Here is a 57,671-nt window from a genome sequence, read left to right as displayed (position 1 = left end):
GGGTGTCGGCCGACAGGCGTCCGGTCAGCAGGACACCGTCGCTGTCGGCGAGCGTGATGGCCGCGCCCAGCAGGGGGTGTTCGGCCGTGTCGAGCCCGGCGGAGGTGACGTTCGCGGCCCCGCTCTGCGCGTCGATCCAGTAGCGCTCGCGCTGGAAGGCATAGGTGGGCAGGTCGATGCGGGAGGCGTCGCGGCCGGCGAAGACGCCGTCCCAGTCGACGGTGGCGCCGGAGATGAAGAGCTGGGCCAGCGCGGTGACGGCGGTGACGTCCTCGGCGCGGTCCTTGCGCAGGACCGGGGCGAAGGTGACGTCGTCGAGGATGTTCCGGGCCAGGCCGGTGAGGATCGCGTCCGGGCCGCACTCGACGAACCTGGTCACGCCTTGCGCGCGCAGGGTGGTGATGCCGTCGGCGAAGCGGACCGCCTCGCGGACGTGGCTCACCCAGTACTCCGGGTTGGTGAGCCGGCCGGGCTCGGCGAGAGATCCGGTCACGTTCGATACGACGCCCAGGGACGGTTCCGAGAACGACAGCCCGGACACCACGGCCCGGAAGTCGTCCAGCATCGGCTCCATCAGCGGCGAGTGGAAGGCATGGGACACCCGCAGCCGGGTCGTCCGCCGCCCCATACCGGAGAAGTGCTCCTCGATCGCCTCGACACCGGCGCCGGAGACCACCACAGAGGTGGGCCCGTTGATCGCGGCGATACCGACGGTGTCGCTCAGCAGCGGCCGTACTTCCTCCTCCGTGGCCTCCACCGCCAGCATCGCCCCGCCCTCGGGCAGGGCCTGCATCAACCGCCCACGCGCGGCGATCAGCTTGGCCGCGTCCTCCAGGGACAGAATTCCCGCCACGTGGGCCGCGGTGACCTCGCCGATGGAATGCCCGGCCACGAAGTCCGGCCGCACACCCCACGACTCAAGAAGCCGGAAGAGAGCGGTCTCGATGGCGAAGAGGGCGGGCTGGGCGAACTCCGTCCGCTCCAGCCTGTCGGCGTCCTCACCCCAGACAACATCCTTCAGCGGCAGCTCACCAAGCGCCTCACACACGGCGTCGAACGCAGCGGCGAACACGGGGAAGGCGTCGTACAACTCCCGTCCCATCCCCAGCCGCTGGCTCCCCTGCCCGGTGAACACCACCGCGGTCAGCCCGTCGGAGGCCACACCGCGCTGCACGCTCGCGGCAGGCTCCCCCGCCGCCACCGAGGCCAGCCCGGCGAGCAGCTCATCGCGGTCCCGGCCGACCACCACGGCCCGCTGCTCCAGCGCCGCCCGCGACGACGCCAGCGAGAACGCCACGTCCTCGGCCCGTGCGTCGAGCCGTTCGGAGACAAAGGCGTGCAGCCGCTCGGCCTGCGCCTTCAGTCCCGTGGCACCGAGACCGGAGACGGGCCACAGCAGAGGGCCCGAGGCCGGGGCGTCGGCGGTCGTCGCCTCGGCCGGGGTCTCCTCGTCGGCCGGGTCCTGTTCCAGGATGACGTGGGCGTTCGTGCCGCTGACGCCGAAGGAGGAGACGCCGGCGCGGCGCGGGTGGTCGCCCTCGGGCCAGTCGCGGGGCTCGGCGAGCAGGCGTACGTTGCCGGCGGACCAGTCGATGTGGGTCGAGGGCTGGTCGACGTGGAGGGTGCGGGGCATACGGCCGTGCCGCATCGCCATGACCATCTTGATGATGCCGCTGACGCCGGCGGCGGCCTGCGCGTGCCCGATGTTCGACTTGACGGAGCCCAGCCACAGCGGGCGGTCCTCGGGCCGCTCCTGGCCGTAGGTGGCGAGCAGGGCCTGCGCCTCGATGGGGTCGCCCAGCGTCGTGCCCGTGCCGTGGCCCTCGACGACGTCGATCTGGGCGGACGGCACCTGGGCGGCGGCCAGGGCCTGCCGGATGACGCGCTGCTGGGAGGGGCCGTTGGGGGCGGTGAGGCCGTTGCTGGCGCCGTCCTGGTTGATGGCGCTGCCGCGCACGACGGCGAGTACCGGGTGGCCGTTGCGGCGGGCGTCGGACAGGCGCTCGACGAGGAGCATGCCGGCGCCTTCGGCCCAGCCGGTGCCGTCGGCGGCCTCGGCGAAGGCCTTGCAGCGGCCGTCGGGGGCGAGGCCGCGCTGCCGGCTGAAAGCGATGAAGGGGGACGGCGTCGACATCACCATGACGCCGCCGGCCAGGGCCATGCTGCATTCGCGGCGGCGCAGGGCCTGGCAGGCGAGGTGCAGGGCGACGAGGGAGGACGAGCAGGCCGTGTCGACCGTCACCGCCGGGCCTTCGAGGCCGAGGGCGTAGGAGATCCGGCCGGAGATGACGGCCGCCGCGGCGGCGGTGGTCATGTGGGCCTCGGCCAGTTCGGGGGCCGCGTCGAGGAGGGTGGTGTAGTCCTGGATGCCGGAGCCGGCGAACACGCCGATGCGGCTGCCGCGTACCGAGGACGGGTCGATACGGGCCCGTTCGAAGGCCTCCCAGGCGACTTCCAGCATGAGCCGCTGCTGCGGGTCCATGGTCTGCGCCTCGCGCGGGCTGATGCCGAAGAAGGCGGGGTCGAAGTGGCCCGCGTCGTGGACGAAGCCGCCCTCGCGGACATAGCTGGTGCCCTGCTGGTCGGCGTCGGTGTTCAGCAGCCGGCCGAGGTCCCAGCCGCGGTCGACGGGGAACTCCGAGATGGCGTCGCGTCCTTCGTCGACCAGCTGCCACAGGTCCTCGGGGCTGTTGACCCCGCCGGGGTAGCGGCAGCTCATGGCGACGATCGCGATCGGCTCCCGCTCCTCGTTCTCGACCTCCTGCAAGCGCCGCCGGGTCTGGGCGAGATCGGCCGTGACGCGCTTGAGATAGTCGAGAAGCTTGTCGTCGTTCGCCATCTCAGTCTCTCTCCGGGTCCTGTGGTTCGAAAGGCTGGCGTCGGTCGGGGGCCCGCTCAGGCGAGGCCGAGTTCCTTGTCGATGAAGTCGAAGACGTCGTCGGCGGACGCCGACTCCAGCTTCTGGCCGACGTCCGCGGTACCGGCCGCGCCGGCCTGGGCGGCCACGGTCTCGCTGAGCCGTGACACGAGGGTCTGCAGCCGGGAGACGATCCGCTCGTCCTCGATCTGCTGCGCGTCGAGGCCGGTCAGAGCCGCCTCCAGCCACTCCAGCTGCTCCGGCACGGCCACCTGCCGTACCTCCTGCTTGGGCTGCAGTTCGGTGAGCAGGAACTCGGCGAGCGCGGCCGGGTTGGCGTAGTCGAAGATCATGGTGCTGGGCAGTTTCCGGCCGGTGGCCGTGCTCAGCCGGCTGCGGAGGTCGACGGCCGACACGGAGTCGAAGCCGAGGTCCTCGAAGGCGCGGCGGGTGTCGAGGGTGAGCGGATCGTCGTAGCCGAGCAGGGCGGCGACGTGCGAGCGGACGAGGTCGTGCACGACACGGCTCGCCTCGGCCTTCGGCAGCCCGGCCAGCCGGGCGGTGAGCTCGGGTGCCGGGGAGCCCGGCGTGTCCTCGTCGGGTCCGTCGGCCAGGGCCGCCCGCACCTCGGGGATCTCGTCGAGGAGCGGCCGGGGGCGGGCCAGCGTGTAGGCGGGGACGAACCGGGACCAGTCGAAGTCGGCCACCACGACATGGCTCTCGTCGTGGTCGAGGATCTGGCGCAGGGCGCCGACGGCGGTGGAGGGTGCCATCGCCGGGGCGCCCATGCGCCGCATGACGGCGCTGAGTTCGGCGTCGACCATGCCGCCTTCCCACGATCCCCAGGCGATGGAGGTGGCGGTGAGCCCGCGGGCCCGGCGCCGGTGGGCGAGGCCGTCGAGGAAGGCGTTGGCGCCGCCGTACGCGGCCTGCCCTCCGCTGCCCCAGACCGCGGAGCCGGAGGAGAACAGCACGAAGGCGTCCAGCGGTACGTCCGCGAGCAGCTCGTCGAGATGCTGGGCGCCCAGCACCTTCGCGAGGCCGACCTCGGCGAACTCTTCCAGGTCCAGGTCGGGCAGCGGGGCGATGCGCTGGGCCTGGCCGGCGGCGTGGAAGACGGCGCGCAGCGGCGGCCCGTCGGCGAGGGAGGCGAGCAGTCCGGCCAGTGCGGCACGGTCGGTGACGTCGCAGGCGGCGACCGTGACACGCGCCCCGAGCGCCTCCAGCTCCTCGGTCAACTCCTCGGCGCCGTCCGCGGCGGAACCCCGTCGGCTGGTGAGCACCAGGTGCTCGGCGCCGTCCTCGGCGAGCAGGCGGGCCACGTGCGCCCCGAGCCCGCCGGTGCCGCCCGTGACGAGGACGGTCCCGCCCCGTCCCGCCGCGGCGCGCGGTGCCGTCCCGGCCGGGAGCGGCGAGCGGACCATGCGCCGCGCGAACAGCCCCTCGGCGCGTACGGCGAGCTGGTCCTCCCCGCCGTCGTCGCCGCGTACGGCCGCGACCAGCAGCCGGGCCGCCCGCTCGTCGAGCTCTTCGGGTACGTCGATCAGGCCGCCCCAGGTCTGCGGCTGGTCGAGCCCGAGGCTCGCGCCGAGGCCCCACAGCAGCGACTGGCTCGGGCTGGCCAGTTCGGCGGAGTCCCGCACGGCCACGGCTCCGCTGGTGACGCACCACAGTGGCGCGCCGACCTCGGCGTCCGCCAGCGCCTGGGCGAGCACGACGGTCGCGGCACCTCCGTGCGTGAGCGCCGGATACCGGGGGTGCGGGCGGTCGTCCAGCCCGAGCAGCGACAGCACCCGCTGCGGCGCCTGGGCGGACACCGCCGTACGCAGCCGTCCGGCCAGCGCGGCGCGGTCGAGATCGCCGGCCTCCAGCGATACGACGCTCACCTCACCGGCAATCGCCTCGGCAATCCGCTGGGCGGCGTCGCCCGCCCCGGCCGAGGGCCGGACCACGAGCCAGGTCTCGGAGCCACCGGAGTCACCGGCCGCCGCCACCCCGGTCGGCTTCCACTCCACCCGGTACCGCAAGGAGTCCAGCAGCGCGGACTCCTTGCTGCGCCGGCGCCACTGCGCCAACGCTGGTACGAGGGAGCCCAGTTCGTCCGCCGGTACGTCGATCTCCTCGGCCAGCGACGAGCTGTCCTCCCGCTCCACCGCTTCCCAGAACACCGCCTCCGCCGTCCCGGGCCCGGTTGCGACCGGGCCGGGGGCGGCGGCCGGCTGACCGGCGTCGGCCGACCAGTAGTGGCGGCGCTGGAAGGCGTAGGTGGGGAGGTCGACGCGAGTCGCGTCACGCCCGGTGAAGAAGCCGGTCCAGTCGACACCGGCGCCGGAGGCGAAGAGCTGGGCGAGCGCGGTGACGGCGGTGACGTCCTCGGGGCGGTCCTTGCGCAGGACCGGGGCGAAGGTGACGTCCTCGTCGTCGTCGATGGTCTGCTTGGCCAGGCCGGTCAGGATCGCGTCGGGGCCGCACTCGACGAACCTGGTCACACCTTGCGCGCGCAGGGTGGTGATGCCGTCGGCGAAGCGGACGGCCTCGCGGACGTGGCTCACCCAGTACTCGGGGTTGGTGAGCCGGCCGGGCTCGGCGAGGGCTCCGGTCACGTTCGATACGACGCTCAGGGACGGTTCCGAGAAGGTCAGCCCGCTGACCACGGCCCGGAAGTCGTCGAGCATCGGCTCCATGAGCGGCGAGTGGAAGGCATGGGACACCCGCAGACGCGTGGTCCGACGTCCGAGGCTGCTGAAGTGCTCCTCGATGGCCTCGACACCGGCGCCGGAGACCACCACCGAAGTGGGCCCGTTGATCGCGGCGATACCGACGGTATCGGTCAGCAGCGGCCGTACTTCCTCTTCCGTGGCCTGCACGGCGAGCATGGCGCCGCCCTCGGGCAGGGCCTGCATCAACCGCCCACGCGCGGCGATCAGCTTCGCCGCATCCTCCAGGGAGAGCACCCCTGCCACGTGGGCCGCGGTGACCTCGCCGATGGAATGCCCGGCCACGAAGTCCGGCCGCACACCCCACGACTCAAGAAGCCGGTAGAGGGCGGTCTCGATGGCGAAGAGGGCGGGCTGGGCGAACTCGGTCCGCTCCAGCACACTCGCGTCCTCACCCCACACGACGTCCTTCAGCGGCAGCCCGTCGAGGGCTTCGCACACAGCGTCGAACGCAGCGGCGAACGCGGGGAAGGCGTCGTACAACTCCCGTCCCATCCCCAGCCGCTGGCTCCCCTGCCCGGTGAACACCACGGCGGTCAGTCCGTCCGAGACGGCACCCTGCTGCACGCTCACGGCGGGCTCCCCCGCCGTCACCGAGGCCAGTCCGGCGAGCAGCTCATCGCGGTCCCGGCCCACGACGACGGCCCGCTGCTCCAGCGCGGCCCGCGACGAGGCCAGCGAGAACGCCACGTCGGCGGCCGACAGCTCCGGCCGCTCGGAGAGGTGGCCGTGGAGCTGCTCGGCCTGTGCGCCCACACCGGCCGGGCCGCCCCGCGCGGAGACCACCCACGGCACGACCGAGGACCGCACCGGCGCCACGGTCTCGGCGGGCGTGGCCGCCTCCTCGGCGACCGGTGCCTCCTCGACGATGACGTGGGCGTTCGTGCCGCTGAGGCCGAAGGAGGAGATGGCGGCGCGCTTGGGGTGGCCGTGGTCGGGCCAGGGGAGGCGGTCGGTGAGGAGCTGGATGTTGCCCGTGCTCCAGTCCACGTTGGGGGTGGGCGCGTCGACGTGCAGGGTGCGGGGCATGACGCCGTGCCGGATCGCCATGACCATCTTGATGATGCCGCTGACGCCGGCGGCGGCCTGCGCGTGCCCGATGTTCGACTTGATGGAGCCCAGCCACAGGGGGCGGTCCTCGGGCCGGCCCTGGCCGTAGGTGGCCAGGAGGGCCTGTGCCTCGATGGGGTCGCCGAGCCTGGTTCCGGTGCCGTGCGCCTCCACCACGTCCACCTGGTCGGCGGAGAGTTGGGCGCCGGCCAGCGCCTGCTGGATCACTCGCTGCTGCGAGGGCCCGTTGGGTGCGGTCAGACCGTTGCTGGCGCCGTCGGAGTTGACCGCGCTGCCGCGGACCACGGCGAGGACCGGGTGGCCGTTGCGGCGGGCGTCGGAGAGGCGCTCGACCAGGAGCAGGCCGGCGCCCTCGCCCCAGCCGGTGCCGTCGGCCGCGGCGGCGAACGCCTTGCAGCGGCCGTCGGGGGCGAGGCCGCGGTCCTGGCTGAAGCCGACGAACGACACCGGGGTGGCCATGACGGTGACACCGCCGGCGAGGGCGAGCGTGCAGTCCCCGGCGCGCAGGGCCTGGATGGCCCAGTGCAGGGCGACCAGGGACGACGAACAGGCCGTGTCCACGGTCACCGCGGGGCCTTCGAGGCCGAGCGTGTAGGCGATGCGGCCGGAGGCGACGCTGGCGAGGGCGCCGGTGCCGCTGTCGGCGGAGTAGTCGTGGTAGGCGATGCCGGTGAAGACGCCGGTGCGGCTGCCCTTGAGGGACAGCGGGTCGATCCCGGCCCGCTCGAACGCCTCCCAGGCGGTCTCCAGCAGCAGCCGCTGCTGCGGGTCGGTCTCGCGGGCCTCCCGCGGGCTGATCTTGAAGAAGTCGGCGTCGAACTGGGCGGCGTCGTGCAGGAAGCCGCCTTCGCGGCAGTACGTCTTTCCGGGCGTGGCGGGCTCCGGGTCGTACAGGTCCTTGGCCCAGCCCCGGTCCTCGGGGAAGGAGGAGATGCCGTCACCGCCGGAGTCCACGAGAGTCCACAGGTCCTCCGGAGAGGCGATGCCCCCGGGATAGCGGCAGCTCATGGCGACGATGGCGATCGGCTCGTGCTGCCTGGCCTCGGTCTCGCGCAGGCGCCGCTTGGTCTGCTGGAGGTCCGACGTCGCGCGCCGCAGGTATTCGCGCAGCTTGTCGTCGTTGCCCATCTGCCCCTCTGCCCCTCAAATCGGTGGTACTCGTACGGTTCGTGGACGGGACGGATGCCGGTTACGCGATGCCCAGTTCGCTGTCGAGGACGTCGAAGAGCTCGTCGTCCGTGGCGGACTCGTAGTCGGCGGGGGTGTCGTCGGCCGCGGCCCCGTCGCCCGAGTCGCGCCAGGTGCGCAGCAGCGCCTCCAGCCGGCTGGTGATGCGCTGGTGGTCGCGTCCGGGCACCGTGTCGGCGGTCAGCCCGGTCAGCAGCGCCTCCAGTCGGTCGACCTCGCCCAGGACCTCCTGGGACGGGCCGTCGCCGTTCTCCGGGAGGAGCAGTCCGTCGATGTACTCCGCCGCCGCGCGGGAGGTGGGGTGGTCGAAGACGAGCGTCGCCGACAGGGACAGGCCCGTGATCCGGTCCAGCCGCTTGCGCAGTTCGACGGCGGCGAGCGAGTCGAAGCCGAGGTCCTTGAAGGCCACGTCGGGTTCCACCACGGCCGCCGAGGCGTGCCCCAGCACGGCGGCGACCTGCGCCCGTACGACCTCCAGCAGCTGCCGCACCCGCTCCTGCGGCGGAAGCGCCACCAGGCGCCTGCGCACCTCCCGCCCCTCGTCGGCCAGGCTGTCCTCCTCGACCGCGTCGAGTCCGGCGGAGCCGAGGTGGGCGGTTCCGGTCAGCGCGTCGATCCAGTAGCGCTGGCGCTGGAAGGCGTAGGTGGGCAGCTCGACGCGGGAGGCGTCGCGGCCGGTGAAGAAGCCGTCCCAGTCGACCGTGGCGCCGGAGGCGAACAGCTGGGCCAGGGCGGTGACGGCCGTGACGTCCTCCGCACGGTCCTTGCGGAGCACCGGCGCGAAGGTGATGTCCTCGTCGTCCTCGATGGTCTGCTTGGCCAGGCCGGTCAGGATCGCGTCGGGGCCGCACTCGACGAACCGGGTGACGCCGCGGGCGTGCAGGGTGGTGATGCCGTCGGCGAAGCGGACGGCCTCGCGGACGTGGCTCACCCAGTACTCGGGGTTGGTGAGCCGGCCGGGCTCGGCGAGGGTCCCGGTCACGTTCGATACGACGCCCAGGGACGGTTCCGAGAAGGTCAGCCCGGACACCACGGCCCGGAAGTCGTCCAGCATCGGCTCCATGAGCGGGGAGTGGAAGGCATGGGACACCCGCAGCCGGGTCGTCCGCCGCCCCATACCGGAGAAGTGCTCCTCGATCGCCTCGACACCAGCGCCGGACACCACCACCGAAGTGGGCCCGTTGATCGCGGCAATGCCGACCGACTCACTGAGCAGCGGCCGTACTTCCTCCTCGGTGGCCTCCACCGCCAGCATCGCCCCGCCCTCCGGCAGGGCCTGCATCAACCGACCGCGAGCGGCGATCAGCTTCGCCGCGTCCTCCAGGGAGAGCACCCCTGCCACGTGGGCCGCGGTGACCTCGCCGATGGAGTGCCCGGCCACGAAGTCCGGCCGCACACCCCAGGACTCCAGCAGCCGGAAGAGAGCGGTCTCGACGGCGAACAGCGCGGGCTGGGCGAACTCCGTCCGCTCCAGCACACTCGCATCCTCACCCCAGATGACATCCTTCAGCGGCAGCCCGTCGAGCGCCTCGCACACGGCGTCGAAGGCGTCCGCGAACACGGGGAAGGCGTCGTACAACTCCCGCCCCATCCCCAGCCGCTGACTCCCCTGCCCGGTGAACACCACCGCCGTACGACCACCCGAGCGAGCCCGGGTCACCGTCGCCCCACCCGAGGCCACCGAAGCCAGCCCGGCCAGCAACTCCTCCCGGTCCCGGCCGACCACCACGGCCCGCTGCTCCAGGACCGCACGCGTGGACACCAGGGAGAGCGCCACGTCGGCGGCCGACGCCTCCGGCCGCTCGGTGAGATGGGCGTGCAGCCGTTCGGCCTGTGCCGCCACCCCGGCGGTCCCGGCGCCGCGCGCCGACACCACCCACGGCACCACCGGCGAACCCACCGGAGCCACAGCCTCCGTGGCCGGGGCCTCCGTGGCCGGGGCCTCCGTGGCCGGGGCCTCCGCCTCCTCCTCGACCGAGGGCTCCTCGACGATGACGTGGGCGTTCGTGCCGCTCAGGCCGAAGGAGGAGATGCCGGCCCGGCGGGGGCGGCCGTCCTCGGGGGTGGGCCACTCGCGGGACTCGGTCAGCAGGCGTACCGCGCCCGCGTTCCAGTCGACCTTCGTCGAAGGCTGGTCGCCGTACAGGGACTTGGGCATGGTGCGGTGCCGCATGGCCATGACCGTCTTGATGATGCCCGCGACGCCGGCGGCGGCCTGGGTGTGGCCCATGTTCGACTTGATGGAGCCGAGCCACAGGGGGCGGTCGGCGGGGCGGTCCTGACCGTACGTTTCGAGCAGGGCCTGGGCCTCGATCGGGTCGCCCAGTGTCGTGCCGGTGCCGTGGCCCTCGACGAGGTCGACGTCGGCGGTGGACAGGCGGGAGCCGGACAGGGCCTGCTTGATGACGCGCTGCTGGGAGGGGCCGTTCGGGGCGGTGAAACTGCTGGAGGCACCGTCCTGGTTGACGGCGCTGCCGCGGACGACGGCGAGGACGGGGTGGCCGTTGCGGCGGGCGTCGGACAGGCGCTCCAAGAAGAGCACGCCGGCGCCCTCGGAGCAGCCCATGCCGTCGGCGGACTCGGAGAAGGACTTGCAGCGGCCGTCCCTGGCGAGGCCGCCCTGGGTGCTGAAGTAGACGAACATCTCGGGGTTGGACATGACCGTGACCCCGCCGGCGAGGGCGAGGGTGCAGTCGCCGCGGCGCAGGGCCTGGGCGGCGAGGTGCAGGGCGACCAGGGAGGAGGAGCAGGCCGTGTCGACGCTCAGCGCGGGGCCTTCGAGACCGAGGGTGTAGGCGACGCGGCCGGAGACGAGGCTGCCGGCGCTGGAGGTGCCGGCCTCCACGCCCTGGGCGTAGTCGTGATACATGACACCGGCGAAGACGCCGGTGCGGGTGCCCTTGAGGGACAGCGGGTCCACTCCGGCGCGTTCGATGGCCTCCCAGGCGGTTTCCAGCAGGAGCCGCTGCTGGGGGTCCATGACCAGGGCCTCGTTCGGGCTGATGCCGAACAGGGCGGGGTCGAAGTCGGCGGCGTCGTGGAGGAATCCGCCCTCGCGTGCGTACGTCTTGCCCGCCCGGCCGGGCTCGGGGTCGTACACGTCGTCGTCCCAGCCGCGGTCGGCGGGGAACTGCGAGACCGCGTCGACGCCGTCGGTGACCAGTCGCCACAGGTCCTCCGGGGAGGCGACGCCTCCCGGGTAGCGGCACGCCATGCCGACGATCGCCACGGACTCGTCGTCGGGTTTGCGTGCCGCCTCGTCGAGGCACCTGCGAGCGTCACGCAGCTCCGCGAGCGTGCGCTTGAGGTATTGAAGGAGCCGTTCCTCGTTGCTCACAGGTGGCCATCTCCTCTCGTGGGGTGATGTGTCAGCTGGCCTTGCGGAACAGGTCGGCCTGGTCGCCGACGCGTGCGAACAGGTCCCCGATCTGCGGGAACTGGGCGATGGCCTGTTCGCTGGTCAGCGGCGGCTTGCCGGGACCGCGCAGGACGGCTGCCAGCAGGGGCAGCGACATCAGTCCGCTCTGCGGACCGCGCAGGGTGCTGACCTCGTAGACCGCGCGCAGTACGTCCTCGTTGGCGCACGCGGTGCGGGCGTAGCGGGCGCTCATGCTCTGCTGCATGGCCGCGCCGCGGACGGTGATGTTGGTCTCGACACCGGGGAAGAACAGGTCGTTGGTGCTGGCCATGGTCCAGGGGCCGGTGCCGACCTTGGCGATGTCGTTCTGGACGGCGCGGGACAGTCCGGGGCGCAGGCCGTGGGTCTTCAGGCGGGTGCGCAGGGCGAGGGCGCTGAAGGCGGCCATCGACATGCCGGTGGCGTAGTTGGGGCTGAGCACCATGACGGCGTCGCCGATGGCGAGGAACCCGTCGGGGACGGGCAGCTTGTGCCAGTAGCGACGGCGGTTGGCCAGGCCCCGGGAGCCGCGGACCTCGGTCAGCGGGCGTGCGGTGGCGATGAGGTCGGCGACGATCGGGGCGCGCACGTCGCGGGCGAACTCCAGGAAGCCCTCGTCGACGGTGGGCGGCTGGCCGCCCTTGGTGCCGATGAGGGAGACGATCCAGCGGCCGTCCTCCTGCGGCATGAACGCGGCGCCCTTGCCGGGCTGTCCGGTGCCGGGGACGGTCTGGATGAGGACGCCCGGGAAATCCTTGGGAGCTTCGACGGGGGCCTCGTACTCGCGGCCGGCGTAGGCGAGTCCGGCGTCGACGTACTCCTCCTTCACCTGGGGCAGGCCGAGGTCGGCGATCCACTGGGGTGACTTGGAGCGGCTGCCGGAGGCGTCGACGATGAGATCACCGGTGATGACGGCCTCGGAGCGGTCGGCGCGTTCGACGCGGACGCCGGTCACCTTCTCGGCGTTGCCGACCAGGCCGAGCGCCTTGGTGGACTCCAGGACGGTGACGGTGCCCTCGGACAGGACCTGGCTGCGGACGACGTGGTCGATGAGGGGCCGGCTGCAGGCCACGGTGTACGACTCGTCGGCGAAAGTGCGGAACCAGCCCTCGGAGGAGAGGGTGAGGATGTCCCGGCCCATCCTGAGGGTGTGGGCGCCGGCCGCGGTGAGGCGGGCGAGCGTGCCGGGCAGGAGCTGGTCGATGGCCTCGGCGCCACCGGCCATGAGCATGTGGTTCTGCCGGCCCTGCGGCAGGCCTTTGCGCTGGCGAGGCCCGTCGGGGTAGACGTCGCCCTCGATGACGGTGACCTTGTCCGCGTGCCGGGTGAGCACCCTTGCGGCGAGCAGGCCCGCGAGGCCGCCGCCTATCACCACTGCTTCGGTCATCGCACGCTGCCCGTCTGTGCGGTGCGGCGCTGGGCCTCCTGCTCCAGCGCCTTGAAGGTGGCCCGGGTGTCGCCCTGGAACGCCTTGGCCCAGAACAGGCGGAAGACGGGGGTGAAGGGGCCGTGGACCTCTACGCGGCGGCTGACGGCGACCTTGCCGGGGCCCTCCGCGCGGTAGGTGTTGATGATCAGCATCTTGCCGCCGGGCATCGGGGACCGGGTCGTGTAGGAGCGCTTGTCCTCGACCTTGGTCACCTTGAACGGGCCGCGCCGGCCGGAGACGATACGGGAGAGCGTCCAGCCCTCGCTGCCCGCCTCGAACGGCCCCTCGAAGCCGCACTCGAGGACGTGCGGGTCCCAGGTGGCCCACGACGGCACGTCGGAGACCGTCTGCCAGACCGCGTCGAGTTCGGCTTCTATCGTGTCCGACTCTTCGAACGCATACATGTCGGAATACCTCTCAGCTCCAGATCACGGAAATTGTGCGGCGTTCCGGCACGGGACGAGCCCTGCGCAAGGGATTCTCAAGCGGTTTGCGCCGGGACGGCTCGGCGGTGCCTTGCGCGCCGTCGGGAAGTGCTCACCGAGTGCCGGTGATTCAGCTCTCGGTCGCGGGTGCCGGGTTCTGGAATTCCTCCATGTCCGTACGGATGACGTAGTCGGACACGTCCACGACGGAGTTCTCGATGCGTTCCAGGGCGTTCTTGACCGGGTCGGCCAGACGTTCCCGCTTGGCGGTTTCCGAGGCTTCGCGGCGCTCGGCGAATTCCGGCATGACCTCGCGGGCGAAGAGTTCCAGGGACTCGCAGATGTGCTCGTGCTTGTTGGCGCCGAGCTGCACCTGGAAGATGATCTCGTCGACGCCGGCCTCCTCCTGGATCCGGATCATGTCGGCGAGCTTCTGCGGGGTACCGATGCCGCGGCGGACCACCATGTCCATGCGGGCCGCGTTCTCCGGCGGCACCGGCGGCTTCTTGGCGAACTCCGTCTTCAGGTCGGTGGTGCCGGGGCGGTGGGCGCCCTGCACGTAGAAGTGCATGAAGGAGTTGACGTAGAAGTCGACGCCGCCGAGGGCACGCTCGTAGGCGGTCTCCTCGTCGGTGTGGCACAGGAACGGCAGGGCGACGGCGAAGTTGGCGTTGACCGCCTTGCCGACCGGGACGCACTCGTCGGACTCGATGATCCGGTAGTAGGCCGCGACGCGCTCCTTGGCCTCCTCGGGCGTCATGAAGGCGAAGGAGAGGGCGCCGACGCCGTTGCGGGCGGCGGTCTCGACGGTCTCGGGGGAGCTGCAGGCCACCCACAGCGGCGGGTGCGGCTTCTGCTTGGGCTTGGGCAGCACGTTGCGCGGCGGCATGTCGATCCACTTGCCCTGGTGCCCGGTGAAGGGGACCTCCGTGAACATGCGGGTGATGACGTTGATCGCCTCGCGCCACTGGTCGCGCTTGGTGGCCCGGTCGATGTTGAAGGCGCCGAGCTCGTGCTGGGTGCTGCCCTGTCCGGAGCCGAACTCCACACGTCCGCCGGAGATCAGGTCCAGCATGGCGATGCGCTCGGCGACCCGGGCGGGGTGGTTGACGGCCGGCGGCAGGGTGACGATTCCGTGGGCGAGGCGGATGTTCTTCGTGCGGGCGGCGGCCGCGGCGAGAAATACCTCGGGCGCGGAGGAATGGGAGTACTCGTCGAGGAAGTGGTGTTCGGACGCCCAGACGGTGTCGAAGCCCAGCCGATCGGCGAGTTCGATCTGCTCCAGGGCTTCGTTGACCACCCTCTCCTCCCCGTCCTCGCTCCACGGGCGTGGATTCTGCAGGAGATAAATCAGGCCGAAGCGCATGCTCGCTCCTCATCGTCGACAGGAATGTCACCGCTGCCGAAAGCACGGCATCAACGGGTTTTCGCCGACCACTTCCTGGCAGAGGACTTCCCTGTGGAAGCAGGCTCGGCCACGGTATGAGGAAAGAGTTCTCGACCGCTCCCCCTACAAGCCCCTTAGCAGCCTTGAAGGCACCCCGTCGCGGTGGCCGAGCCGGACCGGCACGGGCGCGGGGCGGGTGGGGGCAGGGCCCACGACCCCTACGACGGCCGAACCGCACCCCTAACTGTGGGGTTCGGCGGCGAGCAGGGCGCAGGGCAGTTCGATGGTCGCCGAAGTGGGGCCGCCGGGAGGGCTGTTGAGGGTGAGGACGCCGTCGAAGGCGCCGAGCCTGCGCTCGATGCCGAGGAGACCGGTGCCCCGCGCGGGGTCCGCGCCGCCCTTGCCGTCGTCGGTCACGGTGATCCGCAGCATGCCGTCCTCGTGCCGCATGTCGACCCAGACGCGCTGTGCCTCGGCGTGCTTGGCCACGTTGGTCAGCATCTCCGACACCGCGAAGTAGGCGGCGGCCTCGACGGGCGCGGACAGGCGCCCGATGGGCTCGACGGCGACCTCGGTGGTGAGGGGGATGCGCAGCGCGAGCGCGCGGACGGCGTCGCACAGGCCGCGTTCGGCGAGGACCGGCGGGTGGATGCCCCGCACCAGCCGGCGCAGCTCGTCGAGCGCCTCGGCGGAGGACTCACGGGTCTGAGCGAGCAGTTGCGCCGCCTTGTCCGGGTCGGTGCGCATCAGATGCTCGATGGTGCCGAGGCTCATGCCCATCGCCACGAGCCGGGCCTGCGCGCCGTCGTGCAGATCGCGTTCGATGCGCCGCAGCTCGGCCGCGGAGACGTCCACGGCGTCCGCCCGGGACTCGGTGAGGTGCGCGACGCGCAGCTCCAGGGCGCGTTCCCGGTCCGGGGCGAGGAAGGCTTTCGTGAGCAGGGCGTGAGCCCGCAGCACGGCGGGCGCCGAGCGCAGGCCGACGGCGATGAACCCGACGCCGAGGGCGGCCGCGGCCAGGGCGGTGAGCTGGCTGTCCACGGGCACGAAGGCGTACCAGTAGCCGATGTCGCGCATGGGCCGCCACACTCCGGCCGCGAGGACGAGGCCCCAGGCGCCGTAGACGACGAGTACGGCGCAGAGCATGCCCAGCAGAAAGCCGGCGGTCGGGTCGACGATGAGCCACAGCAGCTCCCGCCAGGTCACCCGGTCCGTCAGCAGCCACCGGCAGCGCCGCAGCACCCCGGCCGGCCCACCCCCGAACCGCGGCGCCCGCCGATAGGGCGCGGCGATCTCCACCCCGCTGCCCGAGCGGGCCAGCCGCCGGCGGAAGCCCGCGTGCGCGCGGGTCGCCCGGACGAGCCAGGGCGTGGTGAGCGCACCGATCCCCACGACCAGCAGCGCGACCGACACCACCGACAGACAGAACAACACGAGCGAACATCCCAAGGCCAGCAACGCCAGCCCCGCCCCTCGCGCCACAGCCGCCAGTCCGGCCCGAACGCTCATGCCGCCTCCTTCACATCGGGGTGCCTGCCGCCGGGGTGGCTGTCGGGCGGTGACCGAGCGGGCGTCCACGGGCGCTCCAGTGGGCCGCGGCAGCGTGAGCGCTCATCGGCAGCGTCGGCGCGCTCGGCCGTCGCCTGACCACACGCCTTCTGCTGCCCCTTCGACCACCCCCGTCTCGGATCCCCCCTCCGAGTCGAGCAGGCCCCTGTCGCTTCACCGGCAGGGGCCTGCTCGGTGTCGCGGGGTGGTGGGGGACAGGTCGGTGGCCCGGCGGAGGAAGGCTTCGGCGGCGCAGTGTTCGCCGAGGAGGGCGAGGGTGTGGCCGAAGTCGGCGAGGACCAGGGCGAGTTCGGGGCGGTCCTTGCTGCGGCGCAGTTCCACGGCGGCGCGGGCGAGGGTGCGCGGGCGGGCCGCCGGGTCCTCGGTGGCGGCCAGCAGGCGCAGGGCGATGCCGTGGTGGCGGGGGCCGAGGACGGGGGCGTCGGCCAGTTCCTCGGTGAGCAGGGCGCGGGCCCCGTCGGTATGGCCGAGCGCCAGCAGGGACTCGGCGGCGTCCGTGCGCCAGGGCAGGTGGGGGAGCCGGTTGGTGCCGGGCCTGCGGTGGGTCAGACGGCCCAGGGTGTCGAAGGCCGCCAGGGCGTCCTGGGCGCGGTGGGCGGTCAGGTGGAGACGGCCACGGGCGCGCAGCCAGGGCGCGTTCCGCCAGGCGGGCTCGGGCGGGGCGCAGCGGTCGAGGGCGGCGGCGGCTGCCTCGTGGCGGCCCTGGGCCAGGAGCGCCTGCGCGAGGACGGCGGCGGGCCATCCGTGCGGCTCGCCGTCGGCGGCGTCCGTCGCGGCGGCCGCCTCGTACTCGGCGGTGGTGGGGTCGCCGAGCTGGAGCAGGGCTTCGCCGCGCAGCGCGCGGAAGGCGGCCGACCAGGCGGGGGTCGGGGCGTGCGGATGAAGCCGGGCGCACCAGGCGGCGGTGCGGTGGGGGTGGCCGTTGTGCAGCAGGACGCGGGCCGCGTGCAGCAGATGCGGGGCGGGGGCCGCGGACGGCCCGGCGTGCAGGAGCCGTTCGGCGGCACGGGGGCCGAAGGGCCGGGCGGTGGGTGGCTCGGTGTACCAGTGCGGGGCGGTCTCGCGCGGCGTGATCCGGTCCCGTCGCGGCGGCTGCGCGACACGGGTGGTGCCGGGACTCGTGGTCGCCATGGGGTCAGTGAACCGGAAGGCCCGCGGCAGGAGCCACGAGCCTCCGGCGGGTCTTGAGCGTTCCTCGGGTGAATCTGCGGGACGGGCCGAGGCGGGCCTGCCGGGCGGCCGATCGGGCCGCCGGTTCTCAAGCGGAACTCCAGCGCTTCACGAGAGAGCCACGGGATCCGGTTGCCAAGGTCATGGCAAGGCTTTGCCAGGCCTCGAGCCGCCGTCTAAGGAGCCCGCCCGATGTCCCTCTCCGACCTCGTCGAACAGCAGGTGCTCGCCCGCCCCGAGGCGGTCGCGGTCGCCTGGCCGGACGGCATCGCTCCCGGCACCGCTCTCACCTACCGGGAGTTGAGCCGCGCCGCCAACCGGCTGGCCGCGCACCTGACGGCGCGGGGCGTCGGCCCCGGGGACCGGGTGGTGACCTGCCTTCCCCCGGGCCCGGACCTGGTGACCGCGTTGCTCGCGATCGTGCGGGCGGGCGCGGCATACGTACCGCTCGACCCGAGCCACCCGGCCCGACGGCGACGGCTGATCGCACGCGACTGCGCCGCCCGGGCCGTGGTGACGGTGACGCCCTTCGCAGCGGACTTCACCGAGCCCGGCGGCCCGCACGAGGAGGACACCCCGAACGCCCGGACACCGTCCGCCCCCACCCTCGTCGTCCTCGACACCGAGGCCGCCCGCATAGCCGCCCGCCCCGACACCGCGCCCGCCATCACCGCCGCCCCCGACGACGCCGCCTACGTCTGCTACACGTCCGGGACGACCGGCGTGCCCAAGGGTGTCGTCGTACCGCATCGGGCCGTGCTGGACCTCGTACGGTCGGCGGACTACCTGCGGCTGGAGTCGTGGGACGTCGTGGCGCAGACCGCCAATCCGGCGTTCGACGCGATGACGTTCGAGGTGTGGGCGACGCTCGCGGCGGGCGGCCGGCTGGTCGGGGCGGACCGGGACACCGTGCTGGATCCGCAGCGGCTGGAGCGGTGGCTGCGGGCGCACGGCGTGACGGTGATGTTCCTGACGACGGCGTTGCTGCACCGGCTGGCCGACGAGCGGCCCGCGGCCCTCGGCCCGCTGCGGGCCGTGCTGTTCGGCGGCGAGGCGTGCGATCCGCGCCGGGTACGCCGGGTGTTCGAGGCCGGGCCGCCGGAGCGGCTGCTGCACATGTACGGGCCCACCGAGGCCACCACGTTCGCCACCTGGTACGAGGTGCGCGAGGCGCCCGGGGAGGACGCGACGACCGTTCCCATCGGCCGGCCCGTCGGCGCGACCACGGCGGTCGTCGTGGACGAGGCCGGGCATCCGGTGGAGCCGGGCGGCACCGGGGAGCTGCTGCTGGGCGGTCCGGGGCTGGCCCTCGGATATCTGGGGCAGCCGCAGTTGACCGCCGACCGGTTCATCGAGGACCGGATCACGGGCGGCGGGCTGCTGTACCGCACCGGCGACCGGGTGCGGCTCGGCGATGACGGCGAGCTGGAGTTCGTCGGCCGCACCGACGACCAGGTCAAACTGCGGGGCTTCCGGATCGAACTGGGGGAGATCGAGACCGTGCTGCGCGGGCATCCGTCGGTGTCGGCGGCCGTGGCCTCGGTGCAGCGGACCCCGGACGGCGAGCGCCGGCTCGTCGCGCATGTCGTACCCGCCGCGCCCGCGGCCCGCGCACCGCGGCCCGAGGTGCAGATGACCGAGTGGCGGGAGATCTACGACACCCTCTACGAGGACACCGGACGGCCCGGGCCCGGACCCGGCTTCGCGGGCTGGCACAGCAGTTACGACGACCGGCCGATCCCCGCGGAGCACATCCGCGAACTGGTCACGGCGACCGCGGAGCGCGTGCGGGAGCTGGGGCCGCGCCGGATCCTGGAGGTCGGCGCCGGTGCCGGGCTGCTGCTGGCGGAGCTCGCCCGGGACGAGGAGTGCGTGGAGTACTGGGCGACCGACCTGTCCGAGGCGGCCGTGGCGGCGCTGGAGTCCCGGGTCCGGGCGGATGCCCGGCTGCGGGACAGGGTGCGGCTGCTCTGCCGGGCCGCGCACGACACGGAGGGCCTGCCGCAGGGCCGTTTCGACGCGGTCGTCGTCAACTCGGTGATCCAGTACTTTCCCGGCTTCGGTCACTTGCGCGCGGTCGTCGAGCGGCTGCTGCCGCTGCTCGCGCCGGGCGGCTCGCTGTTCCTCGGCGACGTGCGCAACCTGGAGCTGTCGCGCTGTCTGCAGACCGGCGTCACACTCGCCCGCGCCGCGGACGAGGATCCCGCCGCGGTACGCCGGGCGGTGGCCCGGCAGGTGGAGCTGGAGACGGAACTGCTGCTGGCGCCAGCCCTGTTCGCGGGCCTGGCCCGGGAACTGCCGGCGGTGCGCGCGGTCGACGTCCGCGTCAAGCGGGGCGTGCACGGCAACGAGCTGAACCGGTACCGCTACGAGGCCGTGCTGAGCACCGCGGAGCCCGTCGCCGACCTGGCGGACGCACCGCGGGTGCGCTGGGGTGCCGAGATGGCGGACATCGCGAGCCTTCAGGCGTACTTGTGCGACCGCCGGCCCGCGGTGCTGCGGATCACCGGGGTGCCCAACGCGCGCGTGCACGGCGAGTGGGCGGCGACGCGCGAGCTGGACGACCCGGCGGGCGGCGTCGCGAAGGCGGCCGCGCTGCTGGGCGAGGCGTGCCCCGCGCCCGACCCGGAGGAGCTGTGCGCCGCCGCCGAAAGCCTAGGCTTCCGGGCGCTGCCGACCTGGTCGCCCGGCGCCCCGGAGGCGCTGGACCTGGTGCTGCTGGCGCCGGATGCCGTGCCGCCGGGGCCGCTGACGTCGGTGTACGCGGCGCCGGTCCGGGCGCCCGAGCGGTGCGTGAACACGCCCAATGCCTTCGACCGCACCGTCGACTTCGAGGCGGCCCTGCGCTCCCGGCTGCGGGAGCGGCTGCCCGACTACATGATCCCGGCCGCGCTGGTGACGCTGGACACGCTGCCGCTGACCTCCGCCGGGAAGGTGGACCGTGCGGCGCTGCCGGTGTGCTCGTTCACCTCCGGCCGGCCCGGGACCCTGCCGGGCACGCCCGTGCAGGAGATCCTGCGGGATCTGTTCGCCGAGGTGCTGGGTGTGCCGCGGCGGGTGGTGCACGCCGACTCGGACTTCTTCCGGCTGGGCGGCCATTCGCTGTCCGTCGCCCGGCTGCTGAAACGTATCCGTGGGGTGTTCGGTGCCGCGCCGGGCAGCCGTGCCCTGTACGACGCCCCGACCCCGGCACTGCTGGCGGACCTCGTCGGCGATCCGGCGCCCGCGGCGACCGGGCCGATCGCGTCGGCGACGGACAGCGCGGTGCTGCCGCTGAGGCTGCGCGGCGCCCTGGACATGGAGGCGCTCAAGGCGGCGCTGGCCGATCTGGGCCGACGGCACGAGGCCCTGCGCAACTCGCAGCTGGGGTCGGCGGGCACCCGGCTGCGGACCCTGTCGGCGGAGGACCACGTCCTGGAGCTGGCGGTACCGGCCGCCGACGTCGACCAGTGGTCCCAACTCCCCCTGGCCGCGGACCTGGCCCGCGCCTACGAGGCCCGAGCCACCGGCGACACCCCCTGGTGGCCGGCCCCGTCCTACGACGAGGTACCGAGGTCCCGCCGCGGCGACGTACCTCCGACCCCCCTGCCGGGAACACCGAACGTTCCACCGTCCGGCCCGGCCGGCACCCTCACCTCACGTGTCGACGCCTCCCTGCACGAGCGGCTGTCCCGGTTCGCCGCCGAACACGACGCGACCCTGTTCATGGTGGTGCACGCGGCGCTGGTGGTGCTGTTGCAGCGGCTCGGGGCGGGTGCCCGTACCACGGTGGCCGCGCCGGTGCCGGCGCGCGGCAGCGACCCGCTGCGCCGGTCCGTCGGCCCCTTGGGGCGGGTGCTGGCGCTGACCGTGGACGGCTCGGGCGATCCGTCGTTCGCCGAGCTGCTGGCGCGGGTCAAGGCCGTCGCCCTGGCCGCGTACCGGGACGGCGCGGCTCCGCTGGCCGAGCCGGGCGGGGTGTCGCTGACGGTGCTGCAGCACGCGGACGACGTGTACGAGGCGGCCGGCCTGTCCGTGCAGCCGGAGCCCGCCCAGCTGCCCTGTGCCTGCTCGGAGCTGGCGCTGACCCTGATCGAGCGGCAGGACTCCGCCGGCCGGCCCGCGGGCATGACCGTGACGGCCGTGTTCCGGGCCGACGGGGTCGGCGAGACGGTGGCGGCGTCGCTGACGCGGCAGCTCGTCGCCGTACTGGAGTCGGCGGACGCCGCGCGCCGGGTCAGCGGGCTGCGGCTCACCGCTGCCGGGCCGCGGCAGGACGATCGCGGCTGGGCGGGCGAGGCACTGCGGCTGCCGCGGGCGACCGTCGCCGGGCTGTTCGCCGAGCGGGTCGGACGCGGCCCCGGCGAGCCGGCGCTCGCGGGCGCCGACCGGGCCGAACTCGACTCCCGTTCCGACCTGTTGGCGCATGTTCTCGTCGAGCACCGGGCGGGCCCTGGCACGGCGGTGGCGACGGCGATCTCCTCGCCGGCGGCGTTCGCGGTGGCGGCGCTCGCCGTCGCCAAGGCCGGTGCCGCCCTGCTGCCGCTCGACCCGGCACAAGGACTGCCCGAGGGGGCGCGCCCGGTGGTGCTGCTGCTGGACGAGGCCGCCGACCGGCAGCTGCCCGCCGTGCCCGGCGCGGTACGGCTGGTGCGGCACCCGGCGGCCGAGACGCTGGCGGCCGGCGGCCGCTGGCCGGTACGGGACAGCGACCGGGTGCGACCGCTGTCCCACGCCGATCCGCTGGTGCTGGCGCCCTGCGGGGACGGCCTGGTCGCCGTCGGCGCCGAGTCCGTCGTCGCCGAGAACGTCACCGCACGCTCCGCCGACGGGCGGCGGGCCGCCTGGCTGGTGCACGGCTATCCGGACGCGGACGCCGTGCTCGGCCTGCTCGGCGCGCTGGCCTCCGGCCGCCATGTCGTCGTACCGCCCGGCTCGCTGCTCGCGTCCGGCGCGCCCGCGCTGCTGCGCTGGCTGCGCGAGCAGCGGGCGCCCCTGGTGCTCGGCGGCGGCGCGGACCGGGACCTGGTCGCGCTGGCCCGGGCCGAGGGCTGGGTGCTGACCAAGAGCGGCGGCACCATGGAGGGCCGGCTCGTCGTCGAGCACGGTCCGGGCGCGCGGACCCGGCCGGTGCCCGGCCATCGGGTGTACGTCCTCGACGCGGCGATGCGGCCCGTGCCGCCCGGTGCCACCGGCGCCCTCTACATCGGGGGCGTCGGCGTCGCCCAGGGGTACGCGGGGCTGCCGGGCGCGACCGGCGAGCGCTTCGTGCCCGACCCGTTCGGCGCCGCCTCGGGCACCGCCCGCATGTGGCGGACCGGACGGTCGGGCCGCCTGGACGCCGACGGAGAGCTGCACGTGCTGGACGAGCCGTGGGCCGGCGACCCGTACGCGGACGCCTGCGCCACCTTCGTCGTCGTCCGGGACGAGCGGGGCCGCAGCGCCCTGTGGCCGGCGTCCGCGGCCGTACCGGCCGGCTGGTCCACCACCCGGGCGGAGGGCCTGTACGAGGTGTGCGTCGACCACCTCAACACGGCCCCGGAAGGGATGTGACGGCCGGCGGTGCGCCGGATCACCGCTCCCGGCTCGTCAGCAGCAGGTCGGCGACCACGCCCCACAGTTCCGCCGCGAGATCGACACTGGCGTCGTTCTGGGCGCGCAGGGCCAGGGCGCGCAGAGTGTGCAGGGCGCTGTCGTCGCCGGCTAGGAAGCGCAGTCGGCCGCGCAGCACGTCGAGGCGGACCCGGTCGCGGTAGGTCATCCTGGGTTCTTCTCCGGCCAGCCGGTCCAGCAGGGCGCGCGCCTCGTCGTGGCGGTCGGTGTGGAAGGCCAGTTCGGCCCTGAGGAGGGTCAGTTCCTGCCGCAGTGCGGGCGTGCCGACGAAGGCGAGCGCGGACTCGGCGGCGTCGACGCACCGCCCGGCGTCGTCCGTGCGCGGCGGGGTGCGCTGGAGGTGGAGGCGGGCCGCGGCGAGCCGGAGCCGCAGCCACAGCACCAGGTCGTCCCCGCCGGGGAACCCCTCCAGCGCCTGGTCGAGGAGGAGTTGGGCGGCGGCATGCTCGCCCTGCCGCACCCGGACGGCGGCCGCGGTCCACATCGCCTCGGCCCACAGGGTGTCGCGGCGGCCCTCGACCAGGTCCGTCAACTCGTCGGCGTGCGCGCGTGCGTCGGGCAGCCGGCCCGCCTCGGCCTCCACCGACACCAGCACCAGCAGGACCCGCGCCCGGTCCGCGGCGCCCAGGTCGTGGGCGTGGGCCAGGTCGTGGGCGGTGGCGGCGGACCGTACGGCGGGGACGATCTCGCCCAGGGAGCGCAGACAGCGGGCCAGTCCGGTCAGGCCGCGCACCCGCAGCTCGGCCGTGCCGATCTCCTCGCCGAGTTCGACGAGCGCGTCGAGCCGCGCCCGCTCCCCGGCATGGTCGCCGGCCGCCCGTCGCGCGCGGGCCAGCAGCCACAGCGCCTGCCAGCGCAGTACGGGGTCGGCGTCGCCGTCGGCCGTGAGCGCCCCGCCGACGATCTCGGCGGCGTCGTCGGCGCCGGTGGAGGCGGCCAGCGCAAGCGCGTCGGCCAGCGAACCGGCCGCGGGCGCGGCGAAGGCGTCCGGCGGCACACCGAGCCGCTCGGCGAGGTAGCCGACGGCGCTCGGGGTGGGCCGGCGGGCGCCGGTCTCCAGCCGGGAGAGGTAGCCGGTGGACATGCCGTCGCCGGCCAGCGCGGTCTGGGACAGGCCTTGGGCGACCCGCAGTTGACGCAGGCGCCGGCCGAACGCGGGCTGCAGGAGCATGGTGCCCGAGGCTAGGCATCCGGCAAGGGCCGGGCAAATGGTTGCCAGGCTCGATGGGGCGCCTCTCAGGCGGAGTTGACGTGTTCCTCACGCCGTCGTCGAGCGTTCCTCAAGCGGTCTTCTGGCGGATCCGGGGAGGCTCTCAAGCGTCAGGGCAACTATCGGGAGGTCCCCATGAAGCATCCGATCCTGTCCGACGACGACATCGGCTGGCCGAAGCGATGAGCGCCTCGGGCGGCGAGCGCCCCCCTTTGACGCGCGAGGAGTCGATGCTGCTGGGCGGGGCCGCCAACGCGGTGACCCTGGCGGGCTCCGCGTCGGCGGTCTGGGCGGCCTGGCGGGCCCTCTCGCGCGCACGCCGCGCCGACGGGGCTTCGCCGGGCCGTAGTACGGCCGACGGCGCCGGGACCCTCGTAAAGCCGTAGTACAGCCGGTGCGGCCGGAATCCACGTGAAGCCGTACGACGTGCGGGCGTGCTGTCAGTTCCGCACGGCCTCACGCAGCGCCCGCGCCAGTTCGCGGGCGCCTTCGTCGTCCTCGCCGCTGCCGAGCACCACCAGCGGCGCGTTGCGGCCCGGGGCGGCGAGGTGGCGGGCGATCTCGTACGCGACGGCGCCCGCGCCGGAGAAGCCGCCCAGCACCAGGCGCCCGCCCGCGCCGACGACCGGGGCGAGCGCGGCGGCGCCGTGCCGGGTGACGTCCGCCGTGGCCCGCAGGACGACAAGCTCCTCGGGGCCGTCGTAGCAGCGCACGAGGCCGCGGTACCACGCCTCGGGTGCGCCGGGAGCGGCGACCAGGCAGATCGTGGCCACGCCGGGGACGACCGCCGCCCGCAGCGGCCGGAGCGTCCCGGCCGCGCCCTCGCGGGGTGTGCGGCGCTCGTGGAGCCAGGGCGTCGGGATGGCGTCGAGGGAGTCGAGCACCTCGGCGACGGTGGTCGACTCCCCTGCCGTGTACGGCAGTCGGCGCAGCAGCCGGGCGCTCTGCGAGAGCAGGGCCTGCGTCGTGTCGTCCTCCAGGCGTTCGCGGTCGTGGACCGCGGACAGCACCAGGCCGCCCTGCCCGTCGTGGTGGGCGAGGACGCCGAGCGCGCTCGCGGTCCGCGCCGCGGCCGGGACGGGGTGTTCGACGGTCACGCCGTGCGCGGCGAGCGCGCCGGTCAGGCGCTCGTCGGGGCGCGGGATGTGCTCGAAGGCCAGCAGCGTCTCGGCGGGAGCCGTGCCGGCCCGGCCGAGCCACTCCTGGATCCGGCCGGCCGGCATCCACTCGTAGGCGGCCATGTCGATGGCGCGGTCCCTGAGGGTGCGCAGCAGCCGTTCCACCGTGTCGGCCGGGTCGACCTCGACGGACAGCGGGAGCGGGCCGGCGAACGGGCCCGGGATGCGCTCGATGTCCTCCAGCAGGATGCCGCGGCCGGAGAAGGAGACTCCGAAGCCGACCTGGAGGGGCCCGCGGACCGCGCCGGAGGCCCGGTACAGCAGCATCGCCCACACCGCGTGCAGGGCGCTGGACTCGGTGGCGCCCCAGCGGGCCGCCCAGTGCGCGAGGCGGGTCGTCTCGGCCTTGGACAGCCGGGTGCGGCTGCGTCCCGCGCCGTCCTGGCCGGTGTGCTCGCCGGGGGCGGCGCGCGGCAGCGGGGTGGGTGCGGCGGCCTCGGTGCGGCGCCAGAAGTCCCGGGCGGGCGCGGGGTCCTGACGGTCCAGCCAGCGGGTGTAGTCGCGCAGGTCGGGGCGGCGTTCGCCGCCGGGCAGGCTGCCGCCGGCGAGGTAGGCGCGGTAGAACTCGCGGACCAGTACGCGCACGCTCCAGCTGTCGAGCAGGGCGCGGTGGTAGGTGAGGACCATGTCGGTGGCCGGCTCGTCCTGGAAGGAGCGGGCGGGCGGCCCGTCGAGGAGGGCGATGCGCAGCAGGCCGGGGCGGCGCAGGTCGAAGCCGCGGGAGCGTTCGGCGGCCATGAGGTCCTCGCGGCCGGCGAAGGTACCGTGCGCGTGGTGGGCCACGTCCGGTGCGCAGGTGTCGAACAGGACGGCCCTCGGCTGCGGGTCCCAGACGAACGCGGAGCGCAGTACGGTCTCGCAGTCGAACACCGCCCGCCAGGCCGCGGTGAGCCGACCGGTCTCCAGCGGCCCGTGCCAGCGCCAGGCGAGCTGCTCGACCTGCTGGTCGGGCCCGGTGAGGGCGTCGGCGAGGAGTTCACGCTGGAGCGGGGTGACGGCGAAGGTCTGCGGCAGCGGCCCGTAGGTGCTCACCCGGGCGGTCTCGCCGTCGGCGGCCGGGGCGGGGTCGGGCGCGGCCACCGGGGTGCTGGTGAGCAGGTCGGCGAGGAGGCCCGCCGGATAGGGCGTGGGGCCGCCGGCCGGGGAGGGCAGTTCGAGCGTGTGGTGGTCGGGCCCGTGCCGGTGCAGCCGCAGCCGGTCGGTGGGCGGCGTGGGATGGCCGGTGGCGATCCGGTCCAGGGCGGCCTGGAAGAGGGCCATGTCGAGCCGGCCCCGCATTTCCAGCACCGGCCGGGACTCCTGGGTGCGGTGTCCGGGGTCGAGGACCACGGTCATGGTCGGTGCCGAGGCGCGGTCGGTCGGCATCGGTTGTCCTCCTCTCCTGGCTCGGGCACGGACCTTCGATCATGAAGGGCTGCGCCACGCGCTGCTGACACGGTGCTGACACGGGTCAGCAAGGCTGGCGCAGGCCGGTCTCGAAGGCGTAGATCGCCGCGTGGACCCGGTTGCGCAGGCGCAGCTTGTGCAGCAGGTTCTGCACATGGGTCTTGACGGTGTGCTCGGAGAGGGAGAGCAGGCGGGCGATCTCGCCGTTGGACAGGCCCCGGGCGAGTAGTTCGAGCACTTCGCACTCGCGCTCGGTGAGCTGGTCGGGGCTGACCCGGGAGACCTGCGACTCCCGTGCGGGGGCAGTGCGGTGCGGCGGCTGCGACGTCTCGTGCACGAGGGTGTAGCCGGCGGCGGCCAGGACGACGGCGGAGGCCAGCTCGCCGGCGGTCGCGGTGGCGGGCAGATGGCCGTGGGCGGGGCCGGGGCCGGGGGCGGCCTCGCCGACGGTCAGCACGCGCACGCCGTCGCCGGCGGCGCGGGCGAGGTCCTGGGCGCGGTCGGCGGGCAGCGGGCCGTGGACGACGAGGACGTGCGGGCGGTGGGCGCGCAGTCCTGCCGCCGCCTGATCGGGGGTGCTCTCCCCGGTGACGCGGATTCCGGAGCGGCCTTCGAGAAGGGTGCGGATGCCGACCCGGGCGAGCGGGTCGGCGCCCACGACATGGACGCGCACGGGAGCGGTCTGGGGGGCCGGGGCGGGCTTGTCCTCCCAGGTGCGGGGCAGGGCCTGGGCCGTGGGCAGTACGTGCAGGGTGGCGTACCGCTCGTCCATGGCTGCCTCCTCACACTCGACACCGGTCACCGTAGTGGCGTGCGTGGCCGCTCCCTGTTTTCTCCGTCGGTCCCCTAGCGTTCCGCGAGCGGCTCTGCGGCTGTGGCGTGTTCCTGGGCGACGAGTTCGGCGACCGCCCCGAGGAAGCCGTCGTCGAGCATGGTCTCGGCCCGGGTGTCGTGGGAGGGGTCGAGTCCGCAGTCGTGGCAGGCGATGCTGACGAGGTAGCGGCCGAGTGTGGGGTAGGTGCCGAAGGCCCACTCGCCGCGGGCGGCGGGCCGGCCGTCGGGGGCGAGGAGCGCGGGGCTGCCGACGCCGAAGCCGAACTCGGTGAAGGGCAGCCTCAGTCCCTGGCCGATGGCCTTGGTGTAGGCCTCCTTGAGGGTCCACAGCCGCAGCATGGCGGCGGACTGCTCCTGTTCGGGGAGGGTGGCGAGTTCCCGTTTCTCGTCGAAGGTGCACACATGGTCCTGCATGAGCTCGAACGACATGCGCCGTCCGGCGGGTTCGGTGTCGACGCCGATGCGGCCCAGGCGGCTGATGCCTACGGCGATCAGTTCGTCGGTGTGGGTGAGGCTGAGGTCGAGCTGGTCGAAGCCTCGCACGTAGGGGCGCCCGCCGAGCCGGTAGGCGAGGTCGATGTCGCCGGGGTCGAGGCCGAGGGCGGCGGCGGCGGTGTGTTTGACGGCGAGCCGGGAGGCGGCGAAGCGGGTGCGCACGACCGGGTTGGGGGTGCGCTTGTAGCGCGTCCAGTCCCGTCCGAGCAGGGCGCGCAGGCCCGGATTGCCGACGATGGTGGGCAGCCACTCGCCCCAGGAGGTGCTGATGGTGGCGTTGCCCCGTACGGTCAGGTCCTCCTGGACCTGCTGCCACGGTCCGCGGGGGCCGATGTGCACGGGCGGTGAGATGCGCGGGTCGTTCTCGGTCATCGCCGTGCCCTTCCTGCGGTGGTCGTCTCGGTCACTGGGCCGGCGCCGTGGCGTCGAGGTCGCAGGAGCGGCCGGCGCGGAAGCGGCGTACCAGCTCCTCCAGGACCATCTCGGCGCAGCCCTCCGGCAGGTCCGGCACGGGGACACCGAGGCGGCCGCCGATCCGGGTGAGGGCGAGGACCGCCCAGGCGGGGGCCGCGAGGAACGGGTCGGAGCCGTCCTGGCCCTCCCACACGCCGAGGACCGCGGCGGCGGCGAGGACGAGGGCGTAGCGGTCGCTGAGCACGCACACGGCGGGGTCGGCGAGGGTGCCCCGCGTGATCGGGGGAAGGTTTCGGCAGGCTTCGCGCAGGGCGCGCAGTTCGGTGACGAAGGCCTCGGCGAGGGCGGCGAGCGCGGCCAGCTGTCCGCCGACGCCGCGCAGGTCGGCGAGGCGGGCGGCGGAGCCGACGAGGGACGCGGCGAGGAAGTCGCCCCCGCCGGCGATGGACAGCAGCCGGTAGTCGAGGGCGGGCAGGTCGGCGCCGGTGCGGAACAGCTCGGGCGGCGGTTCCTGGTCGGCGAACCAGGAGCGTTCGGCGAGCGCGCGCAGCTGCGGGACGATCACGGCCTGGCAGGCGGCGGTGCCGGCGTGGCCGAGTCCGGCCACCGGCAGGTCGCGGACGAGTTTGTCGAGGGCGCCGTACTCGGCGCTGCCGCGTTCGTAGCCGCGCGAGCCGAGCACGGTGGAGAGCTCTTCGAGGTTCTCCCGCAGCAGGTCGGGGACCACGTACTTGACGGCGGCGGCGAGCACATGGGTGCGGTCCGGCAGCAGGCTGAGAGCGCGCAGCGCGACGGTCGCCATGCTGTCGCAGGCCAGCAGGTCGGCGAAGATGCCGGTGAGGGGGCCGAGCCAGCGGTTGGCGACGGGGCGGGAGCGGCCGGCGGTGACGGCGCGGACCGCGGAGTGCAGCACGGTGTCGGCGGCCGCGACGACGGTGCCGGCGATCAGGCACCGGTTGACCTGGTAGGTGCGCAGGGCGAGGGCCACGCCCTCGCCGGGCCGGCCGACGAGGGTGCCTTCGGGCACCGGGCAGTCGGTGAATTCCAGGCCCGAGAACCGGCAGCCGCGCATCCCGGAGGTCTCCACGCGCGGCAGGTGGTGTACGCCGTCCGCGAGTTGGTCCGGGTGCAGCAGCAGCACGGAGTGGCTGCGGGGGGTGCGGGCGGAGTCGGTGCGGGCGTAGACGACGTAGGCGCCGGCGCGGGCGGCGTTGATGATGACGTCCTTGCGGCCGCTGAGCAGATATCCGCCGCCGTCGGCGGGCCGGGCGGTGAACTCGTCGCGCAGGATGGCGTTGGCGTGCGCGAGTTCGTGGTGCACGATCGCGGCCCTGCCCTGGCCCAGCAGGAGGGCGGCGGTGCCGCGGCGCTGCTGCTCGTTTCCCGCCGCCCACACGGCGGAGGTGGCGAACAGCGAGGTGATGCCGGAGCCGAAGCCGAGGGCGACGTCCCGGCGGAAGACGGGGCGCAGCACCTTGGCCAGCAGGTCGGCGCGGGTGAGGCGGCCGCCGTACTCGGCGGGCACGAACTCGGCGCCCAGGCCGGTCTCGGCGAGCAGCCGCTCGGTCTCGACGGGCACCTCGCGGCGGTCGTCGGCGTCGAACAGGGCTTGCAGACCGTGCGGGTTGGCCGGGTCGTGCGGGTCGCCCAGCAGTGTCTCCAGCCGTGCGGCACGGCCGAGCGCGGCCGTCTCCTCGGCGGAGCGCGGCCGCACGCCGTCGGCGCGGGCCGCGAAGGTCTCGGCTGTGGTGGCCATGGTGGGGTGGATCAACTCCTTCGTCATGGACCGCCTCCGCCACACCGCGCCCCGGCCCCGACGAGCAGTCCATCAAAGAGTGCTGGAAAGGCGACTGACATGCGCTCGCACGCCGCTGGAGTCCTTCACAGCATCCGGACGGCCGACTCCGCGTACCGCTTGGCCAGTTGGAGCGTTGCCGTGCTGTTGCGGCCGAGGGCCTCGCGGACGTAGCGGCGGGCGTCGGCGACGGTCGCGCCGGGTCCGAGGACCCGTTCGACGGCCTCCTCGCGCAGCACCACGCTGTGCTGGGAGGTGACCGTGACTCCGGTCTCGTCCGGGACGACCGACCACTCGCCGGTGTGGGCCGTCATCAGGGCGGGCGTGACCGTCTGCTTGTAGACGATGCGGCCGGCGTGCGGGAAGCACACCCGCACCGATTCCGTGGTGTGCACGGAGCCGTCCGCGGTCGTCGTGTCCATGGACATCACCTGCACTCCCGGGGTGTCCTCGGTGACGTCGAGGCGGGAGACGTGCGGGACGCGCTCGGGCCACTGGTCCACCTGGTACAGGAAGTCGTAGATCAGCTCGGCGCCGCCCTTGACCCGGACCGAGTCCTCGAAGACGAGGATCAGTTCGTCCAGCCGGCTCCACTTCTCGGCGATCCGGCTCAGGTTCCCCAGCTCGGTGCGGCTGTTGGTGTCCACGGCCTTCTCGACCCACGCCACGCCCTCGGGGTCGTCGCCCTCGACGGTGAAGTCGTGCAGCAGCGTCAGCCGGCTGCGCTGTCCGTCGAGCTCCTCGACGATCCAGGTGCCGAGCATGCTCTTGACGGGCGCGGCCGGCAGGTCCTGGCGGAAGGTGATCCGGCGCTCCGCCGGGGACAGCTGCCGACTGGAGGTCCAGGACCTGACCTGCCCGTTGGCGGTGGCCCACATCCTGACGCGCTCGTCGCGCCCGTCGAACTCCAGCTGCTCGACGTGCACGTTGGGCGGGAAGTACCAGGGCCAGCGTGTGGCGTCGGCGATCAGGCCGTAGACCACTCCGGCGGGGGCGGCGACGTCCACGTCGTGCGCTGTCGTGTGCACTCGCTCGGCGGCCATGTGTGTCGGCACCCTCTCTGTGCGGCTCGGTATCTGCGGGTACGGCTCGGTGGCGGCCGTACGGCTCGGTGACGGCTCAGTAGTTGCCCAGTCCGCCGCAGACGTTGAGCGCCTGCGCGGTGATGGACGCGGCCTGCCGGGTCGTCAGATAGCCGACGAGCCCGGCGACCTCCTCCGGAGTGGAGTAGCGGCCGAGGGGGATCTTCGCTTCGAACTGCTCCAGCACCTCGTCGGTGGTGGTGCCGAGCGCGGCCGCGTAGCCCTGCCGGACCCGTTCGGCCATCGGGGTCTCGACATAGCCGGGGCAGACCGCGTTGACGGTGATGCCGGACGGGGCGAGTTCCTTGCCGAGGGCCTTGGTGAAGCCGACGACGGCGTGCTTGGAGGCGGAGTAGGGGGCACCGAGGACGACGCCCTGCTTGCCGGCGGTGGAGGCGATGTTGATGATCCGGCCGTCGGGGTTGCCGGTGATGCCGCCGTGGTTGAGGACCTCGCGGGTGAGCAGGAAGACGCCGGTGAGGTTGGTGTCGATGACGTCGTGCCACAGGTCGTCGCTGATGGACGCGGTGGGGCCGCCGCCGCTGCGTCCGGCGTTGTTGACCAGCACACCGATCGGGCCGAACGTGTCGACGGCGGTGCGCACGAGGGTGGCGAGGGAGTCGGCGGAGCGGACGTCGGCGGCCGCGCCCTCCACTTCCAGGCCTTCGGCGCGCAGGTCCTCGACGGTCTGCTTGACCTTGTCCTCGCCGCGGGCGCACAGGAAGACGCGGTGGCCGCGCTGCCCGAGCTCGCGGGCGACGGCCAGGCCGATGCCGCTGGTGCCCCCGGTGACCAGGGCCACGGGCTTGGGCTGCGTCGCTGTCGTCATCGGCTGTCCTCCAGTCCGGCGATGGTGCTCAACACGCTGTCCCGGCCCGCTGGAGGGGCGGACGAGGAACCCTTGAGGACGGGCTTGCGGGTGCCGAGACCGAGCGCGGTCAGCGTGTGCCGCCAGTCCTCTGCGGTCAGCCGCGGGCCCCGGGCGGCGACATAGCCGTCGGGGCGGATCAGCAGCCAGCCGCCCGCGCCGAGGCCGAGCGTGTCGCGCAGGGTGCGGCCGGGGTCGGGCAGCGGATGGGGGGCGGTGCCGGGGCGGGCGCCGACGGTGCGTACGGACAGCCAGTCGTCGTGCCCGGCCGCCGCCCGCAGCGCGACCCGGGCGGATGTGGCGCCGCCCTCCGTGCACAGCAGCGTCCAGCGCACATCGCGCAGTTCGGCGGCGAGCGCGTCCGGCCCGGGCTCCCCCGCGTGCACGGCGGCGGCCGCGGACGCCCGCGCACCCGGTACGGGGCCGGTCGCGGACGGCAGCGGAAGCCCACCGGCACCCGGCACCCGCACCTGGGCACGGCGGATCCGGGACCCGGCGCCGGTCAGCGGGGGCCGTGCGGTGCGGGCGGTCTCGACCGGCAGGGTCAGCGAGGAGTCGCCGTAGCCGATGCGCAGCCCCGACATGCCGCCGAGGACCTTGCGCTGGATGGCGCGGCGCAACGGCGGCACATTGCGTACGACGGTGAAGACGACCGGCAGCGCGGCCGCGGCGAGGAGGTTCTTGAACTGCACGAGGAAGGTGGCCGTGCGGGTCGAGCCGAGCAGGGCCCGCCCGATGGGCACCCGTTCCTCGCTGTAGGTGTCGAGCAGCTGCCGTCCGGCGTGCCCGCGGGCGACGTCGGCGAGCTTCCAGGCGAGGTTGTACGCCTCCTGGATGCCGGTGTTCATGCCCTGCCCGGAGGCCGGACTGTGCACATGGGCGGCGTCGCCGGCGACGATCACGCGGCCCTCGTGCATATGGGGCACCATGCGCTGCTGGAAGGTGAACACGGAGGTCCACTCGGGTTCACCGACGGCGACCTGCCGCCCGAGCCCGGCGCTCAGCTTGCGGGAGAAGCGTTCCCGCGCACCGTTCGCACCCTGTGTGCCGGGCGCGGTGTCGAGCAGCCGCCAGTGCCCTTCGCGGGCGTAGGGGACCATCATCAGGGCCTGTCCGCCGGTGTGGGCCCAGTAGATGCTGTCCGGCGGCAGGCTGGTGCGCACGGGCGCGTCGGCGAGCATCCAGGTGTCGCGGCTCTCCCCGATCAGCGGCAGACCGAGCTGCTTGCGGACGGTGCTGTGCCCGCCGTCGCAGCCGACGAGCCAGTCCGCCGTGACGATCTCCGTGCCGCCGTCGGACCGCTCCAGCCGCACTCGTACGGTGTCGGCGTCCTGTTCGAAGCCGGTCACCTTCACACCCCACTCGACGGCGACGCCCTGCGCGGCGACGGCCTCGCGCAGCACGGCCTCGGTGGCGGTCTGCTCGACGATGAGGCTGAACGGGTAGCGGGTCGGCATGCTGGAGTAGTCGGCCTCCAGTCTGACCAGCCGCCGCCCCGAGGCGAACATGGTGAACGCCCGGTTCTCCCGGCCGCGTTCGCGCAAGGCGCCGACGACGCCCATCTGGTCGAGGGTCTCCAGGGTGCGCGGGTGCACGGCGACCGCCCGGCTGGTGCGGGCGGGCCCGGCGGCGGCGTCGACGAGGCGGACCCGCAGCCCCCGGCGGGCCAGTTCGTGGGCGGCGGTCAGGCCCACCGGGCCCGCGCCGGCGACGAGGACCTCGGGCCGCTGGTCAGCGGGCACCGGCGGCCGCCTCGACCGACTCGTACAGACCCGGCTCGGCGGTGGCGTGCTGGACGAGCTGCTGGATGAGGGCCCGGAACTCCTCGCTGCGCGCGGCCTGCTGGTGGGAGGCGGCGTCCTCCCACACGGCGTACTCCAGGAAGGTCCGCGGGTCGCCGACGTGCCGCAGGGTCTTGTTGCGGACGTGGCCGGGCTGGGCGCTCATGTAGGCGGTGAGGCGGTCCTTGACGGCCAGGAACGTGTCGAGGTCGCCGTGCACGGTCAGCTTGTTGACGAAGGTCACCATGGTGTCTCGCTCCTTGGGGAAGGGTCGGTCGATGGGTCGGGCGGTCTGTTCCGCGGCGGCCCGCAGCCGCAGCCGGCTGCGCGTCTCGCGGCGGTCGGGCTTGCCGCCGGCGTTGCGGGGCACGGCGTCGAGCGCCTCCAGGCGGCGGATGCGGTCGGCGTGGCCGAGGCGGGCGTTGGCGTGTTCGGCGACGGAGTCCAGCACGTCGAGCCCGCCGGGCAGGGTGTCGCCGTAGCCGCCGGGGATCTCGCGCAGGACGACTCCCGCCCAGACGACGGCGCCGTGCACGGGGTCGGGCCAGTCGGCGACGATGCACTCGGCGACCCGTGGGTCCTCGGCGAGGACGCGTTCGACGGCGGTCGGGGAGACGAGTTCGTTGTCGTACTTGAAGACGTCGCCGAGCCGGTCGACGAGGTGCAGGCCGCCGACGTCGTCGAGGTAGCCGACGTCGCCGGTGGTCAGCCAGCCGTCGGCGTCGACGGGCGAGGGCTCGTCGTCGAGGTAGCCGGCCATCACCTGCGGGCCGCGGATCTGTATCTCGCCCGTGGACCACACCTCGACGGGTTCGCGGTCACCGAGGGAGACGATCCGGCATTCGGTGCCGGGGATCGGGGGGCCGACGGCGCCGGGCGCGGGGTCGGCGTCGAGCCGCTGGTTGTGGGCCAGCGGGGAGAGTTCGGCGAGTCCGTAGCCCTGGACGACGGGGACGCCCAGGGTGTCACGCAGCCGGCGGGCGGCGGCGGGCGGGAGGGCGGTGCCGCCGGACAGTACGGCGGTCAGCCGCGGCCCGGCCGGAACGCCCTCGGTGTGCGGGTCGCCGAGCCGGTCGTCGGCGGCGAGCCGGCACAGCCGGGCGGGCAGCCCGTAGTAGTGGGTGGCGCCGACGCGGGCGGCAGCGCCCAGTGAGGCGACGGGGTCGGCTTCCCGGCACAGCGTCTGCGAGGCGCCCGCGTACACGGCCGAGTTGAGGTGCATGACGTGGTACAGCGGCAGATGGTTGAGAGTGACCGAGTCGCCGTCGAGCCGGTGGGCGAGCGCGATCTGCGCGGCGTTGGCGACGAGGTTGCGGTGGGTGAGCCGCACGCCCTTGGGCCGCCCGGTGGAGCCGGTCGTGAACTGCACGCAGGTGACGGCGTCGACGTCCGGCGCGGGAGCCTCGTACGGCCTGTCCGGTTCCGCCGATACGGCGCTCAGCGCCACGTCGAGCGGGATCGCCGCGCCGGGCACCACCCCGTCCCCGGCGTCGGTGACGACGATCGTGCGCAGTCGCGGCAGCCGGTCGCCGATCTTCGTGAGCAGTTCGGCGACGGATGCCGGCACGAAGGCGATCTCGACCCCGGCGGTGGCGCACACATGGCCGAGGGCGGCCTCGCCGAGCAGCGGGTTGATCAGGGCGATGGTGCGTCCGGCGCGGGCGGTGCCGTAGTAGGCGGCCGGGAAGACGGCGTCGAGGGTGTTGGCGACCCCGACGACGGCGGTGGAGGTGCCGGCCAGCCAGTGGGCGATCCGGTCGGCCGCGCGGTCGAGTTCGGCGAACGTCACCGTGCCGCCTTCGGTGGTGACGGCCGCGCCGCCCGGGTCGCGGTCCGCCGCACGGCGCAGCAGGCCGTCAAGCGGGATCTCCGGGTACGTGAGGGACGGCACGGGCGACCTCCTGGCTCGGATCGGACGGTCGGTGTTCACGGCTTGGGAAGCCTCACCGTCCGTGCCACGGCTTGAGGAGGCTTCGAAGAGTGCTCGATTTGTGCCGCAGAAGCTGTCCGCACCGGGTCGAGCGCCCACCTCGGCCCCCACACGGAAGCGGAGCCAAACCCATGCCGGATGCGACCGAGCCCAGCCTGCTGCTGTACGCCGAGGTACAGCGGTTCTACGCCCGTCAGATGCAGCAACTCGACCTGGGCAAGGCCGAGTCGTGGGCGTGGACCTTCACCGAGGACGCCGTCTTCGACGTACCGACGCTGCCCCAGCCGGTGCGCGGGCGGGCCGGGCTGATCGCGGCGGTGGAGCAGGCGCACACCCGGCTGGCCGAGGCCGGGGAGCGGCACCGGCACTTCATGGGCATGGTCGACGTCCTGGAGCGCGCCGACGGCACGTGGGACGTCCGCTCGTACACCACCGTCTACGCCTCGGTGGTCGGCGGCGTCTCCCGGGTGCACCGGGTGTGCGTGTGCGAGGACGTCCTGGTGCGGGAGGACGGCGAACTGCGGGTCGCGCACCGGAAGGTGACGCGGGACGACCTGCCCTGACACCAGCGGCCTCACGCGTGGCAGGCCGGCAGCCCCCCGTGGTACTCGGTCATCTCCCGGAACAGGGCGCCGACGTCGAGCGGGGTGCCGGGGGCGGCGCCGGCCAGTTCGGCGTAGGCCCGGTGCAGGTTGGGCACCAGACGCTCGCCGTCGCGGAGACCGGCGTACGGGCCCGGCCCTTCGGCGCGGGCGAGTTCGAGCGGGGACAGGCCGGCCGCGACACCCGCCTCCGCCCGCCGCGTGAGCCACTCGAAGTACTCCTCGTTGCCGTCGAGGAGTTCGGGCCCGCCGACCGGCCCGTGCCCCGGCACGACGACCGCCGGGTCCAGGGCCCGCAGCCGCCGCAGCGCGGCCAGCGACCCGGACACCGAACCCATCAGGCAGAACGGCATGACCCCGTTCATCACCACGTCCCCGGCGAACAGCACGCGCTGCCGCGGCAGCCACACCACCGTGTCGCCGGTGGTGTGGGCGGCGGGCCCGAGGTGGATCAGCTCGGCCCGGTCCTCCTCGCCCAGATGCAGGGTGAGACGGTCCCGGTACGTCAACCGCGGCAGCGTCAGCCGGATGTCGCCCCACTCCACGCCCGGCCACAGGGTGGTCAGGCCGAGCCCGGCCGCCGCCATCTCGGCGCGCGCGTTCTCGTGCGCGACGACGACGGCCTCGGGGAAGAAGCGGTGGCCGAAGGTGTGGTCGCCGTGGAAGTGGGTGGTGACCAGGGTGCGCGGCGGCGCGGCGGCGATGCGCAGGACCTCGCCGCGCAGGCGGCGGGCGCGGCGCTCGGTGGCCGCGGTGTCGACGAGCACGGCCTGACCGTCGGCGCCGACGACGAGCCCGGCGTTGCTCAGACACCAGCCGCCGTCCGGCTGGACGTAGGCGAAGACACCGTCGGCGACCTCGACGAGGCGGGCCAGGCTCTCGCTCGGGGAATCCACCAGGGTCTGGGGCATGGCCGCTCCTTGCGTGTCGTCGTCCCGGCTGCGTGCGCGCCCAGGTTCGCCCCGCCCGATGGAGAAGCTTTGGAGGACCGGTAAATCACCTTCCATAAATATTTTCACATTCACCCCCCGGTTGAAATCCAGCCAATGCAGCGGCATTTCAGGGAAAGCAGTAGACCGGAATTCGCCGTTTAGGGATTGCCACCGGACGGGAGCGAGCGGCCCGCCGCGCGCGCCCCCTACGGCCTGGCCTTCGACCCGTCGGACGTAGGGGTTCCGCCCGGCCACCCCTGAGTTCGTACACGACATTGGATTCGGCGCGCACTCCGTCGGTAGCGTGAAGGGAAATTTCCACTGGAGGTATGCGTGCGCGTCCAGCCGGTGCCCGGAGTCAGCGTGAACGTCGACGCTGACGGGCACCTGGAAGTCGTCGCGGAGTCGTCCGGCCGGGTCGGGCGGTTCCGGTGCGGCCCCGTGGGCACGGCCATGTGGATCGCGCTGCGCCAGCACGACGGGGACGTGGCGGCCGCCGCCGGCCTGCTGTCCGCGCTGTGGTGCACCGACGTGGTCAACACCCGCGCCGATCTGGACATCTGGATCGAGGAGCTGCGGGACGCCGGCCTGGTGCGCACCACCCCCTGCGGGGCCTGCCCGTGACACCCCGTTCCATCACGGCTCCACCACCCCTGTAGGCGGCCTTACCAGCCTGGTGAGGGTTAGGGGTAGACCATCTGTGACGGGGGCCACTATGACGACGGTCGACAGGTCGACGGTCGGTACAATTCTTGAACGGACTCTCACGGAATGCCTGGGCGGCGAGTCCCGCATCGTCCTGGCCGAAGGCCCCGCCGGATGCGGCAAGAGCACCCTGGTGGACTCGGTCTTCGAACGAGCCTCGGCGGCCGGCGCCGTCGTCCTCACCGCGGTCGGCACCCCCGCCGAACGCGACCTCCCGCTCGGCGTGCTGCGCCAGCTCGCCCAGGGCGCCCCCTCCCTCGCCCAGCCGGCCCCCGCCGACGACGCGGCCACTCCGCGCGTGGAGTACATGCAGGCGTTCGGTGCCCGGGTGCGTGAGTTGAGCGCCGAGACCCCGGTGGTGCTGAGCGTCGACGACGTGCAGCACGCCGACACCGCGTCGCTGGAGTGTCTGCAGTACCTGGCCCGGCAGCTGCGCACCGCCCACGTCCTGCTGCTGTTCACCAGCACCAGCGGCTACGACGAGCACGCCCACGCCGCGTTCGCGACGGAGCTGCTGCGCCGCCCCAACGTGCGCCGCGTCCGCCTGGGCCGCCTCTCCCCCACCGAGGTCGCCGCCGCGGCGAAGGGCAGCCCCGAACTCGGCGCCCGGCTTTACGAGATCACCGGCGGCAACCCGCTGCTGCTGCGCTCGGCGCAGGCGGAACTGGAAGACCGCGCGGACCGCGCGAACGCGGACCGTTCGACTGGCGCGGCCCGGCAGTGGAACCCGCAGCCCGTCGGCCCCTACGCCCGGGCCGTCGCCGCCTGCGCGCTGCGCAGCGGACCCGAGGCGGCCGACGCCGCGCGCGCCTGCGCCGTACTCGGCGAGTCCGCCACCCCCGAACACGTCGCCCGGTTACTGGACGCCCGGCCGTCCGCCGCCCGCCAGGCCCTGATCGCGCTGCACGCGTCGGGCGTCCTGGACGGCACCCGGTTCCGGCACCCGGCCGCCCGCAACGCGCTGTTGGACTCGATCCCGGACGGTGAGCGCAGGGCCCTGCACCGCAAGGCCGCGACGCTGCTGCGGGCGGCGGGCCGCCCGGCGGCCGAGACCGCCGCGCAGCTGCTCGCCGCCGCCGACACCGCGGGCGCCCCCTGGCAGGCGAGTGCCCCCGAGACCGAGGTGCTGCGCGACGCCGCCGAGGACCTGCTCGCCCGGGGCGACGCCCAGCAGGCCGTACGGCTGCTGGAGCTCGCCCACGAGGTGTGCGCCGAGGACCGGACGCGCACCGCCGTACGCATCCGGCTCGCCCAGATCACCTGGCAGTTCAACCCGGCGGCCGCCGAACGGCAGCTGACCGCGGTGCTCGACGCGCTGGGCGGGGACGGCCCCGAGGCCGAGCACGTCCAGCCGCTGGCGCAGCTCATGGTGATGCACGGGCGGGTGCCGGAGGCGGCGCGGCTGCTGCGGCCCGAGCAGGACGCCGCACAGGCGTCCGCCTCACCGCTGGACACCGCCCTCGACACCTCGGTCGCGGCGAGCGAACGGCTGCTGCAGTCGACCCGGCTCACCGAGGCGACCGCCGGGGTGATCACGCAGGGGCTGCGCTCCCTGGTCCTGTCCGACCAGCCCGAGCGGTCCCTGCCGTGGAGCCGGAGCCTGCTGCAGGAGGCGGAGCGCCGTGGCGCCGCCGGCTGGAGCGCCGTCTTCGCGAACCTGCACGCCGAGGCGCTGCTGCGGATCGGCGACCCGCGCGACGCCTGCGAGTTCGCCGAGCGGGCCCTGGACTTCCTGCCCGAGCGCACCGGCGGCACCTTCCCCTACGCGCCCCTCGCGGTCCTGGTGCGCGCCCGCAGCGTCATGGGCCAGTACACCGAGGCCTCCCTGCAGGCCGACCAGCCGGTGCCGCAACAGCTGTTCGACTCGCTGCACGGGCCGGTGTTCCTGCGGGCCCGCGGCCGGCATCTGCTGACCTGCCATCAGCCGCACGCGGCCCTCGCCGACTTCTTGGAGGTGGGCCGGCTGATGCGGCGCTGGGGCGTGGACCGGCCCGCGTTCCTGCCGTGGCGCACGGATGCCGCCGAGGCGCTGCTGCTGCTGGGCGAACCCCAGCAGGCCGAGCAGCTGGTCCTGCAGCAGCTCGGCCTGCCCGACGCGCGGCGACCGTGGGTGCGGGGGCTGAGCCTGCGGATGCGGGCGATGACCAACCAGTCCGCCAAGCAGCGGCTGGCGCTGCTGACCCAGGCCGTCGACGAGCTGCACCGCTCGGGCGACCGGCTGGAGGCGGCCCGCGCCATGGCCGACCTGGGTCAGGCGGTGCAGGCCGACGGCGGTGCGTCCGCCAAGGGCAGCTCCATGATCCGGGCCGCCTGGAACATCGCCAAGGAGTGCCAGGCGGGCGCCCTGTGCAAGGAGATCCTGCCCGACGCCCCGCTGACCGAGCCGGCGCGCAGTCCACGGGAGACGGGCGAGCCCCGCTCGGAAACGCGGCTGAGCAGCTCGGAGCAGCGGGTCGCCACCCTCGCCGCGCAGGGCCTGACCAACCGGGAGATCTCCGCGAAGCTCTACCTCACGGTGAGCACCGTCGAGCAGCATCTGACGCGGGTCTACCGCAAGTTGCAGATCAGCTGCCGCAAGGATCTGCCGCTGGACCTGGAGCCGGTCAGCCGGCAGACCGCCTGACCTGTCGCATCCGTAAGGCACGGGCGCGCCCGCCCCGGGGGATTTCGGCGGGGCGCGCCCGGCCGCTCATCGGTCGAGCCGCAGCCATCCGTCGTCGACCATCTTCCGCGACCAGGCGTCCATGACGACGCGGACCTTCTTCGAGTCGGTCTCCCACTCGCGGGCCAGCGACTGTACGGCCAGGTCCACGAATCCGTCGTTGTGGCGCAGTGCGCTCCACATCGCGGCGCCGATCGGGTTGCAGCGGATCCCGGCGGGCCGTCCCTCGACGCGGAGGTCCAGCTTGCCGTTGACCAGAGCCGTACCCGTCACTCCCTCACCCGGCAGAACTCGCATCGCATTTCCCTCCGTCAGATCCGTCGTTCCGGCACTTCAAGGATCGGCGAACGGAGGGAAGCGGAACATGGTGATGCCCACCCGGCCGGGGTGTAGTTGAGGACACCTTGCGGCGGGTGGGCCTAGGACAGCGGTGCCGTCAGAGGAGCTGCGACACGGAGCCGGTGAGCGAGGAGGGGGAGGCTCCGGCCGCGAGATGGCGCCTGATCTCCGCCATCACCGCGCCGGCGTGCTCGGTGAGGTAGAAGTGGCCGCCCGGATAGACGGTGACGTCGAAGTGGCCGGCACAGCACTGCCGCCAGTCCTCCGCCTCGTCTAGGGTGACCTGCGGGTCGCTGTCGCCGGTGAGCACCGACACCGGGCACTTCAGCGGCTCGCCGGGCGCGTAGCGGTAGGTCTCCACCGCCCGGTAGTCGCTGCGGATCGCCGGCAGCACCAGCTGCAGCACCTCGGGATCGTCGAGTATCTGCGCGTCGGTGCCGCTGAGCTTGGTCAGCTCGGCGATCAGCCGCTGGTCGTCACGCCGGTGCACGTCCTCGTCGCTGCGGCGGCGCATGGGCGCCCGGCGCCCCGAGGCGAAGAAGCGCAGCGGGCGGATGCCGTCGCGCTCGAGCCGGCGCGCCACCTCGAAGCCGAGCAGCGCCCCCATGCTGTGCCCGAACAGGGCCAGCGGACGGTCGGTCCACGGCCGCAGTTCCTCGGTGACGAGGTCGGCGAGCCGCCCCATGTCGTCGATGCAGGGCTCACCCCGCCGGTCCTGCCGGCCCGGGTACTGGATGGCGAGGACGTCGATCGCGGGCGCGAGGGTCCGCGACACCGGGAAGTAGAAGGTGGCGGAGCCTCCCGCGTGCGGGAAGCACACCAGACGGACCCGGGCGTCGTCCGCCGGATGGAACCGTCGTATCCACAGCCCGTCCGAGCCGGCCGCCGCCGCGGTCACGCCGCCGTCCGCTCGTCCGGTGCCGGGGTACGGCCGTTCGTGTCCAGTACGACGACGTCGGCGCCCGTGGTGCCAAGGCGGTCGGCGACGGCGTGGCCGTGGCCGCGGTCGCCTCCGGCGATCATCACCAGCCGCTGGTCGTTCCGGTCTGCCACGTCGGGCTCCTAGCGCGAGTCTGTCGAGACGAATGCCCTGCCAACATCGCAGTCCCCCCGGGCCACCGCACACCCTTAGCCGCCCCCTAGCCCCACCCCCGACCCTGGCCCGACCCTGGTCTCGATCCCCGCCCTGCCGGTTGTCCACGGGTCCTCCAGCCGTTCTTGGGAGGGTCCGGAGGGATTCCCGACGCGCGAGGAGGCAGGGCATGTCCGTGACCGAACGAGCCGCCACGATCAGGATGGGCGCACCGCCCGCCCCGGCGTCCGCGGCCCTGCCGGCCCGCCGCCCCGGCCTCGCCCTCGCGGTGATCGCCGGCTGCAACGCGATGATCCAACTCGACGACCCCATCGTGAACATCGCCCTGCCCGGCATGCGGGCCGGGCTCGGCCTGTCCGCGGTGAGCGCCTCCTGGGTGCTCAGCGCCTATCTGCTCGCCTTCGGCGGACTGCTGCTGCTCGGCGGCCGCGCCGGCGACATCCTGGGCCGCCGCAGGATGTTCCTGACGGGCGTCGCCCTGTTCACCGTCGCCGCGGCCCTGCGGGCGGTCGTACCGACCGGCGAGGTCATGATCGCCGTACGGGCCGTGCAGGGGGCCGGAGCCGCGCTCGCCGCGCCGAGCGGGCTGGCCCTGCTGCTCAGCATGTTCGCCGAAGGGTCCGCACGGCGCCGGGCGATCGCCGTGTGCACCGCGGTCGGCGCCTGCTCCACGGCGGGCGGCCTGCTGCTGGCCGGCGCGCTGACCTCGCTCGGCTCCTGGCGCTGGGTGCTGCTGCTGAACGTGCCGATCGGCGCGGCGATCCTGCTGCTCGGGCCCCGGGTGCTGGACGAGACGGCCCGCAACCTCGGCCGCTTCGACGTGCCGGGCGCGCTGCTGTCGGCGGCGGGCGCCACCGGTGTGGTGTACGGGCTGGCCCGGGCCGCCGACCACCCGTGGGGCGATGCCACGGTCGCCGGTCCGCTGTCGGCGGGCCTCGTGCTGCTCGCCGTGTTCGTCGCCGTGGAGCGCCGCGCCAAGCAGCCGATCGTGCTGCCGCGGCTGTTCGCCGACCGCAACCGGCTGCTGGCCTATGTGGCGGTGCTCGCCGTGCCGGGCGCCCTGGTCGGGGCCTACTTCTTCCTGAGCCAGTTCTTCCAGCAGCACGGCTGGTCCCCGCTCGCCACGGCGTTCGCGCTGCTGCCGCTGCCCCTGGCGATGGCCGCCACCGCCGCCTGCGCCGGCGTTCTGGAGCGGTTCGCGAGCCTGCGGCGCCTGATGGCTGTCGGCGCGGCCACGCTGGCGGTGGAGAACCTGTGGCTGTCGCGCCTGGACGCCGGCGACGCGTACGCGGTGCACGTGCTGCCGACGCTGCTGCTGCTCGGCATCGGCATGGCCCTGTGCGTCGTACCGCTGACCGTCCTGGCCACCTCCGGGCTGCGCGGCGACGAGGCGGGCGCGGCCTCCAGCGTGCTGAACTCCCTTCAGGCGCTGGGCGGTTCGCTCGGGGTGGCGCTGCTGGTGACCGCCTCGTCGGGGCAGAAGACGTTCACCGACACCCTCTCCCGGGGCTTCACCGCGGGCGCTGTGTTCGGGGTGGTCGTCCTGCTGGCCGCGCTGGCGATCAGGCGGCCCGGGGCCCGTCGGCCGCGCTCACGCTGAACAGGTCGGTGCGCACTCGCACAGGGGTGCGACCGTAGGCGATGCGGGCGGTGATGCGCGCGCCGGCCGGGGTCCGGGTGACCACGGACGCGGCGCGCGCCCGCACGAACTCCGCCACCGGCCCGCCCACTCCGAAGAACGCCATGGACTGCACGCGCTGCATCCGGGTCACGGCGTCGGCGACGGGCCGCCGCTGCGCCTCGAACGCGGCGAGCCGCTCGCGCCGTACGTCCCCTGCCGCCAGCGCCTCGACGAGTACGGGGTGCAGGACGGCGGCGTCCTGGAGGGCGAGGTTGATGCCCTGGGCGCCGAGCGGGCCGTGGGTGTGGGCGGCGTCACCGAGGAGGACGAGCCCGTCGCGGGTCCAGGTGTCGGCCTGGGCGGCGAACACGTCGAGCAGCGACAGCGCGGACAGGCTCGTCAGGTGCTCGTGCAGCAGGTCCGTGAACTGCGGGAGCGCGGCGGACAGTTCGTCCCTGACGGCACCGATGCCGTGTGCGGCCACCTGGTTCCAGCCGCCGTGCGGCAGGGTCCAGCCGATCCGCAGCCGGTCGGGGTGGGTGTCGTGGACGAGGACGGCGGCCTTCCCGGCCCGGTGGATGCGCACCCGCCCCGTGGACCGACCGGCCGCGGGCAGCGTGAACCACACGACGTCCTGGTCGAAGATCTCACGGCGCCCGGCGTCGATCCCGGCCAGTGCCCGCGTCTTGGAGAACCGCCCGTCGGCGCCGACGACCACGGACGCGCGGACCTGGACCCGCCGGGCACCGGCCCGGGCGACCACGGCCCCGGTGACGCGGCCGTCGTCCTCTGTCAGGGCTCTGACGCGGTGGCCGTCGAGGTGGGTGAAGCCGGGCAACCGCTCGCACGCGGCGAGGAGTTCCGCCAGCAGGTGCGGCTGCGGCAGCGCCAGCAGCCGGTTGTGGGGCGTGGGCAGGCGCCGGTAGTCGATGTCGAGGAGCACCTTCTCGCGCCGCAGCACCTGGAAGCCGTCGAGCGTGCGGGCGCCGCGCGCCGACGCCTGCTGGAGCACGCCCAGTTGATCGAGGACGAGCTGGCCGCCCGGCTGGAGGATCTCGCCGTGGAAGTCACGGCGGAGGGACGAGGACACACGCGCGCGCTCCGCGAGTGTGACGCGGATCCCGGAGCGCAGCAGCATCAGGGTCAGGGCGAGCCCGGCCGGGCCCGCGCCGACGACCAGCACATCGGTGTGCACGGTGGCGTCCTGCCACGGGGACCGGCCCACGGCTCAGACCGTCGCCCGGGCCGCGAGCAGCTCGTTGACGAGGTCCAGGTACTGGCGCGGCGTCTCGGCCGCGTCGATGGCCTCCTCGTCGAACGTGATGCCGTGATCCCGCTCGATACGGCCGGTGGTCTGCAGCATCGCGAGAGAGTCGTATCCGAGGTCGAGGAACGGCGTGTCCAGGATGTCCCCCTCGAGGTCGGTCCACTCCTCCTCCCCCGCGCACTCGCGCAGCAGCGTGACCAGGTCGCTCAGTTCCAGACGCTCCATCGTGTTCTCCTCGGTGGGTTACGGGTGGTGCTGTGCCTCTACGGCGGGGTGGTCGGTCGGGGGTGGTCGGCGGGGGGGCGTCGGGGGTGGTCGGCCCGGGGTAGTCGTAGGGTCCTCGGCCGAGAGTCGGTCGGCCGGGGGACGGTCGGAGGGCGGTCGGCGGTGGCTCAGCCAGTCCGCGGCTCAGCCGGCCCGCGACTCACCCGGCCCGCGGCTCAGTCGGCCGCGCGCAGCACCACCGCGGAGTTGAAGCCTCCGCGTCCGCGTGCCAGGACCAGGGCGGTGCGCAGGGCGCCGCGGCGCGGGGCGCCGGTGACCAGGTCGACGGGGCAGTCGGCGGCGGGCTGCCGGGTACCGGGCGTGGGCGGGATCACCTGGTCGCGCAGGGCGAGCAGGGCGGCCGCGAGGTCGAGTGCGGAACCGCCCGCGAGCAGCCGTCCGGTCATCGCCTTGGGCGCGGTGACGGGCACGCCGTACGGCCCGAACAGCGAGGCGATCACCTCGGCCTCGGCCCGGTCGGCGCCCCGCTCCCCCGCCGCGTCCGCGAACACCACGTCGACGTCGCCGGGTTCGGCCCCGGCGTCGGCGAGGGCGAGCCGGGCGGCGTCCCCGAGCCGGGGCGTGTCGCCGCCGTCGAAGGTGGCGGCGTACCCGGCGAGACTGCCGTAGACCGACGCCCCGCGCTCCCGCGCGCTCTCGTCGTCCTCCAGGACGAGCATCGCGCCGCCCTCCCCCGGGATGTGCCCCGAGGCGTCGGCGGCGAAGGGCAGGTAGGCGCGCTCGGGGTCGTCGACCGTGGACAGAGCGCCGTCCGCGAGATGCGCGGCCCAGCCCCACGGGCACAGCGCCGAGTCGGCGCCCCCGATGACGACGAGCCGTGCCCCCTTGCGGAGTTGGCGGCGGGCCTGCGCGGCGGCGTCGAGGCCCCCCGCCTGCTCGGACACGAGCACCCCGCTCGCGCCACGCGTGCCGTGCCGAATGGAGATCTGGCCGGTGTTGACGGCGTTGAACCAGGCGAACGCCTGGTAGGCGCTGACGTGCTTGTTGCCCTCGTGCCACAGCGCCTGCAGCTCGCGCTGGCCGAACTCGAAGCCGCCGGCCGAGCTCGCGGTGACCACGCCGGCCGCGTACTCGGGCAGCGCGTCCAGGTCGGCGCCGGAGTCGTCGACGGCCTCCTTGGCCATGGCGAGGGCGAGCCGGGTGACCCGGTCGGTCTGCGGCAGCAGCCTGCTGGGCAGGTGCTCCTCGTCGGCGAAGCCGCGCACCTCGCCCGCGAGCCGCACCGGATAGCCGGAGGCGTCGAAGCGGGTGACGGGCCCGAGGGCGCTGCGGCCCCGCAGCGCGGCGGCCCACCAGGCCGCGGTCCCGAGCCCGCCCGGGGCGGCGATCCCGACACCGGTGAACACGGCGGTGGCCCGGGCCACCGAGACAGTGCCGGTCACGCGGCCTCCTTCAGCCGGGGAGCGGTGAGCACCATGGCGCTCTGGAAGCCCCCGAACCCGCTGCCGACGCTGACGACGGTGTCGGTGCGGTGCTCGCGGGCGGTCAGCGGTGTGTAGTCGAGGTCGCAGGCCGGGTCGGCCTCGTGCAGGTTGGCCGTGGGCGGCACGGTGTCGTGGGTGATGGCGAGCGCGCACGCGGCGACCTCGAGGGAGCCGATCGCGCCGAGCGAGTGCCCGATCATCGACTTGATGGAGCTGACGGGAATCTCGTACGCCCGTGTGCCCAGGCTCTGCTTGAAGGCGGCGGTCTCGTGGCGGTCGTTCTGCTTGGTGCCGGACCCGTGCGCGTTGACGTAGTCGACGGCGGACGGATCGAGGCGCGCCTCGTCGAGGGCCCGCCCGATCGCCCGCGCCATCTCGTTGCCGTCGGGCCTCAGGCCGGTCATGTGGTAGGCGTTGCTGAGGCTGGCGAACCCGGCGATCTCGGCGTAGACCCGCGCCCCGCGCCGCCGCGCCCGCTCGGCCTCCTCCAGGACGAGGACGGCGGACCCCTCCCCCAGCACGAACCCGTTGCGGCTGCGGTCGAAGGGCCGCGACGCCGTCTCCGGCTCGTCGTTGCGCGGGCTGGTCGCCCGGATGGCGTCGAAGGAAGCGACGGAGATCGGGGAGATCGGCGCCTCGGTGGCCCCGGCGAGCATGATGTCGGCGCTGCCCTCCCGGATCAGCTCGACGGCGTGCCCGACCGAGTCGAGCCCGGAGGTGCAGCCGGTGGACACCATGGCGACGGGCCCTTGCGCGCCGGCGTCCCGGGCGACGTCGGCCGCCATCGAGCTGGGCACGAAGTAGTCGAACAGATGCGGTACGGCCCGGGTGTGGTCGACGTTCCAGCGGGCGCCCCGGTCGCTGACGACGGCGTACTCGCGGTCGAGGCCGGTGGTGCAGCCGACCGCGCTGCCGAGCGTCACTCCGGTGCGGAGCGGGTCGAGGCCGTCGGCGGCGCCGCTGTCGGCGAGTGCCTCGCGGGCGGCGACGAGGGCGAACTGGGCGGCCCGGTCGAGCCGTTCGGCCTCCGCGGGGGTGAAGCCGTGGTCGGCGGAGTCGAAGTCGGCCTCGGCGGCGATGCGCGAGCGGTAGCCGGTCGCGTCGAAGAGGGAGATGGGACGGGTGGCGGTGCGGCCCGAGGTGAGCAGGTCCCAGAACGCCACGGTTCCGGTCGCTCCCGGGGCGACGACACCGATCCCGGTGATGACGACACGCCTCATCGGCTGTTCCTCACAGTGGTCCGGTCGGGCGGCGGGACTTCAGGCCTCAGACGCCGTACGACACGGCAGGCGCGCCCCAGGATCCGGGGCGCCTGAGTCCCTCGTACGAAGAAGTGGTCGCCGGCGACGGTGCGCAGGGCGACTTCGGCGGTGCTCCAGCGGCGCCAGCCCTCCAGCGTCCTGGCCGGTACGGCGGGGTCGTCCGCGCCGCCGAGCACGAGCAGCGGCACGTCGAGCGGCCCGCCGGTGGAAGGGTCGACGGCGGCGGCACGCAGGGCGGCGCCCAGGCGCAGGTCGTCGCGCAGGACGGGCAGCACGGCCCGGTGCCACACCCCGCCCGGTGCGATGGCGTCACCGCTGGGCAGCGGCCCCAGCTCGGCGAGGAGGGACAGCAGTTGGTCGACGGGGGCGTCGGCCGCGTCGATCAGGGCGGGCGGCTGGTCCGGTGTCGGAGTGGCACCGAGGCCGACGAACGACGGCTGCGGCAGCCCCTTGTCGGCGAGCACCCGGGCGAGCGTGTAGGCGACGAGGCCTCCGAGGCTGTGCCCGTACAGCGCGAACGGCCCCTCATCGGGAGTCCGCCGGCGGAACACCTCGGGAAAGGCCCCGACAAGCTCCGCACGCTCGACGACCCGGGTCTCGCGCCGCCTACGCTCCCGCCCCGGCAGCACCAGGGGCACGACTTCGACATCCGCCCCGGTGAGAAGGGGCCACCGATGAAAGCAGTCGACACCGGCTCCGGCGTGCGCGAAGCAGTAAAGAGTCACAGGCCGCCCCTCGCCCATCCCGCGACCCCCTTCCCCGGAACCACCGCCCCACAAGAGGGGACATCATCGGTTCCGAGGCTGACCAACCCCCCTGGAGAAACACTCGAGAACCCATCAGTCCCCGCTCAGCCCGGAAGCCCGGCCGTGAACGCCGAAGGGGGCGAGCGCCGTGACCGCCGAGGTGAGCCGGGGCCCCGGTCCCCCAACCCTTCCCCCGGCCCCGCGTCACGCCGCGAACAGGTCGAACGTGGAGCTGCGTCGCGGTCCCGCCATGACGTCCAGCTGCGGATCCACGGCGAGCATCGCCTGGTGCAGCCGTTGCAGCTGCGGCGAGGGCTCCACGCCCAGCTCGTCGATCAGCCGCATCCGCAGCCTGCGGTAGACCTCGAGCGCGGCCGCCTGCCGCCCCGACCGGTACAGCGCCACCATGACCTGCGAGTGCAGGCCCTCGTGCTGCGGGTGCCGCGCCGTCAGGTCGGTGAGCTCGGCGATGACTTCCGCGTGCCGACCGAGCCGCAGATCGGCGTCGATGCGCCGCTCCACGGTCACCAGCCGGCTCTCCTCCAGTCGTAACACCTCTATCTGCAGGATCGGCCCGACGCGTACGTCGACCAGCGCCGGCCCCGACCACAGATCGAGTGCGGTCCGGAACCGCTCTGCCGACACGGCGTTGTCCCCCGCTTCGAAAGCGGCCTGCCCCTCCCGCACCAAACGCTCGTACTCGTGAACGTCCACGCTCCCCTCGGGAATCTGCAGCAGATATCCCCCGTGCCGGGTCGCCAGCACCTCCTTGGCGCTGCCCGGCGAACTGGGCCCCATCGCGGTGCCCAGCCTCCTGCGCAACTGGAGGATGTACGTCTGGAGGGTGGTGAGCGCGCTCTGCGGCGGTTCGGTCCCCCAGATCTCCTCCATGAGCATCGGGACGGGTATGACCCGCCCCGGGTAGAGCGCCATCAGCGACAGAATCTGCCGCGGCTTGGCCGCCGTAGGAACGATAGACCCCCCGTTGACCTCGGCACTCAACGGACCCAGAACCTGAATCCTCACGGTCTCCTCCGTAGTGGTCGAGCTCTCTGTCCGGTTCCTTTCGTTGGCCAGAAATCTGCACCGCGTCGCACGCTAGCCGGGTCCGTCCTTGTCAAGCACTTTTCTTTAGCGGATCTCTAGCCGACCTCCACGTGCGGTGTTGCCAAGCGGATTTGATCCGCTATGGGGCGCCTGTACGAACACTTGAATCGAACTTTCGATTCCGCTGGTGACGCGCCTGTGGCGATATCTTCGAGGTATTCCTGTACACCCTCGAAACTGCCGCGCGAAATGAGATCGAACGGAGAAACGGACGGAGACAGGATGGAATTCACCAGCCCCGCTCCGGGCCACGACCAGTGGTCCGACACACGCGACGGGCTGCGCCTGTTCGTGTTCCCGCACGCCGGTGGATCGAGCCTGACGTACCAGGACTGGCCGGATCGCTTCCCCGCCGGCTGGCAGGTGCGTGCACTGGACGCCCCGGGCCACGGCCCGCTGCTGAACACTCCGCCACTCACCGACGGCAATGCCCTGATCGGCCATTTCTTCGACCGGCTCGTGCCGGAACTGGCCGCGGACACCACTCCGTTCGCGTTCTTCGGCCACAGCATGGGCTCCCTCGTGGCGTACGAGCTCACCCGCAGGCTCCTCGCCGAGGGCGCCCCCGCACCCGTATGGCTGGGTGTCTCGGCGTGTGGGGCACCGGACGGCCACGCGGACGAGCCGCCCCCGTCGGGCCCCGGCGAGTTGTCGGACGCCGAACTGCGCCGCACGCTGGCCGCGTTGGGCGGCACCCCCGCACAGGTGCTGCGGGAGGAGGAGCTGTGGGAGGTGTTCGCCCCGGCGATCCGCGCCGATCTGACGCTGCTGCGGACCTGGCGGCCGGCCCCGCCCGAGGCTCCCCTGCCGGTGGCGCTGTCGGCGTTCGCGGGCGCGCGGGACGCGGCGGCGCTCCCGGTGCGGCTCGCCCCGTGGGCCGAGCACACCGAGCGCTTCCTCGGCCTGCACGTCTTCGACGGGGGCCACTTCTACTTCCAGGACGGCCCCGACGCCGCCGCCCGGCTCGCCGACCGTGTCACCGCCGACGTGCGCGGCGCCCTGCGGTCCGGGCCGGCCGCCGCAGGCGTGCGATGAGCGGCTGGGGCCCCGAGTTCCGCGTCCTGGGACCGGTGGAGGTGCACGACCCGCACACCGGGTGGCGTGTCGTGCCGCCGGGCGCCAAACAGCGGGTCCTGCTCGCGGTGCTCGTCATCGAGGCGGGCCGCACCGTCGCCACCGAGCGGCTCGTGGACGAGCTGTGGGGCCACAACCCACCGCGCCGCGCGGCCAACGCGGTTCAGGCGCACATCGCCCGCCTGCGCCGCCTGCTTCAGCCGCCGACGGCCACCGCCTGGGCGCCGCACGAGTGGATCGTCACCGGCCCGGGCGGCTATGCCCTGCGGCTCGGGAAGGCCACCACCGATGCCGAACGCTTCCGCCGGCTGTCGGCCGAGGGCCGCGCCGTCGCCGCCGAGGACCCGGACCGGGCCGCCGGGCTCCTCGACCGTGCGCTGTCGCTGTGGCGCGGACCGGCGCTGGCGGACTGCCGTGGCGGCCCGGTCTGCGCGGCCGAGGCCGACCGTCTGGAGGAGCAGCGGCTGACCGTGCTGGAGGCGCTCTACGAGGCCCGGCTGCGCTCGGCCCGCCCCGAGGGGGTGACCGGCGAGCTGGAGCGGCTGGCGGAGGAACACCCCCTGCGGGAACGTTTCTCCGACCTGTTGATGGTGGCCCTGCACCGGGCCGACCGCCGCTCCGAGGCGCTCGCGGTCTACGAACGGGTCCGTCGGCGTCTCGCGAGCGAACTCGGCGTAGAGCCCGGCCCGTCCCTGCGCGGCCGCCGCGAGGCCCTGCTGCGCCACGTCCCGGCCCCGCCACCCTTCCCCGCCGCACCACGAAGGCCGAGCCACGAGGCAGACACGGACCGCCTCCCGGAGCGCATGGACCACGAAGGCGCGGCCGCGAGGGAGGCCGAGATGGCGCGCATCGGCAGGCGGCTGACCGAGCTGTCGTACGAACTGCGGGAACTGTCACGCCGTTTCGATGCCCTGGCAGCGGACCGGCACGCCCCTGCCGGCTCCCTCCCGGCGGCCCCCCGCCGATGATCGGCATCGGCGCTCAGCGTGCGGCGAGCCGGGCCGCCGGGGTGCTGTCGAGGGGCTCGGGCAGTGCGATCCGGCGCGGTGCGGCCCGGCCCCAGGGGAATCCGTGGTGCAGCTGCAGCACGGGGTCCTGCCCGTCGGCGGCCTGCACCGCGACGGCGGCCAGCACATCGGGCACGGGTTCCAGCTCGACGAACCGCCACCGCCCCGTCGTATCGTCCGGGGGCGGCCGGAATCCGCGCACGCCGCGGTCCTCGGCCAGGTCGAAGGCGAACTCGTCGAAGGGCAGGCCGAGTCCGAGGCCGCGCGCCTTGGAGTAGGCCTCCTTCAGCGTCCACAGCCGCAGCACGCGCCGGTCACGCGGGCGTCCCTGCGCGGCCCTGGCCACCCACTGCTGCTCCTCGGGCGCGAACGTCTCCACGATGGTGTCGATGGCCTGCGCGTCCCGGTCAAGACGTTCGACGTCCACGCCGATGCGATGCCCGCGCACCACGCCGAGCAGGTTGTAGCCGCTCGCGTGGGAGAGGTTGAAGTCGAGTTCGGGTCCGCCCCGGGGCAGTCCGCCGTCCGGCGTCTGCAGAAAGGGCCGCCCCCGGGAGGAGCGGAAGATGACGAGTTCGGCCTCGGCCAGTCCCGCCTCCAGCGCGAGCGCGCGGCGCACCAGGGTGTGCGCGACCAGGTACTGGCGGCGGTCCCGTTCGAACAGGAACCGGCCCGCGATCTGCTGCTCGTGCTCGTCGAGCCAGTGCGTGGCGAGCACCCCCGCGATGGCGGGCGCGAGATCGTCGTTGGCACAGATCCACAGTTTCACCGGGCTGGGCGCGGCCGCATCCCGGTGCTGTGCGGTGACCGTCATCGGGTGCGCTCCGCCGCCGTGCCCGGCCCGGCCGTGCCGTTCCCGCCGAGCCACAGCGACCGCGGCCGCAGCGCGCTCGTGGGCAGTGGCACCACCGGCCCGGCCGGGATCGCGGCCCGGGTGACGTCGACACCGGCCAGCCACAGCCGGGTCAGCTGCTCGAAGCGGTGGCCGTGCCACAGGGCGGTCAGGTAGTCGCGGGTCTCCGGCAGGTCGTCGAGGAGCGGTGGCAGGGGTGGGCGGTCGCGCCGCTGCCGGATGTCGCCGGTGCGGGCGAGCCCTCGTACCGGTCCCGGCCGCCGTGCGCGGTCCGCGGCGGCCCGCGGGTCTTGCAGGAAGTCGTCGAGGGCGGTGGCCAGTTGGGCGGTGTCCTGGGCCGTGACCGCGAGCCGGCAGTCCAGGGCGGCGCGGCCGGAGCGCAGTTCCCGGGCCAGCGCGGTGAGGCCGGGCACGGGTCCGGCCTGGCCGCCGCGCGCGGTGAGCCAGTCCGCGAGCCGCCGGGCGGTGGCGGCCAGATGGTCCGGGGTGGGCGCCGAGAGCAGCACCAGCTGCGGCTCCCCGCCGTCCTCCTCAGCTACGGCGGTCCCGGCCCGGTCCGCTCCCGTCGCGGTGTCGGGCAGGTACTCCTCCACGATCGCCCGCGCCTCGGCGCCGCCCGAGCCGCGCACCACCACCGAGGCCCTGCGCGGCAGTTCGGCCCCGTCGGCCCGCCGGGGCCGCTCCCAGCGGCCGTCCCCGTCCTGCCGTGCGACGACCTTCCCGTGGCGCAGCTGGAGCACGGCCCTGGTCAGTGCCGCGGCCCCGGTGGCGGCCCCGGCCGCCCCGACGCCGCCCCGCACGGTCCGGGCGGTCTCGCGCAGCGTGCCGCCCTCGGCGGTGGACGGTCCCACCGTCCCACCGTCCACTTCCCGGTCATGGTCGTCGTAGGCCGTGCCGCCGTCGTACGCGCTCCGGCCGAGGTGGGCGACCGCGCTGGAGCGGACGACGGCGTGAACGTTGTCGCCGTCCTCGGTCGCCGCGGCGAGCGGTTTGAGCAGCACCGCGCCGACCCCCTCTCCCCCGCCGGGCACCTGGCGCGCGGGGTGCAGGCGCAGGTGCACGCCGGCGACGAGGGCCGCCGCGCACTCGCCCGCGCGCAGCGCGCCGAGTGCCTGGTGCAGGGCGACGAGGAAGGAGGACTCCCCGGTGTCGACGCACTGGCTCGGCCCGCTGAGGTCCAGCAGCGCCGACAGCCGGTTGGGCAGGCTCCAGTGGCCGTCGGCGGGCAGGGCGCCGTGCCCCGGCGCCCACTGCCCGGCGGCGAGCAGGAGGTAGTCGTTGGAGCCGGCCGCGACGTAGACGCCGAGGCTGCGCGGCCGGCCGTCCCGCGAGGTCAGGGCGTCGAGCCGGGCCCCGGTGCAGCCGGCGCTCTCCAGGGTCTGCCAGGCGGTGTGCAGGAACAGCCGTTCCTGCGGGTCGGTGAGGACGGCTTCCTCGTCGGTCAGCCGGAAGAACGTGGCGTCGAACTCGTCCACGTGCTCCAGGAAGTGGCCGCGGCCCTCGGCCCGCCCCACGTCCCGTCCGGCCGGGGCGGCCGCGGTGTCCCGCCCGTCGAGCATGTTCTGCCAGAACGTCTCCAGGTCGGGCGCCTGCGGATAGCGGCCCCCGATGCCGATGACGGCGATCCCGTCACGCGCACCGGGAGACGCTTCGCGCTCCTCCACCACCGGCCGCGGGGATGCGATCGCGCTCTCCGGCGGCACGTCGACGACCACGGGAGCGGCGGCGACCGCCGGTGCCTCGGCCCCCACGCCGGCCTGTTCCACGGCAGGCGGCCGCGGCTCCGCCGGGGCCAGGGGCGCGCCCGTGAGCAGTGCCACCGCGCTCTGCCGGTCCAGGCTGCCGTTCTTGAATCTGGTCAGGATCTCACTGTTGTCCATACCGCCGTGCGCTCCGTCTCAGGCAGCCCGCGCCGCCAGCAGGGCGGCCGCCTCGTCGACGCTGAGCAGGTCGTCGCGGACCGCGTCGAGCAGCGCCTCCAGGTCCGCCGAGCCCGGCCGGCCCGTCTGTGCCTGTGGGTGCGGTGCCGGACCCGGTACGGTCCGCGGGGCGGGCAGGCCGGTGCGGGAGGCGACGTAGGCCGCCATGGCGTTCAGGCTCGGGTGGTCGTAGAGCGTGACGGCCCGTTCGTCGAGGCCGTAGGTGCGGTTGACGACGGCCACGAACTCGGCGCCGAGGATGGAGTCGAGGCCGAGCAGGTTGAAGGCGGCGTCGGCGTCGATGTCCCACGGCTCGCAGCACAGGATCTCGGCGAGCTCCCTGCGCAGCACGTCGACGACCTGGTCCGAGCAGGCCGCCGGCTCGGGCTCGGGTGCGGGCGGCGGGCCCAGGACGCCGAGCTGGGGGGCCACATGGCGGGCGAACGCGGCGAGCGTCGGATGGTCGTACAGGGCCGTGACCTTGATGCGGGTGCCGTAGCGCGCGTTGACGACGGCCACGAACTCGACCGTCAGCATGGAGTCCAGGCCGAGCAGTCGGAAGGGCTGCTCGGGGTCGATCGCCTCGGCCTTGACGCCCAGGGCGTCGGCCAGCACGGTGATGAGCTCGCCGAGCAGGTCGGCACCACCGGGCGCCGGGAGCGCCGGCTGTGATGCCGTACGCGGGTCGCTGGTCATGGTGGGCCTCTCCAAGGGTCGGTCCCGGTCTGCCGTGGAAAATTGTCCGCGCACCCGTGCGGCCGCACATCGCCGTCCGCGATGAACCCGGGCCCGCGAGATCGCTCGTGGGAGGGGGCCCGGCCGATCCCCCTACTCCGAAGGAGTGAGACCGGCCGGGGGGTGCTCAGTCCGGCATCAGGTTTCACACCTGCGCCATGCGGCCCCGGTCCGATCCGGTGGGGGGCAGCTGGGTCGCCGCGGGCATCTGCTGGTCCATGGACAGCGGGGTCTCGGGCGCGGCCATCAGGATCGACTGCTGCAGCCGGCGCAGCCGCGCCGAGGGTTCGAGGCCCAGGTCGCGTACGAGGGTGCCGCGCAGCCGGTAGTAGACGTCGAGCGCCTCACCGCGCCGGCCCGAGCGGTGCAGGGCCAGCATGAACTGGGCGTGCAGGGTCTCGTGGGTGCGGTAACGGCTGGTCAGCACCGTGAGTTCGGCGAGCAGTTCCCGGTGCCGGCCGAGCCGCAGGTCGGCCTCGATGCGCTGGTCGAGCGCGCACAGCCGGCTCTCCTCCAGCCGCTTGGCCTCCATCTGCAGCTGCGCACCGGTCTGTACGTCGGCGAAGGCGGAGCCGGTCCACAGGCTCAGCGCCTCGCGCAGTTTGCGGGCGGCGCCCGGGAAGTCTCCCGCGTCCATGGCCCGGTAGCCCGTGCCCGCGAGCCGCTCGAACTCCCGTACGTCGCTGGTGCCGCCGCCGGTGACGAGCAGATAGCCGCCGGGCGAGGTCACCAGGACGTTCTTGGCGCTGCGCGCCGGCGCGCCCTCTTCGGGCGTGTCCTTCTCCAGCGCGACGGTGATGAGTTCGCGCAGCTGCAGCACGTAGGTCTGCAGGGTGGTGCGGGCGCTGCGCGGTGGTTTGCCCGCCCACAGCTCCTCGATCAACCCGGCGACCGGCACCACCTGGTCGGCGTGGAGCGCCAGAAGGGCGAGGACCTGCCGAGGCTTGGGTGCGGTCGGGGCGATCGACACCCCGTTCTCCCGGACGTCCAGTGCGCCCAGTACGTCGATGTCCACGCCGTCTCCCCCTAGCTTCTTCTGTGGTGTCCGGCTCTTCGATTACAAAACAGCACGGCCGGTTTGTCAATTCGAACCGTCCGATCTGTTTCATTGAGCGTCGCTGGACCGGCCCACAAGTCCGGCCTGACCACATACCTCAGGGAAACACCGCTCTCACCAGCATGAACAGCACGTCACCGGCGGCCCGCGCCTGGGCGAGAACCAGGGCCAGGACGTGGGCCACCACGGGCTTCATAACAGACCGCGCGCACTGTTACGCCCAGCCGTGCACCGCCACGTCTCCGCTGGAGACCAGCCCGAGTCGGCGAACAAACCTTCTGGTCGCTGATGTCACTGCGGCGGGTTGCCGTGCTTGCGGGACGGCAACTCGGCGTGCTTGGCACGGAGCATGGCGAGCGCGGCGACGAGGGCGTGGCGCGTGTCGGCGGGGTCGATGACGTCGTCGACGAGGCCGCGTTCGGCCGCGTAGTACGGGTGCATCAGCTCGGCCTTGTACTCCTTGACCATCTTCTGCCGCATGGCCTCGGGGTCCTCGGCGTTCGCGATCTGCCGCCGGAAGATCACGTTGGCCGCGCCCTCCGCACCCATCACGGCGATCTCGTTCGTCGGCCAGGCGTAGGTGAGGTCGGCACCGATGGACTGGCTGTCCATCACGATGTACGCACCTCCGTACGCCTTGCGCAGGATCAGCGAGATCCTCGGCACGGTCGCGTTGCAGTAGGCGTACAGCAGCTTCGCGCCGTGCCGGATGATCCCGCCGTGCTCCTGGTCGACACCCGGCAGGAACCCCGGGACGTCCAGGAAGGTGACGATCGGGATATTGAAAGCGTCACACATCGCGACAAAGCGCGCGGCTTTCTCGCTGGCCTCGATGTCCAGGACACCCGCGAGGACCTGCGGCTGGTTGGCGACGATGCCGACCACCTGGCCGTCGAGCCGGGCCAGCGCACAGATGATGTTGCGGGCCCAACGCTCGTGCACCTCGAGGTACTCGCCGTCGTCGACGATCTCCTCGATGACCTTCACCATGTCGTACGGCCGGTTGCCGTCGACCGGGACCATGTCCAGCAGGGCCTCGCAGCGCCGGTCGGCGGCGTCCGCGGTGGCGGCGTGCGGCGGGTTCTCGCGGTTGTTCTGCGGCAGCAGCGACAGGAGGTAGCGCACCTCGGCGATGCAGGTCTCCTCGTCGTCGTAGGCGAAGTGGCACACACCGCTCGTCTCGGCGTGCACGTCCGCACCGCCGAG

The 57,671-nt window shown here is 73.7% G+C and carries 40 protein-coding genes (1 of these 40 running past the window's edge); 8 read left to right on the top strand and 32 right to left on the bottom strand.

What is annotated here, in order from left to right; genetic code table 11:
• The 8 genes from ACZ7L0_RS42145 to ACZ7L0_RS42110 all read right to left on the bottom strand — a co-directional run.
• Positions 1 to 2,839, bottom strand: part of the annotated coding region (locus tag ACZ7L0_RS42145; protein ID WP_471247903.1) for an SDR family NAD(P)-dependent oxidoreductase (this coding region is incomplete at its 3' end). 9,421 nt of the annotated region lie to the left of the window's left edge; 2,839 of its 12,260 annotated nt are in view.
• A 56-nt stretch (positions 2,840 to 2,895) separates the two neighbouring features.
• Entirely contained in the window at positions 2,896 to 7,773 is a 4,878-nt protein-coding gene (locus tag ACZ7L0_RS42140) for a type I polyketide synthase (RefSeq protein WP_471247902.1), read from the bottom strand.
• A 61-nt stretch (positions 7,774 to 7,834) separates the two neighbouring features.
• The gene (locus ACZ7L0_RS42135; RefSeq protein WP_471247901.1) at positions 7,835 to 11,170 is read right to left on the bottom strand and encodes a type I polyketide synthase; all 3,336 of its coding nucleotides are present in this window, start codon (positions 11,168 to 11,170) and stop codon (positions 7,835 to 7,837) included.
• A gap of 31 nt (positions 11,171 to 11,201) precedes the next feature.
• Positions 11,202 to 12,617 carry an NAD(P)/FAD-dependent oxidoreductase gene (locus ACZ7L0_RS42130; RefSeq protein WP_471247900.1) on the bottom strand — a complete coding sequence of 472 codons (1,416 nt, stop codon included), beginning with the start codon at positions 12,615 to 12,617 and terminating at the stop codon, positions 11,202 to 11,204.
• Positions 12,614 to 13,063, bottom strand: a complete 450-nt coding sequence (locus ACZ7L0_RS42125; protein WP_471247899.1) for an SRPBCC family protein — start codon at positions 13,061 to 13,063, stop codon at positions 12,614 to 12,616. Before ACZ7L0_RS42125 ends, ACZ7L0_RS42130 begins: the two co-directional genes overlap by 4 nt.
• Positions 13,064 to 13,214: 151 nt before the next feature.
• The gene (locus ACZ7L0_RS42120) at positions 13,215 to 14,450 is read right to left on the bottom strand and encodes an LLM class flavin-dependent oxidoreductase (protein ID WP_471247898.1); all 1,236 of its coding nucleotides are present in this window, start codon (positions 14,448 to 14,450) and stop codon (positions 13,215 to 13,217) included.
• A 261-nt stretch (positions 14,451 to 14,711) separates the two neighbouring features.
• Complete coding sequence (locus ACZ7L0_RS42115; RefSeq protein WP_471247897.1) at positions 14,712 to 15,980, bottom strand: sensor histidine kinase; 1,269 nt, start codon at positions 15,978 to 15,980, stop codon at positions 14,712 to 14,714.
• Between the two features lie 213 nt (positions 15,981 to 16,193).
• Positions 16,194 to 17,171 carry a hypothetical protein gene (locus tag ACZ7L0_RS42110; protein WP_471247896.1) on the bottom strand — a complete coding sequence of 326 codons (978 nt, stop codon included), beginning with the start codon at positions 17,169 to 17,171 and terminating at the stop codon, positions 16,194 to 16,196.
• A gap of 231 nt (positions 17,172 to 17,402) precedes the next feature.
• Between ACZ7L0_RS42110 and ACZ7L0_RS42105 the strand changes: the two genes are divergently transcribed.
• Positions 17,403 to 22,742, top strand: coding sequence for an amino acid adenylation domain-containing protein (locus ACZ7L0_RS42105; protein WP_471247895.1), 5,340 nt, complete (start codon positions 17,403 to 17,405; stop codon positions 22,740 to 22,742).
• A 19-nt stretch (positions 22,743 to 22,761) separates the two neighbouring features.
• Here ACZ7L0_RS42105 and ACZ7L0_RS42100 read toward each other — a convergent pair whose 3' ends face one another.
• Positions 22,762 to 23,973, bottom strand: coding sequence for a helix-turn-helix domain-containing protein (locus tag ACZ7L0_RS42100; RefSeq protein ID WP_471247894.1), 1,212 nt, complete (start codon positions 23,971 to 23,973; stop codon positions 22,762 to 22,764).
• Between the two features lie 221 nt (positions 23,974 to 24,194).
• Here ACZ7L0_RS42100 and ACZ7L0_RS42095 point away from each other — a divergent pair, with 221 nt between their 5' ends.
• A complete protein-coding gene (locus ACZ7L0_RS42095) occupies positions 24,195 to 24,398 on the top strand; it encodes a hypothetical protein (protein ID WP_471247893.1) in 204 nt (67 codons plus the stop codon).
• Positions 24,399 to 24,452: 54 nt separating this feature from the next.
• On the opposite strand, the gene ACZ7L0_RS42090 is transcribed toward ACZ7L0_RS42095, so the two are convergent.
• The 8 genes from ACZ7L0_RS42090 to ACZ7L0_RS42055 all read right to left on the bottom strand — a co-directional run bounded on the left by ACZ7L0_RS42090 (position 24,453) and on the right by ACZ7L0_RS42055 (position 35,736).
• A complete protein-coding gene (locus ACZ7L0_RS42090) occupies positions 24,453 to 26,555 on the bottom strand; it encodes a condensation domain-containing protein (protein ID WP_471247892.1) in 2,103 nt (700 codons plus the stop codon).
• 85 nt (positions 26,556 to 26,640) lie between these two features.
• On the bottom strand, positions 26,641 to 27,348 hold the full coding sequence (locus tag ACZ7L0_RS42085; RefSeq protein ID WP_471247891.1) for a response regulator transcription factor: 708 nt from the start codon (positions 27,346 to 27,348) through the stop codon (positions 26,641 to 26,643).
• Positions 27,349 to 27,422: 74 nt separating this feature from the next.
• Complete coding sequence (locus ACZ7L0_RS42080) at positions 27,423 to 28,277, bottom strand: 4'-phosphopantetheinyl transferase family protein (protein WP_471247890.1); 855 nt, start codon at positions 28,275 to 28,277, stop codon at positions 27,423 to 27,425.
• Between the two features lie 31 nt (positions 28,278 to 28,308).
• Positions 28,309 to 30,102 carry an acyl-CoA dehydrogenase family protein gene (locus ACZ7L0_RS42075; RefSeq protein WP_471247889.1) on the bottom strand — a complete coding sequence of 598 codons (1,794 nt, stop codon included), beginning with the start codon at positions 30,100 to 30,102 and terminating at the stop codon, positions 28,309 to 28,311.
• A 98-nt stretch (positions 30,103 to 30,200) separates the two neighbouring features.
• On the bottom strand, positions 30,201 to 31,157 hold the full coding sequence (locus ACZ7L0_RS42070) for an aromatase/cyclase (protein ID WP_471247888.1): 957 nt from the start codon (positions 31,155 to 31,157) through the stop codon (positions 30,201 to 30,203).
• A gap of 76 nt (positions 31,158 to 31,233) precedes the next feature.
• Entirely contained in the window at positions 31,234 to 32,025 is a 792-nt protein-coding gene (locus tag ACZ7L0_RS42065) for an SDR family NAD(P)-dependent oxidoreductase (RefSeq protein WP_471247887.1), read from the bottom strand.
• Positions 32,022 to 33,806, bottom strand: coding sequence for an FAD-dependent oxidoreductase (locus ACZ7L0_RS42060; protein WP_471247886.1), 1,785 nt, complete (start codon positions 33,804 to 33,806; stop codon positions 32,022 to 32,024). The genes ACZ7L0_RS42065 and ACZ7L0_RS42060 overlap by 4 nt, the downstream gene beginning before the upstream one ends.
• Positions 33,796 to 35,736 (bottom strand): AMP-binding protein, encoded by a 1,941-nt coding sequence (locus ACZ7L0_RS42055; RefSeq protein ID WP_471247885.1) that lies wholly within the window; start codon positions 35,734 to 35,736, stop codon positions 33,796 to 33,798. The genes ACZ7L0_RS42060 and ACZ7L0_RS42055 overlap by 11 nt, the downstream gene beginning before the upstream one ends.
• 170 nt (positions 35,737 to 35,906) lie before the next feature.
• Here ACZ7L0_RS42055 and ACZ7L0_RS42050 point away from each other — a divergent pair, with 170 nt between their 5' ends.
• Complete coding sequence (locus ACZ7L0_RS42050) at positions 35,907 to 36,338, top strand: nuclear transport factor 2 family protein (RefSeq protein ID WP_471247884.1); 432 nt, start codon at positions 35,907 to 35,909, stop codon at positions 36,336 to 36,338.
• A gap of 11 nt (positions 36,339 to 36,349) precedes the next feature.
• On the opposite strand, the gene ACZ7L0_RS42045 is transcribed toward ACZ7L0_RS42050, so the two are convergent.
• A complete protein-coding gene (locus ACZ7L0_RS42045; RefSeq protein WP_471247883.1) occupies positions 36,350 to 37,288 on the bottom strand; it encodes an MBL fold metallo-hydrolase in 939 nt (312 codons plus the stop codon).
• Positions 37,289 to 37,672: 384 nt separating this feature from the next.
• Here ACZ7L0_RS42045 and ACZ7L0_RS42040 point away from each other — a divergent pair, with 384 nt between their 5' ends.
• Together ACZ7L0_RS42040 and ACZ7L0_RS42035 are read left to right on the top strand one after the other, a co-directional pair.
• Positions 37,673 to 37,933 (top strand): PqqD family protein, encoded by a 261-nt coding sequence (locus ACZ7L0_RS42040; protein ID WP_471247882.1) that lies wholly within the window; start codon positions 37,673 to 37,675, stop codon positions 37,931 to 37,933.
• A gap of 91 nt (positions 37,934 to 38,024) precedes the next feature.
• Entirely contained in the window at positions 38,025 to 40,637 is a 2,613-nt protein-coding gene (locus ACZ7L0_RS42035; RefSeq protein WP_471247881.1) for a helix-turn-helix transcriptional regulator, read from the top strand.
• A gap of 66 nt (positions 40,638 to 40,703) precedes the next feature.
• Here ACZ7L0_RS42035 and ACZ7L0_RS42030 read toward each other — a convergent pair whose 3' ends face one another.
• From ACZ7L0_RS42030 to ACZ7L0_RS42020, 3 genes are all read right to left on the bottom strand, one after another.
• Complete coding sequence (locus ACZ7L0_RS42030; RefSeq protein ID WP_471247880.1) at positions 40,704 to 40,973, bottom strand: hypothetical protein; 270 nt, start codon at positions 40,971 to 40,973, stop codon at positions 40,704 to 40,706.
• Between the two features lie 139 nt (positions 40,974 to 41,112).
• On the bottom strand, positions 41,113 to 41,913 hold the full coding sequence (locus ACZ7L0_RS42025) for a thioesterase II family protein (protein WP_471247879.1): 801 nt from the start codon (positions 41,911 to 41,913) through the stop codon (positions 41,113 to 41,115).
• Positions 41,910 to 42,068, bottom strand: a complete 159-nt coding sequence (locus ACZ7L0_RS42020; RefSeq protein WP_471247878.1) for a hypothetical protein — start codon at positions 42,066 to 42,068, stop codon at positions 41,910 to 41,912. Before ACZ7L0_RS42020 ends, ACZ7L0_RS42025 begins: the two co-directional genes overlap by 4 nt.
• A 209-nt stretch (positions 42,069 to 42,277) precedes the next feature.
• Here ACZ7L0_RS42020 and ACZ7L0_RS42015 point away from each other — a divergent pair, with 209 nt between their 5' ends.
• Positions 42,278 to 43,708 (top strand): MFS transporter, encoded by a 1,431-nt coding sequence (locus ACZ7L0_RS42015; RefSeq protein WP_471247877.1) that lies wholly within the window; start codon positions 42,278 to 42,280, stop codon positions 43,706 to 43,708.
• Here the strand turns inward: ACZ7L0_RS42015 and ACZ7L0_RS42010 are convergent.
• The 6 genes from ACZ7L0_RS42010 to ACZ7L0_RS41985 all read right to left on the bottom strand — a co-directional run bounded on the left by ACZ7L0_RS42010 (position 43,671) and on the right by ACZ7L0_RS41985 (position 49,739).
• Positions 43,671 to 44,954, bottom strand: coding sequence for an FAD-dependent monooxygenase (locus ACZ7L0_RS42010; protein ID WP_471247876.1), 1,284 nt, complete (start codon positions 44,952 to 44,954; stop codon positions 43,671 to 43,673). The two genes, ACZ7L0_RS42015 and ACZ7L0_RS42010, sit on opposite strands and share 38 nt — an antisense overlap.
• Positions 44,955 to 44,957: 3 nt before the next feature.
• Positions 44,958 to 45,221 carry an acyl carrier protein gene (locus tag ACZ7L0_RS42005; protein ID WP_471247875.1) on the bottom strand — a complete coding sequence of 88 codons (264 nt, stop codon included), beginning with the start codon at positions 45,219 to 45,221 and terminating at the stop codon, positions 44,958 to 44,960.
• Positions 45,222 to 45,436: 215 nt separating this feature from the next.
• Positions 45,437 to 46,663, bottom strand: coding sequence for a ketosynthase chain-length factor (locus ACZ7L0_RS42000; protein ID WP_471247874.1), 1,227 nt, complete (start codon positions 46,661 to 46,663; stop codon positions 45,437 to 45,439).
• Positions 46,660 to 47,925 carry a beta-ketoacyl-[acyl-carrier-protein] synthase family protein gene (locus tag ACZ7L0_RS41995; protein WP_471247873.1) on the bottom strand — a complete coding sequence of 422 codons (1,266 nt, stop codon included), beginning with the start codon at positions 47,923 to 47,925 and terminating at the stop codon, positions 46,660 to 46,662. Before ACZ7L0_RS41995 ends, ACZ7L0_RS42000 begins: the two co-directional genes overlap by 4 nt.
• Positions 47,922 to 48,692 carry a thioesterase II family protein gene (locus ACZ7L0_RS41990; protein WP_471247872.1) on the bottom strand — a complete coding sequence of 257 codons (771 nt, stop codon included), beginning with the start codon at positions 48,690 to 48,692 and terminating at the stop codon, positions 47,922 to 47,924. Before ACZ7L0_RS41990 ends, ACZ7L0_RS41995 begins: the two co-directional genes overlap by 4 nt.
• Positions 48,693 to 48,917: 225 nt before the next feature.
• Positions 48,918 to 49,739 (bottom strand): AfsR/SARP family transcriptional regulator, encoded by an 822-nt coding sequence (locus ACZ7L0_RS41985; RefSeq protein WP_471247871.1) that lies wholly within the window; start codon positions 49,737 to 49,739, stop codon positions 48,918 to 48,920.
• A gap of 303 nt (positions 49,740 to 50,042) precedes the next feature.
• Here ACZ7L0_RS41985 and ACZ7L0_RS41980 point away from each other — a divergent pair, with 303 nt between their 5' ends.
• Both ACZ7L0_RS41980 and ACZ7L0_RS41975 read left to right on the top strand, forming a co-directional pair.
• Entirely contained in the window at positions 50,043 to 50,855 is an 813-nt protein-coding gene (locus tag ACZ7L0_RS41980) for a thioesterase II family protein (protein WP_471247870.1), read from the top strand.
• Entirely contained in the window at positions 50,852 to 51,862 is a 1,011-nt protein-coding gene (locus ACZ7L0_RS41975) for an AfsR/SARP family transcriptional regulator (protein WP_471247869.1), read from the top strand. Before ACZ7L0_RS41980 ends, ACZ7L0_RS41975 begins: the two co-directional genes overlap by 4 nt.
• A gap of 13 nt (positions 51,863 to 51,875) precedes the next feature.
• Here the strand turns inward: ACZ7L0_RS41975 and ACZ7L0_RS41970 are convergent, their stop codons facing one another.
• The 5 genes from ACZ7L0_RS41970 to ACZ7L0_RS41950 form a co-directional block, all read right to left on the bottom strand.
• Positions 51,876 to 52,715, bottom strand: a complete 840-nt coding sequence (locus ACZ7L0_RS41970) for a 4'-phosphopantetheinyl transferase family protein (RefSeq protein ID WP_471247868.1) — start codon at positions 52,713 to 52,715, stop codon at positions 51,876 to 51,878.
• Complete coding sequence (locus ACZ7L0_RS41965) at positions 52,712 to 54,634, bottom strand: beta-ketoacyl [acyl carrier protein] synthase domain-containing protein (RefSeq protein ID WP_471247867.1); 1,923 nt, start codon at positions 54,632 to 54,634, stop codon at positions 52,712 to 52,714. The genes ACZ7L0_RS41970 and ACZ7L0_RS41965 overlap by 4 nt, the downstream gene beginning before the upstream one ends.
• Before the next feature lie 18 nt (positions 54,635 to 54,652).
• Positions 54,653 to 55,369, bottom strand: a complete 717-nt coding sequence (locus tag ACZ7L0_RS41960) for a phosphopantetheine-binding protein (protein WP_471247866.1) — start codon at positions 55,367 to 55,369, stop codon at positions 54,653 to 54,655.
• Between the two features lie 184 nt (positions 55,370 to 55,553).
• The gene (locus tag ACZ7L0_RS41955) at positions 55,554 to 56,423 is read right to left on the bottom strand and encodes an AfsR/SARP family transcriptional regulator (RefSeq protein WP_471247865.1); all 870 of its coding nucleotides are present in this window, start codon (positions 56,421 to 56,423) and stop codon (positions 55,554 to 55,556) included.
• A 333-nt stretch (positions 56,424 to 56,756) separates the two neighbouring features.
• Positions 56,757 to 57,671, bottom strand: a 915-nt coding sequence (locus ACZ7L0_RS41950) for an acyl-CoA carboxylase subunit beta (protein WP_471247864.1), incomplete at its 5' end; no start/stop codon positions are given.

Source organism: Streptomyces sp. NPDC039424 (assembly GCF_055639495.1).
This window is presented reverse-complemented; position numbering and strand designations above follow the sequence as displayed.

Excerpts from the sequence above, each read along its gene's own strand:
- ACZ7L0_RS42050 (WP_471247884.1), top strand. The coding sequence starts at position 35,907 with ATGCCGGATGCGACCGAGCCCAGCCTGCTGCTGTACGCCGAGGTACAG.
- ACZ7L0_RS42120 (WP_471247898.1), bottom strand. The coding sequence starts at position 14,450 with ATGCGCTTCGGCCTGATTTATCTCCTGCAGAATCCACGCCCGTGGAGC.
- ACZ7L0_RS41960 (WP_471247866.1), bottom strand. The coding sequence starts at position 55,369 with ATGACCAGCGACCCGCGTACGGCATCACAGCCGGCGCTCCCGGCGCCC.
- ACZ7L0_RS41965 (WP_471247867.1), bottom strand. The coding sequence starts at position 54,634 with ATGGACAACAGTGAGATCCTGACCAGATTCAAGAACGGCAGCCTGGAC.
- ACZ7L0_RS42065 (WP_471247887.1), bottom strand. The coding sequence starts at position 32,025 with ATGACGACAGCGACGCAGCCCAAGCCCGTGGCCCTGGTCACCGGGGGC.
- ACZ7L0_RS42110 (WP_471247896.1), bottom strand. The coding sequence starts at position 17,171 with ATGGCGACCACGAGTCCCGGCACCACCCGTGTCGCGCAGCCGCCGCGA.
- ACZ7L0_RS42085 (WP_471247891.1), bottom strand. The coding sequence starts at position 27,348 with ATGGACGAGCGGTACGCCACCCTGCACGTACTGCCCACGGCCCAGGCC.
- ACZ7L0_RS42005 (WP_471247875.1), bottom strand. The coding sequence starts at position 45,221 with ATGGAGCGTCTGGAACTGAGCGACCTGGTCACGCTGCTGCGCGAGTGC.
- ACZ7L0_RS41975 (WP_471247869.1), top strand. The coding sequence starts at position 50,852 with ATGAGCGGCTGGGGCCCCGAGTTCCGCGTCCTGGGACCGGTGGAGGTG.
- ACZ7L0_RS42080 (WP_471247890.1), bottom strand. The coding sequence starts at position 28,277 with ATGACCGAGAACGACCCGCGCATCTCACCGCCCGTGCACATCGGCCCC.
- ACZ7L0_RS42075 (WP_471247889.1), bottom strand. The coding sequence starts at position 30,102 with ATGACGAAGGAGTTGATCCACCCCACCATGGCCACCACAGCCGAGACC.
- ACZ7L0_RS42070 (WP_471247888.1), bottom strand. The coding sequence starts at position 31,157 with ATGGCCGCCGAGCGAGTGCACACGACAGCGCACGACGTGGACGTCGCC.
- ACZ7L0_RS42095 (WP_471247893.1), top strand. The coding sequence starts at position 24,195 with ATGAGCGCCTCGGGCGGCGAGCGCCCCCCTTTGACGCGCGAGGAGTCG.
- ACZ7L0_RS42140 (WP_471247902.1), bottom strand. The coding sequence starts at position 7,773 with ATGGGCAACGACGACAAGCTGCGCGAATACCTGCGGCGCGCGACGTCG.
- ACZ7L0_RS42015 (WP_471247877.1), top strand. The coding sequence starts at position 42,278 with ATGTCCGTGACCGAACGAGCCGCCACGATCAGGATGGGCGCACCGCCC.
- ACZ7L0_RS42030 (WP_471247880.1), bottom strand. The coding sequence starts at position 40,973 with ATGCGAGTTCTGCCGGGTGAGGGAGTGACGGGTACGGCTCTGGTCAAC.
- ACZ7L0_RS42090 (WP_471247892.1), bottom strand. The coding sequence starts at position 26,555 with ATGCCGACCGACCGCGCCTCGGCACCGACCATGACCGTGGTCCTCGAC.
- ACZ7L0_RS42115 (WP_471247897.1), bottom strand. The coding sequence starts at position 15,980 with ATGAGCGTTCGGGCCGGACTGGCGGCTGTGGCGCGAGGGGCGGGGCTG.
- ACZ7L0_RS41995 (WP_471247873.1), bottom strand. The coding sequence starts at position 47,925 with ATGAGGCGTGTCGTCATCACCGGGATCGGTGTCGTCGCCCCGGGAGCG.
- ACZ7L0_RS42130 (WP_471247900.1), bottom strand. The coding sequence starts at position 12,617 with ATGACCGAAGCAGTGGTGATAGGCGGCGGCCTCGCGGGCCTGCTCGCC.
- ACZ7L0_RS41970 (WP_471247868.1), bottom strand. The coding sequence starts at position 52,715 with ATGACGGTCACCGCACAGCACCGGGATGCGGCCGCGCCCAGCCCGGTG.
- ACZ7L0_RS42100 (WP_471247894.1), bottom strand. The coding sequence starts at position 23,973 with ATGCTCCTGCAGCCCGCGTTCGGCCGGCGCCTGCGTCAACTGCGGGTC.
- ACZ7L0_RS41980 (WP_471247870.1), top strand. The coding sequence starts at position 50,043 with ATGGAATTCACCAGCCCCGCTCCGGGCCACGACCAGTGGTCCGACACA.
- ACZ7L0_RS42035 (WP_471247881.1), top strand. The coding sequence starts at position 38,025 with ATGACGACGGTCGACAGGTCGACGGTCGGTACAATTCTTGAACGGACT.
- ACZ7L0_RS42105 (WP_471247895.1), top strand. The coding sequence starts at position 17,403 with ATGTCCCTCTCCGACCTCGTCGAACAGCAGGTGCTCGCCCGCCCCGAG.
- ACZ7L0_RS42045 (WP_471247883.1), bottom strand. The coding sequence starts at position 37,288 with ATGCCCCAGACCCTGGTGGATTCCCCGAGCGAGAGCCTGGCCCGCCTC.
- ACZ7L0_RS42125 (WP_471247899.1), bottom strand. The coding sequence starts at position 13,063 with ATGTATGCGTTCGAAGAGTCGGACACGATAGAAGCCGAACTCGACGCG.